Source organism: Micromonospora sp. L32 (genome assembly GCF_052068055.1).
Taxonomy (GTDB): domain Bacteria; phylum Actinomycetota; class Actinomycetes; order Mycobacteriales; family Micromonosporaceae; genus Micromonospora; species Micromonospora purpureochromogenes.
In genome coordinates this window covers 223,519-279,155 of record NZ_JBQHDD010000008.1, presented here as the reverse complement: position 1 = coordinate 279,155, position 55,637 = coordinate 223,519, and the positions used below count along the sequence as shown (strand labels likewise).

Here is a 55,637-nt window from a genome sequence, read left to right as displayed (position 1 = left end):
CCGCATCCCCTGGGCGATCCGGCTGAACCTGTCCGCCCAGACCGGCCGCGCGGTGGACAAGCTCGCGCCGGCGCTGCGCAAGGCGCTGGCGAGCTGGGAGACCCGGGTGCCGACCGCGCAGCTCAACCAGTGGCTGACCGCGCTGGTCCAGGCCACCCCGCACCCGGTGCGCGGTGGTCGGGCGCCGAAGATCCTCTTCGCCACCCAGGCGGGGGTCGCGCCGCCGCGCTTCGTGCTCTTCACCACCGCGCCGCTGGACGCCGGCTACCAGCGCTTCGTCGAGCGCAAGCTGCGCGAGGAGTTCGGCTTCGAGGGCAGCCCGATCGAGATCTCGGTCCGCCCGCGCAAGAAGCTCGGCCCCGGCGGCCGCGGCAAGGCGCACGGCTGACCCTGTTCTTCTTGGATGCCGGGGGGAGCGCCGCTCTCCCCGGCATCCTCTTTCCTAGGACGCTTTAGGGGGAGTGGCGTGGGACGCCGCGACGCGGGAGGGGCCTGTGCGCGTGGTGCGAAGATCCTGCGCTAAGCTGTACCGGCTGCCGCGGAGACCGCGCGGGGGCATCGGGACGTGGCGCAGCTTGGTAGCGCACTTGACTGGGGGTCAAGGGGTCGTCGGTTCGAATCCGGCCGTCCCGACGCAGGTAGAGGGGCATTTCTCGCGATCATGCGATGCCCCGCTGGGGACCATTTGGGGACCTCAGGCCGGTGAGATGCGAAGACAGCGCCTCACCGGCTGCCCGGATCGACTGCCGATCCGGATGCAGATACCGCTGAGTCGTCGTCAATGAGCCGTGGCCGGCGATCTTCCGCAGAACGTGCACCGGCACGCCGGCATCCGCCATCCAGGTCAGCCCGGTGTGCCGCAGGTCATGCCGCCTCAGGTACTCGAAGCCCAGCGAGCTGACCACCTCATCCCAGTGCGTAGCGTCGCGCAGCACCGCCGTGCTGATCCGGCCGCCGCGAGGACCGACGAAGAGCCGGCCGTCGTCCTCGGTGATCCGGTCGAGCTTCGCGGCTACCATCGGCCGCAGCTCCTCGATGATGGGCACCTGCCGTGCCCGCTTGCCCTTGGTGCCCTTGTCGACCAGGCCGCCGGGGCCGGTGGTGGTCTGCCGGCGCACCGTCCACAGCCACGTGTCGCGATCGATGTCGCCCTTGCGCACGCCCGACACCTCGCCGATCCGGGCCGCCGTGCCGGCCGCGAACATCACCACCTCACCCCAACCGAGGTAGCGGCCGTGCGAGCGCTCGACCAACGCCGCCGCCAGGGTGGCGAGCGCGGTCCAGTCGGGCAGCGCCAGGGAACGCGGGTTGTCCAACTCGTCCTCGGCTCGCTGATACTCTCGCTGCCACCCGGTCAGCCGCGCGGGGTTGCGGTCGATCAGACCGTCGCGCACCGCCTGCTCCAAGACCCGCACCAGCACGGCAAGGCTGTTCTTCACCGTCGACCGCCCGCAGCCCTCGGAGATCCAGCCGTGCGCGGCCCGGTCCACCGCGCCGTTCGTGATCATCCGTATGGGCAGGTGGCCGAGGGTCGGCACGACCCGCCTGCGCCACCCCGCCAGGTACGGGTCGAGCGTCTTGCCCTCCAGGCCGCGCAATGCCAGGCGCATCACGCTGTCGCCGTACTGCGCCAGCCGCATCGACGCCGCGTCGGGGTCGACGCCGCCCCTCGCCGCGCGCTGCATGGTGCCGAGCCACGCTTGCGCCTGCTCGGCATCAGTAAACGCCTGCGACTTGGAGCGGCGTCGGCCCGACGTAGGAGCGTTCCGCATCCGCCGCTAACCGCCTCGCATCCCCGCCGATTTGTGGCCGACGTTCATCCGCTGGCGGCTGTTGGCGTCGTGCTGGGGTCAGGCTGGGGTCAGGGACTGACGCTTAGGAGTCGCACAAGATCGGCCCCAGCGGCGACGGGTTCCCAGATCAGTACGATTCGCTGGGCCTGGTGTGGCCTCGGGTCGCACCAGTTGTGACCCGTGAGTGGCCCAACGCCTATGGCTGCTTTGCCGTTCTTCTCCCATCCCCCGACCGGTGCCGCTCTTCGCCTCGTAACGCTGCCAAGGGCAGGCGCAGCCTTGTGGCCGTGCCGCAAGGGAGCGTTGGTGTCCAATAAAGGACGGGCTGGCCGCCTGGTAGAGGTGCGGCGCTACCGTGAGGCCGCTGATGATTCCAAGGCGTCGGAGGTGGGTAGATGCGTCGGCCGTCTTGGATCACGCTGACGCTTTTGCCCGTCATTGCGTTGGTGTTGCTGCCGGCGATGACGAACGTTGCCACGGGTGCGTTGCCTTCGTCCTGGGATCCGTATCTGTGGCTGGCGTGGCCGTTGGCGGGGTTGCTGGCGGTGCCAGTCGTGCTTACGGAGGTGCGTCGCGGTCGGTCCGTGAAGGTTAGCGGTGATCGCCTGGGCGGTGTGGGGTCCTCTCTCGGCGGGGTGGTGTGGAACATTCCGGCGGCTGTGCGCACGTTTGTAGGCCGCTCGGTCGAGTTGCGGGAGCTCGCGCAGACGTTGAGTGGTCGCAATGGTGGTGCTGTGGCATTGGTGGGGCCGCCGGGGGTGGGCAAGACGCAACTTGCCGAGGCGTACGCAATCATGGAACGCGGGCAGTTTGAGTTGGGCTGGTGGTTGGTGGCTGACGATCGGCTGACGGTGGTGGCGTCGTTGGCACAATTGGCTGATCGCCTAGGGGTCGGTGATACGGATCAGGAGGTCGCGGCGCGGCGTGTGGTGCAGGAGTTGAGCGGCCAGTCGCGCTGGTTACTGGTTTTCGACAACGTCGGCGGTGAGAGCGATCTGGCAGGGTTGGTGCCTTCGGGGCGCGGCCAGGTAGTGATCACCTCTCGTGATCCCGGCCTAGCGAGAGTGGCGCGGGTGTCTGTGGTGCGACCATTCGAGGAGGAGGAATCGGCGCGGTTCTTGCAAGACCGCACGGGGGACCGTGATGACGACGCGGCGCGGTGGCTGGCACGGGAGATGGGCGGCCTGCCGTTGGCGTTGGAGCAGGCGGCGGCGTATTGCGTGCAGACCGGGGTGAGCCTGGCCGGCTATGTGCAGCGATATCGGGCGGGGAACCAGGCGTGGCTGTGGCGGCAGGAATCGCCGGTGGACCGGCCACCGGTGTCGCGAACTTTCGAGCTGGCATTCGCTGCGGCGGCGAAGCGGAGTAAGGCCGCGGTGCAACTGCTTACCCTGTCGGCGTTCTTCGCGCCGGCCACTGGCATTCCACGTGACGTATTCGTGTCCGGCGCTGCCGTCTTGCCGTCGGCACTCGCCGCCGCCGCGGCGGACCCAATCAAGCTGGACGCGACGATCGCGGTTCTGTTAAGGATGTCCTTGATAGAGGCCGATGGGGACGTGCTGAGGTTGCATCCGCTTGTCCAGGACGTGCTGCGTAGTCGGATCGCCGAAGCCCGACGGGCACGGTTGGCGGTGCGGATAGCGCCCAGCTGGTTGCCGTTACCTGGTCGGGATCGCACGGCTGGCTGGCCGCGTAGTCGATGGATTGCACTGGCGGCGACAGCCATCTCGGAGGCTCTTCCTGCGGACACTGCTGATCCGTCAGGTTGGGATCGGTGGGTGGCCCTCTTGCCGCATGCCGCGGCCGTGCTCGGACATGCTGGCCAGGACAATGCCGCTTCTACCTCCACCACTGACCTCGGTGTTCGGCTAGGCGTGTACCTACTCGAACGCGGCGAGTACGGTCCTAGTCGACGGTGGCTGGAACGGGCCGCGGCTGAGCGCCGTCGGGTGCTGGGCGAGGAGCATCCAATGACGCTCACCTCGATGAACAATCTCGCGATCGTGGTGAGCCGCATGGGTGAGCTGGCCGAAGCCCGCCGCCTGCACGAGCAGGTCTTGCAGCAGCGCCGTCGGGTTTTGGGTGAGGAGCATCCAACGACGGTCATCTCGATGGGCAATCTCGCGGCCGTGCTGAGCGACATGGGTGAGCTGGCCGAAGCCCGCCGCCTGCACGAGCAGGTCTTGCAGCAGCATCGTCGGGTGCTGGGCGGGGAACATCCAACGACGCTCACCTCGATGAACAACCTCGCGCTCGTGCTGCGCCGCATGGGTCAGCTGGCCGAAGCCCGCCGCCTGCACGAGCAGGCCTTGCAGCTGCGCCGCCTCGTGCTGGGCGAGGAACATCCAACGACGCTCACCTCGATGGGCAACCTCGCAACAGTGCTAAGCGACATGGGTGAGCTGGCCGAAGCCCGCCGCCTGCACGAGCAGGTCTTGCAGCAGCATCGTCGGGTGCTGGGCGAGGAACATCCAACGACGGTCATCTCGATGGGCAACCTTGCGGCCGTGCTGAGCGACATGGGTGAGCTGGCCGAAGCCCGCCGCCTGCACGAGCATGAGCTTGAGGTGTGCACTCGGGTGCTGGGCGAGGAGCACCCCTCGACGCTCACCTCCATTAGCAATCTCGCGCTCGTGCTGAGCGACATGGGTGAGCTGGCCGAAGCCCGCCGCCTGCACGAGCATGAGCTTGAGGTGTGCACTCGGGTGCTGGGCGAGGAGCACCCCTCGACGCTCACCTCGATGAACAACCTCGCGCTCGTGCTGCGCCGCATGGGTGAGCTGGCCGAAGCCCGCCGCCTGCACGAGCAGACCTTGCAGCAGCATCGTCGGGTGCTGGGTGAGGAGCATCCAGCGACGCTCATCTCGATGGGCAACCTCGCAACAGTGCTAAGCGACATGGGTGAGCTGGCCGAAGCCCGCCGCCTGCACGAGCAGGTCTTGCAGCTGCGCCGCCTCGTGCTGGGCGAGGAGCATCCAGCGACGCTCACCTCAATGGGCAACCTCGCGGCCGTGCTGCGCCGTATGGGTGAGCTGGCCGAAGCCCGCCGCCTGCACGAGCAGGTCTTGCAGCTGCGCCGCCTCGTGCTGGGCGAGGAACATCCAGCGACGCTCACCTCAATGGGCAACCTCGCAACAGTGCTAAGCGACATGGGTGAGCTGGCCGAAGCCCGCCGCCTGCACGAGCAGGTCTTGCAGCAGCATCGTCGGGTGCTGGGCGAGGAACATCCAACGACGCTCAGCGCAAACCAGCGACTCGCTGAGATTGCTGCCCAAATCGAGAAAGAGTCCGGCGGACCGGATCGGGGGCCCTGATGTAGGACGCCTGCATCTCCTCGTCGGGCAGTCGTAGACCGTCCAGCCTCCCCGGACGGGGACAAGGTGGAGCGCCTCACTAGCCGAACGACCTTGGCCCCGTCCGGGGAGGCTGGTAGCCCTTGTGGTGCCCGGCGAGGTGATGCGCCCGGCATCTCTGAGGAGGGTCGGGGTTCGGGGCGGAGCCCCGAGGTCTTCCGGGTCCTGGTCGTCCGTCAGCATGGCCGGCCGGTCCGGCCGATGCCGGCCGGAGGTCGCCAACAGGCCGGGGCCGAGCCGGCGCGGCCCGCTTTGCGGGCCGTCTTGATCCTTTAAGAGGCGAATTCGGCAGTTCGCTGAGGCCGCGCCTTCTAGGACTGACGGAGGTGCCTCCACTCCGCGGGCTTAGAGCCGAACCCACTCTCCCAGTCGTGCCGCTGGAGCACCGTCGATGAAGGCTGCGATCGCCGCCGTTGCCTTGGCGACACTCAGGACGAAGTCACCCGAGAATGTGCAGTCGTCGGCGAGCACCGGGACTTCGACGGTTTTCGTCGCGGGTAGCCGGCCATCCCCCCGAAGAAGGCGGCAGTCATCTGGGGACTCGAACAGATGCATGACTGCGTAGTCCCCTCTGAACGAGAACGTCAAGAGGAGATAGTCCGCCTCGACGCGACCTACCTCCGCATACCCCTCTCCGGCGCCCAGAAGGTGCTGAAGCCGGGACATGAAGCCGTCGGCGTCAGACCGGGTTTCCGTGGAGGCCGGATCGCCGCTTCCGGGACCGGTCACGATCCATGCCACATCCATGTGTGTCTCCATCACGCGAGCCGAGGCGTCGAGAGTTCAGGCCGCGCCGTGTGGAGCGGTAGCGCACCTGGAACGGCTGCCGAGGCTCGCGGACGCGTGCGGACGCTTTGGGCTGCTGGTGCGGTTCCTTCTCTACACCGGTTTGCGGTGGGGCGAGGTATCGGCCCTGCGGGTGTCACGGCTGGATCCGCTGCGACGGCGGGTCACCGTAGCGGTGGCGTTCGCGGAGGTCGGCGGAGAGCTGGTGGAGGGGACGCCCCAGAATTACCAGCGCCGATCGGTACCGATCCCACGCTTCCTCGTCAACGAGCTGGCCGCACACGTCAACTGGCAAGCGCCGCGACGAGCTGGTGTTCACCGCCCCGAACGGCGGGCCGCTGCGCAACACCAACTTCCGGTCACGCGTGTTCGGGCCGGCGGCGGCGTCGGTCGGGCTGGCCGGGCTGACTCCGCACGACCTGCGGCACACGGCGGCGAGTCTGGCCATGGCAGCGGGCGCCAACGTCAAGGCGGTGCAGCGGATGCTTGGGCACGCCTCGGCGTCAATGACGCTGGACGTGTATGCGGGGCTGTTCGGTGACGACCTGGACGCCGTCGCCAACCGCCTGGACGAAGCGGTAGCCGCACGGGACAAGGACTATCTAAAGGACTCGGCCCGCCAGCGGCGGCGTGATCGATCTCGGGAAACGGCGAAGCCCAGGCCGTTGACCTGGGCTTCTGTACCGAGCCGCCTGACGGAATCGAACCGTCGACCTACGCATTACGAGATCAAGATGCCACCCTGCGCCTACCTGGCCGCACACCGGCTGAGCTGGCTAAACCCTTCTCGGCAACTCTCAACCTCAGCGGTCACCGATTGCACTCTTGAGGACTAGATGAGGACTGACGCGAGCCGCGCGGGCAACCTCCTGATCCCTAGCCTCGGCAAGGCGGTCCGACTGCGTGCAGGATCGTCGGCAACTACTGGCGGCGAGGGTTTGCTCTTGGCACGCCTGTGATGGGTAAAGTTCCCTGATCCGCCCGCTGTGATCGGAGCTATGCATGGAGTGGCAGGACGACGTTCAGGAGGACGATCTCCGCGACGCGACCCGTAAGTACTTGCCGGAGACGGTCGTCTGGACCACCGACTGGACGACTGGTGCCCTGACGGAGCAAATGCAACGCGAGGTCTTCGACGTCGATCCACCGTTCCAACGTAGGTCCGTTTGGAACGACCAAAAAGCTTCTCTTTACATCGAATCACTCCTTTTAGGTTGCCCAGTGCCGCCAATTACGTTGGCCGAGTTGCCGAAGTCGAGCCCAGGGCAGCATCAGTACATCGTGATCGACGGGAAGCAACGACTGGGGACGCTTAAGCGCTTTGCTATCGAGGAGACGCTGCGCTTGACGGGCCTGCAAACCTTGCCGAACCTCAATGGCAAGGGGTTCCAGGAGATTACGGCCATTCAGGAGTTCTCTCGCTTCGAGAACCTTCCGATTCGCACCGTGGTCATGCGGAACTGGATCAAGGACGAGGTTCTCCAGTTTGTCTTCCATAGACTGAATAGCCAAGTAACCCCTCTATCCACCCACGAACTTCGGCGATCACTGATCGCTGGGCCCTTCACTGATTACTTAGATGTCCGATCCGCTAGATCCAGGGGCATCCAGAGAATTCTCAACATCAGCGAGCCGGACTATCGGCTCCGGGACGCCGAGCTTCTACTTCGGGCAATTGCCTTCTCATGTTTCTTCAACAGATATCGCGGCAATCTCAAGAGCTTCTTGGACGCTGCCACTCGGACGCTGAATAAGAATTGGGATCGTCGGGTTGAGCGAGAGCTCGATGACCTTGCAGAAAACATCGATGAGGCAATCGTCGCAACCTTCGAAATTTTTGGCCGCAGCGCGTTCCAGAGGATCGAAGACGGGCAAGCTACCGGTAGATTCAATCGAGCGGTTTTTGACATGATGATCCTCACCCTTCGTGATGCCGAGGTTCGCGAAGCTGCGCTTGAGTCCGCAGCAGTGGTAAGAGAGACGTTTATGACTCTCTCTAACCGCAGTGGCAAATTCCGCAGCTGGACGGAGGCGACGACGAAGAGCCGAGACGCAGTGCAAGGAAGAATTGATTTCTGGGCAGGCCGGCTTGGCCGGGCACTCGGCTACGAAAATTTGACTGAAGTAGCAGAGTCCTCCGCCTTGGAAGCTCTCTAGGGTGCACCCGTGAAGTCACGCGAGTTACATCGCCTGGCGGAACAGTGCGGCCGGCGCCAACAGTTCCTTACTAACCGCTTCATAAAGCCATTCATGGGCATCTCGACATGGACCCCCGAAGCCCTGGACGTCTCAGCGGCCTATATCGGGCTGCTACATGCGGAGGCAGAGCACGCACTCGAAGAGATGGTCAGGAAAGTCCTCCTCAACGCAAGAGAGCGGACAGTCCGGTACCAATGCAGTCCAATATTGGTCAACTGCGTGCTCTACTACAAAGGTGACTTCGAGTCCAAGATGCCAAATCTCGAACTCATTCCGAGTAAGAAGCTCTTCGCGTCGAGCCGTAAGGAACTCCTACGCGTTTGGGATAACGTAGGCGCCGGAACGTACTTTAAGAATCTCATCGATGGGAACCACGGGGCAGGAATCAAATATGTAGAGAAGCTACTACACCCAATCGGCGTGTCGGTTACGCCCAAGACTTTCAGGCGAGTCAGCGGATATGGTGTTAAAGAGTTAACGCAGTTGCCACCGATGACGAGCACCGACCTATACGAGTTTGTACACCTCCGCGGGGCGGCCGTTCACACAAGTACCGCAAGCTTCAAAGATGCCATAGGAAATGACACTCCCGAGCACATTGCCAACCGCGGTGAAAGCGTAAGTAGGTTCGTTCACTCTGTAGCACGAACACTCGCCAAGCATGCCTGGCGATAAAACAGGCTCGCTCACACGGGAATGCAATGGAGTGCCGCATTCCGTTTCGACCCGGTGCCTAACGTCAACCGGCAAGCCCTAGTCCAAGCCATCCCGGAGCCAGAGTGCCCCGCCGAAGGCGTTCTAAGCCGGTCCCAAGCCCTTCTGCCGCCTCTCGGTCAGGCTCGGTACCGCGCAATGAACGCATCAAATCCGGCCTGGTCATCGTTCTTCATGAGCTTTTCGGCTTGGTGGCATGGCGCATCCTCGGGGCAACTAACGAGGTGGTCAAGCGCATTCCACTCTTCGTAGTCCGCCGCCTCGTCGTCGCCCTCTCGGATAACTACCGTCGGGCATTGGAGCGCGGGCGGTCTGAATTACCCGGCCTCGGACCAGGGTCTGTCTGACCCTCTCCATCGCTTCCTTGCTTGGCTGGTACTCGTTGTTCAGCGAAGCGTCGCAGGTACCCCCGTGGCCGGCTGGGAGGATGCAGAGGTCGCCCTCCTGGTCGTCCTCGCTGGGAAACCTCGTCTGACAACCTGGCAGCCAGCGCAGCTCACGGCGACCGTCGTCGCTCCACACGAGCCACAGGTCGGGCAGATCGTCGTCCGGAGCCTCAGCGAGAGGCGGGCCCTGGACGGCGGCGGAGTGGTGAAAGTGAATCGTGGCCGCCGGGTACTCGCAGTACCAGGGCCCCTTGGTGGATTGGTGCGGGCCCACGACCCCATCAACCTCAGAGAACTCGCGCGCGGACAGATAGGTTTGCGCCGGGCACTTCCTTGTCATGCTGCGCAGGGTACGGGCTGCTACCGATAAAGTCTGTCGCCCCGACGCTCACCCGGACCAGCTGGTGCTAGCTACTTCCACCGCTTGGGGTCATGCTCCGTCAGCGTGGCCGGTCGGCCCGGCCGATGCCGGCCGGAGGTCGCCAGCAGGCCGGGGCCGGGCCGACGCGGCCCGCTTGCGGGCCGCCTTGATCTAGAAGAGCGCGATTCAGCACCACGCGGCCCCCCCGCCGCTTTGTCGATCCCTTCCGGCCCGCCCGCGCGGTTCTGCCTGCATTCTCTGCCCGCATTCTCGCCGGTGAGAACTTTCCATACGTCTTCAAGGCGGGCCGCAAGCGGCCCGCTGCGCGCCGCTCGGGGGTCACCGCGCCTTGCCGCTTCGCTCCCGGCGCGGTGACCCCGGCAGCGCGCCGGCACGCGCCGGCATGGCGAAGCCCTCGGACACCCCACACCGGAGTAGCCGAGGGCTGCGCGTAGTCAGTCTTCCCGAGCGGTTAGGTCCGTGCTTACTTACCTCGCCGGAAGTCGCTCTCGAACTGAATCGCGCCGTCAGTCTCGAACGCTAGCTCGGAAGTTCGCTCTTCGAATTTGACCATCGATGACTCCTGCTCAGCGAACATTCGTAGGGCTCTGAGTGCCCTTGTGACCGAAGCCAGTTTGAGAGCGTCTTCCCTCCATGCTTCAATCACTTTGTCCGTGACTTCAAATTCGCGTTCCCAGAAATCGCGGGGAGGTCCGTCCGCGTGCCACTCGCTATCCGAGCACTGCGCTGCCCGGATCGCGAAATCGCGTTCGCGGCCAGGGGGTCCGTGGTACTCTCCAATCTCCTTCAAGTCCCGGTCTATCGCATCTAGACGTGCCATTAAGTGTTTCGAAAGCGTCTCTGAAACCTTGGCGGGATCAGGAATGAAGTCTTTGAGGATGCGATCAGCCATTGCCGCCTGGAAACTCTTGCTGCTGTATCCAGGAAGGCCCAGGAATCCTTCGCCCAAGTCTTCGCCATCCAGCACTTCAAGTACGCCCGGCGGGGCCGCGTCGATCAACCACATGTTTGACTGTCGGTGTTTGAGTAGATGTGCTACCAGGTAAAAGTAGATGACGACTGCCGGCTGAAGCACGTCCCCGTGCACCTTGTCGCGATGGTATGCCGCATTGCGGTATCGATGAAGGATCTTTATGCAGATTGCCATCCCCGCATCCAACGGCCAGTCGTTGTGTTCAAAGACAAAATCGACTAGCTCGTTGAAATCGCGATCTATCTTGCGCCGTCGCGATGCCGATATGACTCTCGCCTGTAGTTCCTGAGTAAGCTCCTTGGCTCCGTCGGCCTGCGGGGAGACTGATTCCATTCTCCGCATCATTCCCCCATATAGCTCAGCGCGCCAAAGATAGGTTTTAGCGCTAAGCCTCAACAGAGTCTCCGCCGCGTTATCGAGCAGCAAGAGGGCAAGTCGATCCCGGGGTACGCCCCCGTGGCGGGTCAGTCGCCTCGCCTCTGAGAGTTGGACGCCTAGGCGATCAAGCTGGTGGTCCATCGCAGGATGGTGACATGCGGGTGAGACGAACGGCGAGTCAGTTGCACGGCCGGCCGGTACCGGGGCAGTGCCGCTCAAGGGCTTGCCTCCGGCGGGTAGGGCCTCCGGCCCTACGACCCGGAGCATGCCTCCGGCGGCAAGGGCTACCCGCCCTTGGACCCGGGCGGCTCTGGGATGCCCGGCCGATCGGGTGCTACCCGCCGCACACCACAGGCAGCCAGACCGGGCCTGCCCGGTCCAGGTCGTACGTCCGGTGGGGCGCTCCACCTGGACCGGGCAGGCCCGGCCCGGCAGGGCGAAGCCTGCGCGACGGGAAGCCGGCACCCGCAGGTGCTGCGGACCAACGGCTGGATGCGATGGAGCGCGAACGCACCCGACAGGGCGACCGGGGACCAGCGGGGGACCGCACGTCCAGCCTGGACGGACACGCCAAACGTGGTGCCCGACGGCGTGCCGTCGGGCGAACCGTTGCTGACGTGCGTAAACGCCTACCGCGACGTCCTGGGGGTCAAGGGGTCGTCGGTTCGAATCCGGCCGCCCCGACGCAGGTCAAAGGCCATCTGGAGTCTTCCAGGTGGCCTTTTCTGATCTTGTACAGCAGCGAAGTACAGCAACGGCTCATTGATCAAGGCTCTTGCCGAGCTTCCGCAGGGCTTCCCGGGTGGCCTTGGACGAGACCTGGCTGTAGATCTCCATCGTGATCGAGAAGTCCGCGTGCCGCAGGATCGCCATCGCGATCCGGGGATGCACGTCCAGGTCGACCAGCAGCGAACCGCAGGTGCGTCGGGCGTCGTGAACGGTGATCTTAGGGACGCCCGCGATGGCAATGCGGCTGTCGTAGGAGCTCCTCCGGCACTAGTCCTGTCGTGTCCTGTGAGGAATTTCTGTACGGGATCAAGGCGGCCGGCGCTGCCGGCCGCTCGCGCCGCCGAACCAGGGCCGGGCCGATGGCCCGCCGCCGCGCCTCTGGCCTTCGGCCGCCGGCGCGTCGGTGTTAGCCCGCCGGCGGCGCGACATACGACGAAGCCCCGAGCCGCCATGGTTACTGGCAGATCCGGAGCTTCGGTGTTGAAGGTGACGACCAGGGCGTGCCTCCGGCGGGGCGCTCAGGCACTCCGGGATGGTGGGGCGCCATCCCGACAGCCTTCGTCCGGGCGGAGCCGAGCGGGCAGGGCCTGCCCGGTCAAGGTCGTTCAGACAGTGGTGTGCTCCACTTGACCGGGCAGGCCCCACCCGCTCCACGGTGTGCGGACGAAGGCCGACGGGATGGCTGGGAGACGGAGAAAGGGCATCGGGTGGTAGCCGTATCAGGCCGAAGCGGCTGCGGGGATCTAGCCCGGCAGTAGGGTCGGCGAGAATCCGGCATCGAATGCGTCGCCCTCCGCCCGACCAACGATCTCTAGAACGTCTACCTCCGGGACTTTGTGTATCCAGAGGAGTGAGGCGAAAGTCAACATTCTCAGCAGCTCCGGATTCTTCAACTTGAGCTTCTCGATGGCGTCCTCATCTTGGCCGAGGCAGGTCCTAATGATCCGCTCCACGTCGCTGGGAATGATGTCGCCCTTCGGGAAAGTTCGAGAGGTACGCACAGCGGCTTTGCCGACAGCAACAAATCCTGGCTTCGATCCCAGGCATCGCCGTATCGTCCGAAGAAGCGCCGCGCTCGTGACCTCGTCAGCGTCGACCCACCTCGTCCGGCTCAATTCGACACGATAACGCTCGCGCTCCTCCACATTCCTCAGCGCCAGCATCGCCAGGTACGAGCCGATGAGCGTCCGCGGGGCCGTCATCTCGGCGTCCCCCTACCACGCCAGGCGCCCAGATCTCGTTGCACAACCCGTCTGCTGCCCGCGGAGGTCACGAAACCGACCATAGCAATGGCAGGGACGAATGAAGGCCGACCAGATGGCTATATAGCTTTTATGGGGCTCACGTGTCCGCCTCGCAGGCTGACGTGAATCAAGCCCGGACAGGGCTTGCGCGCTGCGACACTCGGTCGGTGGCTGGCAAGCGGTGGGTGGAGCGGCTGGGGCCGGCCGTCGCGGTGGCCCCTGGCACCCGCGTGGACCGGTTTGAGGTCTTCTTCGACCTGGTCTTCGTGTTCTCGTTCTTCATCATCACCCGGGCCACCGCGGTGGACATCACCGGCGACAGCCTGCTGCACGGCATGCTGGTCCTCGCCGTGCTGTGGTGGGTCTGGGTGGTGCACACGGTGGTCGCGACCCGGGTCCGGCTCGGCGTGGGCTTTGTCCCGGCGCTGATGGTCGTCGGGATGGCCGCGCTGTTCTGCTTCGCGTTGTCCCTGCCGCAGGCGTTTGGTACCCCGGTGCGGTGGGCTGTCGGGCCGGTGGTGGTCGCGGTGAGCTACGTGGTGCTCCGCGGCGTGCACCTGCTGCTGTACTGGCACGTCGCCGGGGAGAGACCCGGCGAGCGTCGCCTGTTGCTGAAGTACTCACCCGAACTGGTGATGAGCACCCTCCTGCTGCTGGGCGCCGCGCTGATCCCGCCGTTGATCGACGACCCGGGGCGGGCCGACCTGGTGCGCGACGGGCTCTGGATCGCCGTCGTCCTGTTGCAGTACGGCGCCGGCCTGGTCGCCAACGCGTGGGGCTGGGTGCTGACCTCCGCCGAGCACTGGACCGAACGGTACGACTTCATCCTCATCATCGCCCTGGGCGAGTCGATCATCTCCGTCGGTATCGGCGGCAACCTGCTCGGTGAGCCGGTCACCTGGCGGGGCGTCACCGCCGCGGTGCTCGGCATCTTCTTCACCGCCGCCCTGTGGTGGACGCACTTCGACGTCATCGCTCCGGCCGCCCGGATCGCGCAGCACGCGGCGCAGGGGCGCTCCCGGGTCGTCATGGCGCGGGATGTCTACGCGTACTGCCAGCTCGTCATGATCGGTGGGATCATCCTGTTCGCCCTCGGGGCGGAGGAGATGGTGCGGCAGATCACGGACCGCTCGATCAACCTCGCCGAGCCGACGCACGGCCCAGGGGTGCCGCTGCTGTTCGGCGGGGTGATCTGCTACCTCTGCGGCGGGATGCTGTTCCAACTGCGCGCCCTCGGCACGCTCTCCTGGACCCGCGTCGGCACCGTGCTCGTACTTGCGGTCGCCATCCCCCTCGCCACACACCTCCCCGCACTGGCGGCGCTCAGCCTGCTGACGGCCATCTGCATCGGGTTGGTGGCGACCGAGGTGGCAGTCATGGCGGACGCCCGCCGAGCCCTGCTCACGGCCGTCTTCGAGGAGAAAACCACCTACGAGAAGCACGAGGCCGACTGGCGGGCCCGCTGGCACGAAGGAGCCCCGGACGAGAAACCCCGTTGAGGGGCCATGTCCCGGCGCGTACGGGAGAACAGTCCGGGCCGACACGCCCGCTCAAAAAGTTAGGAGTTGTAAGCAAGATCGTCGGGTACGGCTCCACCAAGGACGCCGTTGGGCGTCTGACGCACTGCCGGCAGGCGGGCGAAGCAGTACAGCAGTGAAGTACAGCAACCGACGACACCAAGTGGAACCCTGGTGACCACCATCAGACCGTCGACCAGCGATGCGAGCCGAACCGGACCGCGTTGCCGATCTCTGGGGGTCAAGGGGTCGTCGGTTCGAATCCGGCCGTCCCGACAGCACGTAGAGGCCGCTAACCGGAGCGTATGCCCTGGTGAGCGGCCTCTGTTGGTTCTTGAACCAGACGTGGTGAGCGAACTAGACAACGCGGAGGTGGGGACCACTTGGGGACCGGCGAGCCTTCAGGTGAGCGCTCAGCGCCGTTCCCGCGTCCGTGATCGACCGGTGAGCGGGGTGCAGATATCGCGCTGCGAGAACTGCTTGCCGCGGCGCATGGGGCACTATGCGATAGCCGTGCCGGACGCACCACACCTACGTGATGAGCAGCGGTTTCACTCGCGCGCACAGGGCTGCGTCGGCTCGGAATTGCGGATGAGGCGTTCAGGCTGGGTCGAGCGAACTGAACTGGATGCCGGCGAGTCGCCACCCGTCGGGTAGTTCGATCCATACCTGACTCAGTCGGACTGTCAGTGTCATCGCTTCACCACGCCAGGTCGCCCGGCTGCGCTGGACGCAGCGCACGATCGCGGCGCGGTCGTAACGGCGTACGTCGAGTTCGGTTGTCGTCAGGGACAGGTACGCGAAGTCGGCGTGTCGGTCGATCCACTGCCGTTTGTCCAGCAGGTAGCCCCGTTCGCCGATGGACATGAAGTCATCCGCCAGCAGGGCGTTCAAGCGGTCGGTGTCGGCATGCAATTCGGCGTCGTCGAATGCCTGCTGGAGTTCGCGGATGTCTGTCACGTGAGGGTCCTGTCGCGGGTGGGTCGTCGACGGTCAGATTGCCGAGAAGCGCCGATGGCAGTGTGTTTCACATCGTGACGACGAGCTTGCCGGTCGTATGCCGGCGGACGAAGTCGACGCATGCTTGAGCGCCCTGGTCGAGGGCGTAGCGGCGGCCGATCGTGGCCGGTAGTTCTCCGCGGACCGCCAGTTCACCGACCTCCCGCATCCCGCCGAAGGTGCCGTCCATGTCCAGTACGAAATGCAGACCGACGTCGTCGCGGCCGATCCACTCCTGCTGCGGTACCGGGTAGGTGATTGTGAGGAGCCGTCCGCCTGGGCGGATGGCGTCAGCGACTCCGGCAAGGTGGTCACTCGGCAGGGTCAGGTTGAACGCGACGTCGACGTCGGAGGGGTACTCGGATTCCGCGTACCCGATGGTCTCATCGGCGCCGAAAGCTCGCAGAATGGCGGCGTCAGTGGCGGTCGCCGTGGCGATCACCCGCGCCCTCGCGGCGGTCAGCAGCGGGATCACGGCGGTTCCGACGCCGCCGGTAGCGCCGATGACCAGGACGGTTTCGCCGGGCTGCACTCCGGCGGTGGCCATAAGTGCCCGTGCGGTCAGGCCGACGGTGGGCAGCGCGGCCGCCTGCTCGATGTCGAGGCCGGCCGGGCGATGCGCCAGGAACGGGGTATCGGCCTCGAAGACCGCGTACTCGGCCAGCGACCCGGTGCTCAGCGACGGCCGGGGCGCACCGGCCATCGCCCGCAGCGCCCGCGGCACAGCCTGACCGAAGATCTCGTCGCCCACCTGATAGGCCGTCACGCCAGCGCCAACCTCGCTGACCGTGCCGGCGAAGTCGTTGCCGGGCACGTGCGGAAACCCCAGCGGTACGACGTCGCGGAAATCCCCGCTGGGCAGCCGGACGTCCGCCGGGTTGATCGAGGCGGCGGCGATCCGGACCTGGATCTGCCCCGGCCCAGGCTGGGGCACCGGCACGTCCCCCACGGTGTATTGCTCGGGCGGCCCGTAGCCGGTCACGACAACTGCCTTCATGCGCTTCCTCCATAAACGGACCGGACGGTCATGTTATCGATCGCGAAGCTAGCAATAAACGGACCGTGCGGTCAACTTGTTAGGGTGGCAACGTGACCTCGACCCGCCCGTTGCGTGCCGACGCCGCCCGCAACCGACGGCTGCTACTGGCGGCCGCCGCCGATGAGTTCGCGGAGCGTGGCCTGGACGCCTCGGTCGCCGACATCGCCCGCCGGGCCGGTCTCGGCAAGGGCACCCTGTTCCGGCACTTCGCCACGAAGGATGACCTGCTCGCCGCGATCGTCCTCGACCGGATCGACGCGCTCAACGCAGTCGGCGAACAGTTGCTCGACGCGGCGGATCCGGGCGCCGCGCTGCTGGAGTTCCTCACCGTCGCCGCGGACCAACAACGGCAACGTGACCTGTCGTTCCTGCAGGAGGCCGGCGAGCTGAACGCGGACGTGATCAGGGCCCGCGAGCAGATGTTCCGCAATGTGCACAAGCTTGTCGATCGGGCTCGTGAGCACGGCGCCGTGCGGGCCGACGTCACCGGCGCCGACGTCATCCTGCTGATGTGCGCGCCCAACTACGTCACCAGCTACGTGCCGGACGCCTCGCCCGACCTGTGGCAGCGATACCTTGCCATCATCTTCGACGGCCTACGCCCGGAAGGCGCCCACCCGCTGCCCCACCCGCCGCCAGCCGCTCTTTGACGCCGCCAAACAGGGTCTGACCGCGGATGCCTGCAGAAAGTCTCTGGAGACTGTTCTCGGCTGAACCCTCGGCCGCTCCCGATCCACAACGTCATGGACATGTCCATACACAACATCGCTGCACGACAAATCCAGCTGATCGGCTGGCTCAATGATGAACGGGGAACTGGTCGTCTGGGAGCGCGGGCGGACGAACTTCGCCCTGCTGCAGCGGCGGGTCACCGCCGGCCGGGGGCTGCTGCGCGAGGCTCGTGAGCACCCGGCCTACTACGTCGCCTTCGACCTTTCTCGTTGCCGCCGACGGAGAGTCGGTGCTCGACGCACCGCTGGTCGAGCGTCGTGGCCGGTTGATGCGGCTTCTCGCGGGCGCCCCGCCGCAGCTGGCGGGTCACCCCGCAAAGCGCCGACGCCACCGAAGTCAGTGAGTGGCTGACCTGGTGCTCGCGGATCCCTTGACCCCTGCGGGTCCGGAGCCCAACGCTTCGACCATCGTCAACGCGCTGGTCAGGCCCGCATTGCCTCAGTCTGCCCGTGACATGATTGCGCCCATGGGGAAGCAGCAGGACGACGGCCACCGCGGGTCAGGTACCACCGCCCACCGTGCGAGCGGCGGCAGCGCCGACGCGCGGCTTGCCCTCGCGCAGGACCCCGCAACGCCACAGATGACCCTCTTCGACTTGGCGTCCGACCCGTCGGCCGTGGTCCGTAAGGCGGTCGCGGCCCGGACCGACGCACCCGCGCAGGCACTGCGACCGCTGACCCGGGACCATGATCGTCAGGTCCGGGAGGCGGTGGCGAGAAACCCCTCGACCTCGGTCGGCAATCTCTTGCGTCTCGTCAAGGACCCCGACCGGTGGGTCCGCTGGGCGGTCGCCAGCAACCCGGCTTGCGACGAATCGGTTCGCCGGGTGATGTCGGAGGCGCCCGACAAGGAGCTTCGTGGTCTCCTCGCGGAGATGCGGGAGTTGGAGCCCGAACTGGCCGCCAGGCTGATCGACGACGTCTCACCCGAGGTACGGGAACGACTCGCCACCCACACCCACGACCCCGACGTGATCACCGCCCTGATGGCCGATCGCACCGTACGCGTACGCAAGGGGGTCGCCCGCAACCCGCGGACCACCGCCGAGCAGCGCAGGGCGCTTGCCCAGGACCCCGTGGTCGACGTCCGTGCCGCGCTGGTCCGCGCGGTCCAGCTGGACGAGGCGGATCTGGAACGCCTGGTTCACGACCGTTCGGTGCAGGTCCGACTGGCAATGGCAACATCCGAGGTCATCCCGCCGCACATCCGGCAGGCCCTCGGCCGCGATCCCGACGATATGGTGGCCGGCGCGGCGCGAGATTTCCGCCCGGCGTCTGGCAACTCCCCGGTGATAAAGGCTCCACGCGTCGGTCACCGGCGCTCCGGGAGCGGCCCAGGTCGACCGGGCGGCGCCGCGCGCTAAGGCAGGCGGCAGGTCTGCCCCGGCCCATACAGGGCGGGCACCCGCGCCGGATCATCATTCTCGAGGATCAGCACGAGGATGCCCTGCCGCAAGACGGACGCAGGCGCACGCCCTCTCTTTTCTGGTCTCAGGGATACGGAAGGGCGCTCGCTCGGTGGGGATCGGCGCCGGCCGTGGTGGAGCGGTTGTCGCCGTGGTCGCCGTGCCAGTCGAGGACGAGCATGCAGGCGTCGTCGGGCAGGGCGGGTCCGGCGACGTCGAGGACGGCGTCGCCGAGTACGCGGACGACCTCCCTGGGGTGCAGGTCGGTGAGGCCCGGCAGCCGTGCGGGCAGGTCGAGGCGGGCGGCGCCGCGTTCCAGCATGCCGTCGGTGAGCAGGATGAGCCGATCGTCGGGGCGAAGCGGGACGTCGGTTGTGCGGTAGGTCCCCTGGCGCAGTACGCCGAACGGCGGATCGACCGGTAGCGCGAGGGGCTGGACGGTCCCGTCGCGCACCAGCAGTGGGGTGGGGTGGCCGGCGTTGACCATGGCCAGCACGCCGGTGCGCAGATCGAGTCGGCCGAGAAGTCCGGTGGCGAAGGTGAACCCCCCGGGCGGATTCTCGATCAGCGCCGAGTTTGCGGCCCGGGCCTGGTCGAGCAGGGTGTGACCGTGGCGGCGGGTGTGGCGCAGGCTGCCGACGCAGAGCGTTGCGGTCAGTGCGCTGTGCACGCCGTGGCCCACGGCGTCGGTGATGCTCAAGTGCAGCAGGTTGCGCGCGAGGCTGTAGTCGAAGGTGTCTCCGCCGATGCTGGCCGCCGGCTCCAGCCACGCCGAGAGGGTGAACGAGCCGGCCTCGCAGGTGAATGAGGAGGGCAGGAGCCGGCGCTGGATCTCTGCGGCAAGGGTGAACGGAGTGGTCCGCTGGCCCCATTCGAAAAGGTCGGTGTGCCGCCGGGCGGCGATCACCACGAACGCCAGCGCGTGCGCGGCCCGGGAGATCTCGGCCAGGGCCTCGTCGTCCGGCTTGACCGGCAAGGAGATCTCCAACAGTCCGATCGCCTCGCCCCGTTGCGTGACGGGCGCCATCACGACGTGATCATCTCCGCTCGGACGGACCTGCACGCGTTGGGAGCGCAGCGCCTGTTCCTGTGGCCCGCCGTCGAAAGGCAGCACGGTGGCGACGTCCTCGTCCTGCTGGCGTCTGCCGGGCCGGTTCCCGAAGGGAACGTCGTGGGCCAGCCGAACGAGAGCCCGGCCGCTCATGTCCGCGACGAGGAACGACACCCACAGCGCCCCGAGGTCGACGCCGATGCCTCGGGTCACCGCCTCCACCGCGTCGACCGGGGCGGCGTCCTCGACGGCGCGCAGCACGTTGCCCAGGTCCACGCCGCTCCACCGTTTCTTGTTCACGCGCCAGAGCATAGGCCGAGAGAGCCGACAAGCCGTCCACACAGGTTTCGTCGGCTCCGGGCCGGCGTCCGGGCTCAGCCCTCCCTGCTGCGCTGCCGTTCCTGCTCCCCGGCCAAGCGCTCGGAGCGACGGCGTGGACCTGTACCTGGATCGCGACTCGTTCCGGGAGGCGTTTGCCGCAGACGTCGATCCCGGGACGGCCACCGTGATGGCAGCGGCGCAGCGGCCGTGGAGCGGCGCCGCGGCGGCCACGCCGTCGGGCCCGCCGGCGTGGAAGTCCATCCCGTCGTGGTACCTGCTCGGCACCGAGGACCGGGCCATCCCGCCTGCGGGGCAACGTTTCATGGCCGAGCGCGCGAAGGCGAGGATCGAGGAGGTGGCGGCCTCCCACGCCTCCATGGTTTCGCAGCCCGAGGTCGTGACGCGGTTGATCCTGAGCGCGGTGGAGGCGACCAGTCGCTAGCCGCCCACCCGGCGCTGGTGATCATGCGGATGCCTGGGTGGCCGCCGGTTCGATCCGCTCGACCCACTGTGCCCGCCAGGCCGGCGGCTCCCAGGGCTCTCCGAAGTAGATCCGCTCCCGGACGACCTTGCCGTCGCGGAACTCCATGATCCCGACGGCCATCATCGGCCGGTCGTCGTACCGGATGGTGTACTCGTTGACCCACAGATCCCCGCAGCCGACGGTCCGGTGCAGCTGGAACTCCTGCCGGGCGGGGTAGCTGGACCTGAGGGCGGTGATGTTGGCCTTGCCGCGGACGCGCTCGCCGCCCTGCGGCCACTCCAGCACCGCGTCGTCGGCGTAGATCTCGGAAGCGCGGGCGATGTCGTCGCCCGGCCCGCCGCCGGGGGCGCTGACGTTGGAGGCTTCGAAGTGGGCTTTGATCATCGCCCGCGCGACGGTCTCGTCCATGGCTCAACCTTCCGTCCGAACGGAGGTCTGCGTGTTGGCCTGCGCATCTGGAAGCTACCACCGGCCGGGAGCCACCCGGTGCCGTACCTGGCGGATTGAGGCTTCGTCGTGCAGCACGGCAGTCATCGACGAGCGGCAGCGCGGCGTGCGAGGGAAGGTCAGCGGCACCGCCGTACGCTACCGACGCGCGGCCCCACCCGGCTGATCCGCACGGCGCCGGGTGGGGTCGTGGCTGTCAGGGCCAGGTCCGGGCCTGGGCGTCGAAAACCTCGGGCGGACTCTCCACCGGCAGGACGCAGACCAGGTGCCCGCCCGGCACCCGCAGGATGCGACAGTCCAGCCACCGGGTCACCTCGGTGGCGCCGAGGGCGACCAGCCGTGCCGTCTCGGCCTCGACGTCGTCGGTCTCGAAATCGAGGTGGAAGCGGGGCGCGTCGTCGACGGCCTGCACGGCGGTGACCAGCCCGGGCAGGGCGCCGTGCAGGCCGACGAACTGGGGATACTTCGGGTCCGCCTCGGTGGGAACGCCGAGGGCGGCCGACCAGAAGGCCGCCGCCCGGGCGGCCTCCGCGTGCGGGGCGTCGATCAGGACGGCGTAGACGCGGCTCCGATGCATGCCGGGCAAGATAGTGCCTGTCCACGATCCGCGCCGCCCCGGTGGAGCCGGCGCGAAGGGAGTGGGCCACTCCCGTGGCGGCCCTGCTTAGGCCGCGGCGGCGGCCGGGACCCAGAGTCCGTCGACGGCGCGCTCGGCCGCCGCGAGGCTCTCCTGGGCCAGCGGCACCAGGCCGGCCATGGCCGGGTTCACGCCGGCGAGGGTCAGCTCCGCCGTGATGAAGCGCGGTTGGAGGCCGGTCATCGCCAGGCCGTGCGGCAGCCAGGGCTCCGCGTGGTCCCAGCCCTCGCGTGGCGTGCCGGGGGCGTACCCGCCGCCGCGCGTGGCCAGCACGATGAACTCACGGTCGCCCAGGAGGCCGGCCTGGCTCTCCGGGTCGTAGGCCAGGCCGGGCGCGATCAGGTGGTCGACCCACGCCTTGACGCTGCTGGGGGCGGCGAAGTTGTACAGCGGCAGCCCCAGCAGGACCGTGTCGGCCCGCCTCACCTCCTCGACCAGCTGCTCGGTCAGCGCCCAGGACTCCCGCTGGGCCGGGCTGTGCTGCTGCGGCGGTGTCATCCGCGCCAGGCCGCCGGCCTGGTCCAGATGCGGCAGCGGATCGGCGCCCAGGTCCCGGTAGTGGACCGTGCCGTCGGGGTGCGCGGCGCGCCAGGCCCTGGCCGCGCGCTCGGTCAGCCGGCGGCTCACCGACCGGTCCCCCTGGATGCTGGAGTCGATGTGCAACAGGTGTGCCATTGATTTGCCCTTCATAATCCATTGGTGTCGTGCCAATCATTTGTAGCACGTGGGTCGTGGGCGGCGACGGTAGGCTTGGTCACATGCCTGCCGTACCGGTCGACCAGCCCGAGCACCGCTCGGCCCCCCTGCTCGACCACCTCGCGCGGCGGATGCGGCTGCGTGCCGAGACGGTGCTGGCGCCGCTGGGGCTGCGGCCCCGGCACCTGGTCGCGCTCACGGTGCTGCGGGCGCAGGGCGGCAGCAGCCAGCAGGCCCTCGCCGGCACACTGGAGATGGACGGCACGAACATCGTCGGGCTGCTCAATGAGCTGGAGGCGGAGCGTCTGATCGAACGGCGCCGTTCTCCCGAGGACCGTCGCCGGCACGTCGTCGAGCTCACCCCCGCCGGCGAGAAGCGCCTCGGGGAGGCTGAGTGCGCCCTCGCGGCGGTGGAGGACGAGGTGCTCGGCGCGCTGGACGCGCGGCAGCGCGAGACCCTCTACGAGCTGCTGGAGCGGGCGGTCGGTGGCGGTCCGGCGTCCTGCGCCGGGGCGGCGGAGGGTCCGTCGTGCTCGGCCGCGGGCGAGCCGGCCTGCTGACCGGTCAGGAGATCGCTGTACCGATTGACTTTCGATAGGTTACGAGCGATAGTCGATGCGTGTTCACTGAGCATCGAGCGGTGGCCCCGCTCAGAGTCTTCCTCGTGCTGCTGTTCGGGATCCTGGTCATGTTCCAGACCTTCTCCCTGCCCGGACAGTTCGCGCACATGGCCCAGGAGTCCCCGGACCAGGCCCACCTCCGGTGGCCGCTGACTGCCGTCTCGGTGTTCTGGCTGCTGTGCATCCAGGTGGTGATCGTGTCCACCTGGAAGTTGCTCACCCTGGTCAAGAACGACCGCATCTTCAGCGACGCCGCCCTGGCGTGGGTGGACGCGATCGTCTGGGCGATCGTCGCCGCCTGGGTGGTGCTGCTGGGCGTGTTCCTCTACGTCGGCTTCAACGCCTCGGACCCCGGACTGCCGCTCCTGCTCTTCCTGATGTTGGTGGGCGTCGCCGTGCTGGGGCTCCTGATGGTGGTGATGCGGGCACTGCTGCGGCAGGCCACGACACTGCGCACCGACATGGAGGCGGTGATCTGATGCCCATCGTCGTCCGCATCGACGTCGAGCTCGCCAAACGCAAGATGAGCGTCGGCGAGTTCGCCGAACGCGTCGGGCTCACGCCGGCGAACGTGGCGGTGCTGAAGAACGGCCGCGCCAAAGCCGTCCGCTTCAGCACCCTGGAAGCCATGTGCCGGGTGCTCGACTGCCAGCCCGGTGACCTGCTCGAGTGGGTCGAGGACTGACCCGCCGCACCGCCTCCCAACCACCGAACACCTCGGCCACGTCGACCCGCTCACCGGCCGGATCCGCGACGGATCCGGCTCGGAAAGGAAACCCCATGAAGTACGTCCTCGCCCTCGTCGCCCTCCTCGCCGTCGCGGTCGGCGTCGCCGGCATCGTGTACGGGGAGGCCGATGACTCCCCGGGCCTCCAACTCCTGGGCGTCCTGCTCGTCCTCGGCGCCGTGGTGTTCGGCGTGCGGGCCGTCCGACGCGGCAGGTAGCAGAACCACGGTGGCGTCGTCCCCGCCCGGCGGCGTCAGGTCCGGCCCTCGGCCCGGAGCCGGTCGGCCAGCTCACGGACCGCGGCGGCGAACCGCTCGTCGGATTCGCACGGCCAGTGCCCCTGCACCGGGGGCGGGACGCTGTCGCTCGGGGGCGCCACCACGTCCTCGGGGTCCCGCAGTCGCCGGTCGACCCGGTCGCTCGGGCCGGCCCGGGTCGGTGGGTCACCGGGCCGGTGTGCGGCGAACATCCAGCCGCCGATGGGATCGGTCTCCCGCCACAGGTTCAGCCAGCGCCAGCCGACCCGCTCGCCCACCTCGTGCAGCACGTCCCGGCCCAGGTACGCGGGGAAGAGCCGGGCGTACAGGCGGTCGAGCGGGGACCCGTAGGTCAGCAGCGCGACCCGCCGGCGTACCTGCGGCGGCAGTTGCAGCACCGTGGCCGCCAGCAGCACCGAGCCGTGGCTGTGGCCGGTGAGCAGCACGCCGGTGTGCCGCTCCGCCAGGTAGCAGATCCGCTTCGCCAGCTCGGGTACGGCCCGTTCGGCGTAGCACGGCGGCGCGAAGGGGTGGGCCGCCCGGGGCCAGAACGTGCCCAGGTCCCACACCACGCCGACGTACCGGCGGAACTCCGCCGTCCGGTAGGCGAACAGTCCGCCCATCACCAGGGCGAGCACCAGCCCGAGGATGAGATAGCTGCCCACGGTCAGCCCGAAGTTCACGAATCCGGACGGCACCCCGAGCAGCCGTTCCGCCAACGGGCTCGGCTGCAGGCCGAACAATGCGAGCAGGCTCGTGGCCAGGCCGAGCGTGGCCAGGCAGGCGCACGCGACGGCCAGCGGGCCGAGCCACTCGGTGAACCGCGCCCGCGCGATCGTCTTCTCCACGCGTCGCATCCGGTCGGCGGCCTCCGGCGGGGCTGCCGGGAAGTCCCGGGCGACGATGGCCCCCGCCGCCCGTCGGCGACCCCGGCGGGAGAGCAGGGTCAGCCCGGCGGCGACCAGCACCGCCACGATCATGCTCAGGAAGAAGGTGAACAGCGCCCACTTGTAGGCCAGCGGCGGGGCCGCCAGATCCTCCGGACGTCCGGTGATCGCCCGCCGGTTGAGGAAGTACGCCGTCCGGTAGACCAGCTCGGCGGAGAACGCGCCGGCCAGGCCGACCGCGAAGGCCGCGATCACGGGTGCGCCGAGGCCGTGCAGCAGCGCGCGGCCGCCGTCCCGGCGGCCGCGCCAGGGGGCCAGCACGGCGAGGGCCGCCAGCAGGGCCATCTGCGCGAGGAAGGCCCAACCGACGATCCGGCCGTACCCCGGCAGCCCGGCCGCGAGCGGCCACGGGGTCCGGTCCAGTGCGACCACCCCGAGGGTCGCCACGGTCAGACCGCAGGCCACCGTGCGCAGCGCCACGGTCAACCGGTCGGTGGTGTGCGCCGTCGCCGGCTGTTCCAGCAGCTCGGGCGCGCAGAGCAGCGCCGCGCCGGCCGCCAGCACCAGCACGGCGAGGACGGCCAGGGCGACCGTCACGACCGAGGGGTGGCCGGCGCCGCGCGCGGCGAGCAGGGTCAGGTCGAGCACCGCGAACGCGACGGCGATGTGGATCGCCCGCAGCCGGCCCACCATCGGCATGGCGTCCCACTGGCCGACGGCGCTGAGCCGGTCGCCCTCGGGGTCGCCGGTCGGCACCCGGAAGCCCTCGTAGGAGCGGCCGGGCCGGGCGCCCAGCAGCCAGACCAGCCCGACCGCGGCGATCGGCACCACGGCCAGCACCGCCAGCCGCAGCCCGACCGGGTGCCCGCCGAGCCAGGACAGCCAGGCGCGGCCCATCAGGCAGCGGGACGAGCCCATGCACTTCCAGGCGATCAGGTCCAGGGCGACGCCGGCGGCGGACAGGGCGTACAGCACGGTGAGGTTGAGCGCGACGAGCCGGCACAGCACCTTGACGCCCGAGCCGGGCCCCCGCCGGGCCGGCCGCATCCAGATCGCCACGTTGCTCAGCATGAACGGGAGCAGGAAGACCAGGGACAGTGTCCGGGCGGCGGTGCCGGAGGGCAGGTCGCTCCACCGGTACGCCTCCAGCACCACGCCGCCCGGTCCGGTGCTGTCCGGGTAGCCCGGCCTCGGCCGGAAGAAGCCACCGCTGCGGTCGCCGGCCACCTGGTGGGCGTGCGGCCGGTCGAGCACCTGATCGGCACGGGCGCCCGAGACCCCGTGCACCCGCAGTTCGACGACATCGTCCGGCGCGTGCTGCTCTCCGGACGGCGGTGCGGTGTCGGTCATCGGCCTGCGACCCCCGGCGGCGCGGCCAGCAGTGCGGGACGGCTGCCGGACGGACGAGCCGCACCGGCGCCGGCTGGCGCGCAGGAGTACCCGCGCAGCGGGACGTCAACCAGGGCTTCGTCCCGTGCCCACCGGTGCCGCGGGGGTCCGGTGAACCGGGCATTGCCGCCGCTCACCGGCACTACCGTGGATGGTTGGTACGCCGGGGTCGCCCACGCCGGGGCCGGCGGGAGCGGGCGCGTCGCCGTCGGCGTGACGCGAGCGGCGAGCACCCCTGCTGTGCGCCGGGCTCGGCGCTGTCGGCGCTCCCGCAGCTCGTCCCGATGTCCTGCCGTTCCCGGCGCTGGCGCCGGCCTACGAGAAGAGCAACGCCGTGAACGAACTGTTGGAGCAGGCCATCGCCGCGCACGGCGGGATGGACCGGTGGAACGAGCTGAGCTCGGTCAGCGCGCGGGTGCTCGGCGGCGGCGCGCTGTGGGGCCTCAAGGGCCAGGAGGGCGTGCTGGACGACGTGGTGACGCAGGCCGAGCTGCACCGCCAGGTCGCCCGCACCACCCCGTTCGGCCGGCCCGACCTGAGCAGCGTCGTCACCCCGGACCACGTCGTGATCGAGACCGCGGCGGGGGAGGTGGCCGAGGAACGGTCCCGCCCGAGGGACTCCTTCGTGGGCCACGAGATCGCCACCGGCTGGGACCGCCTGCACCTGGCGTACTTCAACGGGTACGCGATGTGGAACTACCTGACGGAGCCGTTCCTGCTGGCGGGCCCCGGATTCCAGCTGGAGGAGCTGGCGCCCCACCACGAGGACGGCGAGGTATGGCGAGCCCTGCGGGTGGTGTTCCCGGACGAGGTGGCGACGCACAGCAGGGAGCAGACCTACTACGTCGACGCGGAGGGGCACATCCGGCGGCACGACTACGTGCCGGACGTCTTCGGCCCGGGTGCGCCCGTCGCCGCCAACTACAGCTTCGACCCCCGGCGGTACGACGGAATCCTCGTCCCGACCCGCCGCCTGGTCTACCTGCTCGACGCCGAGGGCCGCCCCGACAAGAACACGGTGATCGTCTCGATCGAGTTGCAGGACGTCCGGTTCCAGTGACCGCGCCGCCGTCGACGTAACGTCACGACCAGCGCAGCGCCGGGCCCGCTGCTGGTAGTGTGGGCGGCCGGTGATCGGATCAGGGAGACCAGACATGGCGGGTGACGACGACATCTCCGGGTGAGACCGGACGTGTTCGGCCACCGGCAGGCGCGCGGCAAGCGCCCCGCCGCCGGCAGGCCGTGCCCTCGTCAACCATCCCTGTTGCCCGCCCGGGCGGCTCCGGCACGCCCGCGTCACCGTTGAGGTCCCTCGCATGTCCGACGCGTACATCGTCTGCTCCAACCTCTCCTTCTCCTGGCCCGACGACACCCCCGTCTTCGAGGACCTGTCGTTCACCGTCGGCGGTGGTCGTACGGGTCTGGTCGCCCCCAACGGCGCCGGCAAGAGCACCCTGCTCAAGCTGATCGCCGGACAGTGCCGGCCCACCGGCGGGTCGGTGACCGTCGAGGGAGTGCTCGGCTACCTCCCGCAGAGCCTGCCGCTGGCCGGCGACCTGACCGTCTCCGAGGTGCTGGGGGTCGCCCCCGTGCTGCGGGCGCTGCACGCCATCGAGGCCGGCGACGCCAGCGAGGAGCACTTCACCACGATCGGCAACGACTGGGACGTCGAGGAGCGCACCCAGGCCCAGCTGGACCGGTTGGGGCTCGCCGGCGTCGCGCTCAGCCGCCGCCTGGACACCCTCAGCGGCGGGCAGGTGGTCTCGCTCGGCCTCGCCGCGCAGCTGCTGAAGCGGCCCGACGTCCTGCTGCTCGACGAACCCACCAACAACCTCGACCTCGACGCCCGGCGCATGCTCTACCACCTGCTCGACGACTGGCCCGGCTGCCTGCTGCTGGTCAGCCACGACCGCGCGCTGCTCGACCGGATGGACCGCATCCTCGAACTCGACCGGGGTGAGGTCCGCTCCTACGGCGGCAACTTCACCGCCTACCAGGAGGCCGTCCGGGCCGAGCAGGAGGTCGCCGAGCGCAACGTCCGCAACGCCGAGCAGGAGGTCAAGCGGGAGAAGCGGGAGATGCAGCAGGCCCGCGAGCGGGCCGAGCGGCGGGCCAGCAACGCCAGCCGCAACCTCAAGAGCGCCGGCCTGCCGAGGATCTTCGCCGGGACGATGAAGCGCGGCGCCCAGGAGTCGGCCGGCCGGGCCGGCGAGACCCACGCGGCCCGGGTCAGCCAGGCGCGGGCCCGGCTCGACGAGGCCGGCCGCGCCCTGCGCGACGAGCAGCGGATCGTGCTAGACCTGCCCGGCACCAACGTTCCCGCCGGGCGCACCGTCTTCCACGGCGAGCGGATGCAGGTCCGCTACGGCGACCGGGCGCTCTTCGCCGCCGACGGTGCCGACCTGGTGATCCGGGGCCCCGAGCGGATCGCGCTGACCGGGCCCAACGGCGCCGGCAAGTCCACCCTGCTGCGCCTGGTCCACGGTGACCTGGAGTCCGACGGCGGCCGGGTGCGGCGGGCCGACGGGCGGATCGCGTACCTGTCGCAGCGGCTGGACCTGCTGGACCTCGATCGCACGGTGGCAGAGAACCTGGCCGCGTTCGCGCCCGGGACGCCGGAGGCGGAGCGGATGAACCTGCTCGCCCGCTTCCTGTTCCGGGGCTCCCGCATCCACCTGCCGGTCGGGGTGCTCTCCGGCGGGGAGCGGCTGCGCGCCACCCTGGTCTGCGTGCTGTGCGCCGAGCCGGCACCCCAGCTGCTGCTGCTGGACGAGCCGACCAACAACCTTGACCTGGTCAGCGTCGCCCAGTTGGAGAGCGCGCTCGGCGCGTACCAGGGTGCCTTCGTGGTGGTCAGCCACGACCAGCGGTTCCTCGCCGAGATCGGGGTGAACCGCTGGCTGCGGCTCGCCGGGGGACAGCTGCGGGAGACCGGCGCGCCCGAGCCCGACTGACGCCGCCGGGTTCACCAGGGGGCGGGCCGGCCGTCGCGGAAAAAGCCGCCGGCCGGGCCGTCGTCCGGCGGTATCGCCGGTCCGCCGCCCGCACTTTCCCGGCGGTGTGGAACCCGCAAATGGGGGAAGCCCGAGCCGTTACGTGGCGCGGGGGTGCGACGACGGCGGGAGGGACATGGGCGCCGGGACGTTCGTGGTGGCCGGTGGCACCAGTGGGCTGGGCCTGTCGGTGGCCCGCCTGCTGGCCGCCGACCGTCAGGTGACCGTCCTCGGCGACGTGCGGGACGAGGTCCACGCGCTGCCCGAGCAGGTCGCCACGCAGGCCGTACGGCTGCTGTTGGACCCCGGCGGCCGCTACGTTCCCGGTGAGCGCGTGCTGCGCGCGGACGGGCGGTGGTAACGACGGGAGGCGACCCCGCCGAGCGTCCGGTCTCGGCGTGGGCGCCGTTGCGGACGGCCGTCTACCGCAATCTGTGGCTGGCCCTGCTCGCCGCTAACGTCGGCACCTGGATGCAGAGCGTCGGCGCCCAGTGGCTGCTCATCGACGAGCCGAACGCCGCGACGCTGGTCGCCCTGGTGCAGACCGCCAGCCTGCTGCCGGTGCTGCTGCTGGCCCTGCCGGCCGGCGCGCTGGCCGACGCCTTCGACCGCCGGCACCTGCTGATCTGGGTGCAACTCTTCCTGGTCGTCGTGGCCGTGGCGCTCACCCTGCTCACCGCGACCGGCCGGATGCCGCCGGCGCTGCTGCTCACCCTCACCTTCGCGTTCGGGGTGGGACAGGCGCTCACCCTGCCGGCCTGGACGGCGGTGATCCCGGAGCTGGTGCCGCGGGAGCAGCTCCGGGCGGCCTCCGCGCTCGGCTCCATCAGCGTGAACGTGGCCCGGGCCGTCGGACCGGCCGTGGCCGGAGTGCTGATCGCGCGGACCGGTGTCGCGCCGGTCTTCGCCGTCAACGCGGTGGCGTTTCTGATCTTCGCGCTGGCCCTGACCCGATGGCGGCCCGGCAACACGCGCGCCGTCGAGGTGCCCGAGCGGTTCACGGCCGCGCTGCGCGCCGGCGGCCGGTACGTGCGGCACTCGCCGATCGTCCGCCGGCTGCTGCGGCGCGCGCTGGTCTTCCTGGTGCCGGGCAGCGCCCTCTGGGCGCTGCTGCCGCTGGTCGCCACCCGGCGGCTGGGCCTGGACTCCAGCGGGTACGGCCTGCTCCTGGCCGTCCTGGGGGTGGGCGCTGTCCTGGGCGGGCTGCTGCTGCCGTGGATCCGTACCCGGATGTCGGCCAACCAGTTCCTGCTGGTGGCCGGCGTGCTGTACGCCGGGACCCTGCTGGTGGTCGGCTCGGTGCGGGTCGTCCCGGTGGTGCTCCTCGCCCTGCTGCCGGCCGGGCTGGCCTGGGTGACGGTACTGGTCAACGTCAACGCCGAGATGCAACTGTTCCTGCCCGGCTGGGTGCGCGCCCGGGGTCTGGCCGTGTACCAGGTTGTCTTCGCCGGCGGCCAGGCGGTGGGCGCGTTCGTCTGGGGCCTGGTGTCGGACATGGCGGGCCTGTCGACCGCCTTCGTCGCGGCGGGCGCGCTGATGCTGCTCGGCTCGGTGACCAGTCAGATCTGGCCGCTGCCGGAGCTGCGGGGCGTCGACGGGGACCCGGCCACCTACTGGCCCCGGCTGGAGTTGGCCCACGAGCCGGATCCCCGGGTGGGTCCGGTGCTGGTGCTGGTGACCTACACCGTCCGGCCCGAACGTGGACGGCAGTTCCTGGACGCGATGGAGCTGGTCCGGGGGTCGCGGCAGCGTACCGGGGCGATGCGGTGGGGATTGTTCCGGGAGGGCGAGGCCTCGGACCGATTCGTCGAGGTCTACCTGGTGCCGTCCTGGGACGAGCATCTGCGCCAGCACGGCGGCCGATTGACGGGTGCCGACCAGGCGGCGGAGGAGCGGGCCCGGGAACTCGCCGACGGCCCACCCGAGGTGCGTCACCTGCTGCCGGCCGCCGCCGGACGGACCGGCGCCGACGACCGGGAAGCGGCCTGAACGACCCAGCCTCATACAGGTGGGCGCAGGCGGGGCCGTACACGACAGCGGGCCGGCGGCCGGGACCCGGCCACCGACCCGCCCGTCGGGCGCCGGATCAGCCCGTACCCTGCCGGTGCACGCGCCCCTCGTGCGCGACCTTGGACCGGTCGTGGTCGCGTTCGCTGCCGGACGGACCGGTCGCGGTCCGTTCGTGGCGGCGCTTGGGCGAGCGTTCGACCTCCGAGCCCTGTCGGCCGGGAGCGCCGCTGCCCGGGTGCCGCCGCCCTCGTGCCGATTCGCCGCCGGGGTCGTGTTTGTTCTCCTTGTGGCTACCCATGGGCTGCGCGTACCCGCTGAGGTCGGAGCTAGTCGCCCGCGGCGTCAGGGCTGGCACCCGCCGCGGGTGCGAAAGAACGCCTCGGTGCTCGTCCCAGTCGCGCAATGGCCGGCCCCGACGCCGATCAGGTACGCGGCCCCGGCCGGAAACTGGCGGTCGATTCGCCGATCGTCGGACTAGGCTGCGCCGGCGGATCTTGACCTGACGGGGGCGACATGTCCGGTGGCCGGATGCACGACGACGAGGTGCCGACGGACGCGGGGCGGGTCCGTCGCCTGCTCGCCGCGCAGTTCCCGCGCTGGGCGGACCGGCCCGTCGAGGCGGTGCCCTCGGCCGGCACCAACAACGCGATCTACCGGCTCGGTGACGACCTGGTCGTGCGCCTGCCCCGCATCGCGGACGCGGTGGAGCAGGTCGAGTTCGAGTACGACTGGTTGCCGCGCCTCGCCCCGCACGTGCCGGTGCGGGTGCCGGAGCCGGTGGCCCTGGGCAAGCCGGGCGACGGGTATCCCTGGCCGTGGGCGGTCAACCGCTGGATCGACGGCGCGACCGCGACCGAGGCCGACGGCGGCCTGGCCGGCCTGGCCGCGGAACTGGGCGGGTTCGTCTCGGCCCTGCGCCGGGTCGACGCCACCGGCGCCCGGCCGGGTTACCGGAGCGGGCCGCTGCGGACCCGGGATGCCTACGTCCGGCAGTGGACGGCGGCGGCCCGTGGCCTCGTCGACACCGACGCGGTGCTCGCCGCCTGGGAGCAGGCGCTCGCCGTGCCGGAGTGGCACGGCCCGCCGGTCTGGACGCACGGGGACCTGCTTTCCGGCAACCTGCTGGTCGAGGGCGGGCGCCTGAGCGGTGTCATCGACTTCGGCGCGGCCGGCGCCGGCGACCCGGCGTGCGACGCGCTGCCGGCCTGGGTGCTGTTCAGCGCCGAGACCCGGGAGGTGTTCCGCACGGCGGCCGGCTTCGACGACGGGACGTGGGCCCGGGGACGTGGCTGGGCGCTGCCGTTCGTCAGTGCGCTGACCTACTACCGGGAGACGAACCCGGTGATGGCCGCCCTGGGCCGGCGGGCGGTCGAGGCGGTGCTGGCCGACCTGGCGTGACAGGACCCGCGCCAGTGCGCCGAATGGTCGGCCGGCGCCCGGGAAAAGTGGTTGAAGCGCGCCCACCCGGCCGGCCTACCCTCGGCGGCGTGACCAACCGCCGCGGCCGCGAACCCGTCGACTCCTACCTGGTCTGCGCCACTCCCCGCACCGGCAGTTCGCTGCTGCTCGGGCTGCTCGCCTCCACCGGGGTCGCCGGCCGCCCGCAGGCGTACTTCCGGGTGCCGGACGAGCCGCTGTGGGTCGAGCGCTGGGGGATCACCCGCCGCCCCGACGGGAACGTCGACTACCGGGCGTACCTGGCGGCGGCGCTGGCGGCCGGGCGTACCGACAACGGCGTCTTCGGGGCGAAGCTGATGTGGGGGACGCTGGACGAGCTGGTCGACCGGCTGGCCACGGTGTACCCGGACCTCGCCGGCGCGGACCTGGCGCTGCTGGAACGCGCCTTCGGGCGTACCCGTTTCGTGTACCTGCGGCGCGACGACGTCGTCGCGCAGGCGGTGTCCTGGCTGCGCGCCGAACAGACCGGCACCTGGTACCTGGGCGGCGACGGCGAGATCAGCGGCCGCGACGGTGGCGGTGCGCCGACCTTCGACGCGGACGCCATCGGCCGGCTGGTCGAGGTGATCGGCCGGCACGACGCGGCGTGGCGGGCGTGGTTCGCCGCGTCCGGCGTCCGGCCGTACGTCGTGTCCTACGAGGACCTCGACGCGGACCTGGTCGGCGTCACCCACGCCGTCCTCGACTTCCTCGGGCTCGCGCTGCCCGCCGGGGCCGCCGTCGTACCCCGGCACCGGCGGCAGGCCGACCAGCTCAACCGGGAGTGGATCCGCCGCTACCGGGCGGTCTCGACGGGCGCCGGCACCCGCGTCGTCCGGCCGAGGTAGGTGACCGGGCCGGGCTCGGGCACCGGGATCGCGTGGAAGCCCAGCCGGTCGTAGAAGCCGCGCGCCCGCACGTTGGCGGTGACCATGCCGACGTGCAGCCCGGGCGCTCCGGCGCGGGCGGCGGCGCGCAGGAACGTCTCGACGAGCCGCCGGCCGTGACCCCGGCCCTGGTGCTCGGGCAGCAGGTCGATGTGCAGGTGGGCGGGGTAGCCGGCGAGTTCCGGCAGCAGCATCCGCTCCGGCCGGTGGTGCAGCGCGATCATCTCGTCGTCCAAGGTGGCCGGCGGGCGGGTCGGCACCGGGTACCGGTCGGCCAACCGGGGTATCCACTCCCGCCGGTAGGCCCGCACGAAGGCGGGCGTGTCCGCCGTGCCGATCACGTAGCCGACGACGACGTCGGAGTGCGTGAGCACGAACGCCAACTCCGGCTCCAGGTGCAGGTACGGCCCGGCGAAGAGGTCGGGCATCAGGTGGTCGCTGGCGTACCGGCCGCGGGCGTCGCCGCCGGCGTCGGCCGTGCGGACGCAGATGTCGTAGACCGCGTCGTGGTCGCGGTCCCGGTATTGGCGGATGGCGGTGGCGGTGCTGTCCATGCCGGGACGGTACGGGGTGGAACCGCGGGCCGGCCCGCCGGGCGGCGGGCCGGCCGGGGCGTCACCAGGCGTAGGTGACCGAGACGGTGGTGGCGGGGCAGTTGTTCGCCCAGCTGGTCAGGGCGCTCTTCTCGGCGCTGTCCACGGTGAGCCGCCAGCGGATCTTGGTGGCGACCCACTCCTTGACGTAGCGGCAGCGGGCCGAGGCGTACGGGGGCAGCCAGGTGGCCGGGTCCTGGTCGCCCTTGGCCTGGTTGACGTTGTCGGTGACGGCGGCCAGCGGGCGGCTGTCGCCCAGGTCGTTGGCGTACGCCTGGCGCCGGCTGGTGGTCCAGCTGCGCGCGCCGGAGTCCCAGGCCTCGGCGAGCGGCACCATGTGGTCGATGTCGAGGTCGCCGGTGAGGGTCCAGTACGCGTTGTCGTAGTAGGAGTACCAGCGCCCGCCGGACAGCGTGCAGCTCCCGCCGACCGTCGGCGCGGAGACGGCCTCGGCGATCAGCACCTCGTTGCGGGCGTGGCAGCCGTCGCCGTCGGCGTCGACCCAGTGGGGGAAGAGGTCGCGGTTGTAGCCGGTGCGGACTTCGGTGGCGACCGGAAGGCCGGCGACCGCGGTGGTCAGCGAGGCGGAGTAGCTGGCGGCCCAGGCGGGGTGGGCGAGGCCGAGGGTGGCGGCCAGGGCGGCGGCGAGGATGGTGGCCGTCGCGCGCAGGGTACGGGTCATGGTGCTCCGTCCAATGAGGGTGGGCGGGATCGCCTGCCGTACATATGGACAGAGAAGGCGGCCGATATCCAGATCAACTTTGTGAACGCTGGGCGACGCAGCGTCGCCGAACCGATGACAAGCTCGGCATGGCTGCCGGCCGTGCGCGGAAAGGCGCCCGTGGGGGACGCCACCCGATGCCGCTGCGAGCTGCCGGAGACCGGGCGGGCGCAACCACCCGGGCCGGCCGGCCGGCTCACTCCGCCGGCAGGAAGGCCAGCGCCAGGGTCAGCTCCAGCACCGTCGCCGGGTCGTTGAGGCGCTCGCCGTACAGCTCGCGCAGCTGACCCATCCGGTAGCGCACGGTCTGCGGGTGCACGAAGAGATCGCCCGCGACGTCGTCGCGCCGGCCCTGGTGCAGCAGCCAGGAGCGCAGCGTCTCGGCCAGCCGCCGGGCGGTCGCCGGGGGCAGCGCCGACAGCGGTTGCAGCACCTGCGCGCGCAGGTCCGCCAGGGCCTCCGGGTCGGTGCTGAGCACCAGCCGGGCCAGGTGCTGCTCGGTGTCCAGCGGCGCGCCGTCCGCCGGCCGGTCCAACCCGAGCGCCAGCGCCCGCAGCACCCGCTGGTACGACTCGGCGACCCGGGTCCACGGCCGGGCCGGCCCCACCACCGCCCGGTGCCCCTGCACCGCGCCGGTGAGCCGCCGCCGGCGCCCGCCGTGCACGTCGGGTACGAGCAGCACGGCGGACTCCTCGGCCAGCTCCACCCCGGGCAGGTCCTCGCCGCTCTCCAGAGTGTGCGGGCTGAGCATCGCGAGCACCCCGCGCAGGTTGCTGCGGGGCAGCACCGCGACGGTGAGAGTCTGCGGGGGCGGCCACTCCGCCCGCTCGGCGCTGCGGCGCAGCACCTCCTCCGGCTCGCCGGCGAGCAGCTGCTGGACCAGCCGTTCCAGGTAGCGCCGGTGCACCCGGCCGGCGCTGGCCAGCTCGTCGGTGTGCCCGGCCACGCTGGCGGCGGAGAGCTCGTCGATGTACGCGAACATCAGCTCGGCGAACTCGGCCACCCGCTCGGCGGAGAGCCCGTCCCGTACGGTGGTGGCGGAGACCTCCCGCCAGGCCACTCGGGCCCCCACCCGGTACGCGGCCAGCAGCGCGTCCATGCTCCGCCCCGACCGGGCCTCGCCGCTGCCCAGCGCGTACGCCGCCTCCAGCGCCCGGCTCAGCGGGGTGCTCGGGTCGGCGGCGCCGGCCCGCTCGATGAGCTGGAGGAACGTGCCCAGCGCGATGCGGACCGCGTTCTCGATCTTCTCGCGCATCTGCCCGGTGAGGGTGCCCGAGTAGCCGGGGACCTCGGCGGTGATCGCGGTGACCGTCCGCTCGGCCACCGCGGGGAGCTGGCCGCGCAGCCGGTCGGCCACCCGCTCGTCCAGCTCCAGGTGCGCCGCCCGGCGGCTGGTGGCCCCGGAAGGATCGGTCATGTTGTTCTCCCCGAACAAGAACCCGTGGTCAATTCACCTTAGCTGGCCAAGATGTTATGCGAACGGGCGACGACCCTGGACATATGACCACCACCGTCCCGCGTCCCCCGACGAGACTCTCCGTCCGGGACCGGCTCCTCCGGCTCGCCGAGACGGTCACCACCCCGCTGCTCCCCGAGGACTATCTCGACCTGGTCGCGCCGCTGCGCGCCGGGGCCGCGCTGCGCGGTCGCGTGGTCGCAATCGACGCCGAGACCCGTGACGCCGCCACCCTGACCATCCAGCCCGGCCGCGCCTGGCGCGGCCACACCGCCGGGCAGTACGTGCGCCTCGGCGTGGACGTCGACGGGGTACGGCAGTGGCGGGCGTACTCGGTCACCTCGGCTCCCGGACGTCCCGACGGCCGCATCTGCGTCACCGTGAAGGCGATCCCCGACGGGAAGGTCAGCAACCACCTGGTCCGGCGCATCCGCCCGGGCGCCATCGTCCAGCTCGACCAGGCGCAGGGGGACTTCGTCCTGCCCGACCCCGCGCCGGCCCGGATCCTCTTCCTCACCGCCGGCAGCGGCGTCACCCCGGTCATGGGCATGCTGCGCGCCGGCGCGCTCGGCCGGTCGGACGTCGTCGTCGTGCACTCCGCGCCCACCCCGGCCGACGTGGTCTTCGGCGCCGAGCTGCGGGCGCTCGCCGCGCAGGGCGCGATCCGGCTGGTCGAGCGGCACACCGACACCGACGGGCTGCTCGGCGTCGAGGAACTGGCCGGGCTGGTCCCCGACTGCATGGAGCGCGAGACCTGGGCCTGCGGCCCGGTCGGGATGCTCGACGCGGTGGAGGAGCACTGGCGGGCGGCCGGCGCGGCGCAGCGGCTGCACACCGAGCGGTTCCGGCCGACCGTGATCTCACCGGGGGAGGGCGGCACCGTCACCTTCACCCGGGCCGGTCTCAGCGTGCGGGCCGACGGCGCGACCCCCATCCTGGATGCCGGGGAGGCCGCCGGTGCGCTGATGCCGTCGGGCTGCCGGATGGGCATCTGCTACGGCTGCGTCCTCCCGCTGCGCCAGGGGGCGGTCCGCGACCTGCGTACCGGGGACATCACCACGGCCGTCCCCGGCGACGGCGTACTCATCCAGACCTGCGTGTCGGCGGCGGCCGGTACCTGCGACATCGATCTGTAGACAGGAGGCCGGACGTGACCGCGATCCAGAAGAAGCCGGACAACCCGATCGCCCACCTCAGTGCCGAGGACATCGAGATCCTGGGCAAGGAGCTCGACGCCATCCGGGACCGGGTGATCGCCGAGCGCGGCGAGTCCGACGCCCGGTACATCCGCAAGGTCATCAAGACCCAGCGGACGCTGGAGATCAGCAGCCGCGCGGTGCTGCTCTTCTCGCTCTTCCCGCCGGCGTGGGTGGTCGGCACCGCCGGCCTGGCGGTGGCCAAGATCCTGGAGAACATGGAGATCGGCCACAACATCCTGCACGGCCAGTACGACTTCATGCGCGATCCGAAGATCCACTCCACCACCTGGGAGTGGGACCACGTCTCCCCGGCCGACCAGTGGAAGCACTCGCACAACCAGCTGCACCACACGTACACCAACGTGCTCGGCAAGGACAACGACCTCGGGTACGGCATCATGCGCGTCGACGAGGACCAGAAGTGGCACCCGATGCACCTCGGCCAGCCGCTGTGGAACTTCGTCAACGCCTGCTTCTTCGAGTACGGCATCGCCGCGTACGACCTGGAGCTCGGCCGCAACCTGCAGAAGGACCGGCGCAAGGCCCCGGAGTTCCGGGCCCGGGCCCGTGCCGTCGGCCGCAAGATCCGCCGTCAGGTGCTCAAGGACTACATCGTGCACCCGCTGCTGTCCGGCCCGTCCTTCCTCAGCACCCTGGCCGCCACCTTCACCGCGAACCTGATCCGCAACCTGTGGAGCCACTCGGTGATCATGTGCGGGCACTTCCCGAACGGCGTGGAGACCTTCGAGAAGACCAGCATCGAGGGCGAGACGCGCGGCGAGTGGTACCTGCGGCAGATGCTCGGTTCGGCCAACATCAGCGGCAGCCGGCTGATGCACATCATGACCGGCAACCTGTCGTTCCAGATCGAGCACCACCTCTTCCCCGACCTGCCGAGCAAGCGCTACCAGGAGATCGCCCCGCAGGTCCGGGCGCTCTTCGACCGGTACGGGCTGAAGTACACCACCGGCCCGCTACCCAAGCAGGTCGCCTCGGCCTGGTGGAAGGTCATCCGGCTGTCGCTGCCCAACCGGACCCCGGCCGCGCCGAAGCCGGCCGACGACCTGTCGACGCGTACCCTCGCCCCTTCGGGGGCCTGAGCACCCGCGACGGCGCCGCCGAACCACCCGGAATCGCGGTGGCCGGCGGCGCCGTCGTCGCGGTACGGTCGGGCCATGCAGATCAGGCGCACCACCGCCGCGGCCGCGCGAGCTTCCCGCTCGCCGGTTGCCGCCGCCTGATCACCTGACCCCACGCCGGCGACCGGAAACGGTCCGCCGGCGTTCGCGCGTCTGCACCCCCGCGTCCGCGCGGCGGGCCGTACCGGTCGCACCCTCACCGGAAGGCCCGCGCCATGACACCCGAGCAGATCGTCCGCACCTTCGTCGACCACTTCCACCGGCGGGGCCACCGGTCCGCGCCGGAGAGCCCGCTGATCCCACCGCCGGGCGATCCGGTTCTCTTCACCACCTCCGGGATGCACCCGCTGACGCCCTACCTCGCGGGCCGTCCCCACCCGTCCGGCCGGCGCCTGGTCAACGTGCAGCGCTGCCTGCGCACCACCGACCTGGACGAGGTGGGCGACCCGACCCACCTGACCGTCTTCGACATGCTCGGCACCTGGTCGCTCGGCGACTACGGCATCGGGCCGAGCCTGCGCTGGGGCTACGAGCTGCTCACCGACGGCTTCGGCGTCGACCCGGGCCGGCTGCACGCCACCGTCTTCGGCGGCGACGACCAGGTCGGCCCCGACGAGACCGCGCTGGCGACGTGGACCGAGCTCGGCGTGCCGGTGGAGCTGACCCGCGCGGAGAACTGGTGGTCCAACGGCCCCACCGGGCCGTGCGGGCCGGACTCGGAGATCTTCGTCTGGACCGGCGACGGCCCGCCCACCGGCACCCCGGGCGGCGACGACCGGTGGATGGAGGTCTGGAACCACGTACGGATGCGCTACCACCGGCACGACGACGGCCGGCTGGAGCCGCTGCCACAGCCCAACATCGACACCGGGATGGGCCTGGAGCGGCTGGAGATGGTGCTGCGCGGCGGCCGGTCGGTCTTCGAGTGCGCCGGCCTGACCCCCTGGGTCGAGGCGGTCCGCGACCGGTGGCCGCTGGACGAGACGGCGCACCGGATCGTCTGCGACCACCTGCGCTCCGCGGTCGTGGTGCTCGGCGACGGCGTCCGGCCCGCCAACACCGGCCGGGGCTACGTGCTGCGCCGGCTGGTCCGGCGGGCGCTGACCACGCTGTGGCGCGACGATGAGTCCCGGACCCTCGCCGAGCTGCCCGATCAGCCGTACGCGGACACGCTGCGCCGGTTCCGCCAGCGCGGCGACGTCGGGCCGCTGCGCCAGGTGCTGGTCGACGAGGAACGGCGCTTCCGTGCCCTGCTGCGGCGGGGGCGGCCGGTGGTCGAGCGGTGCCGGTCCCGGGGGCCGCTGACCGACACCGACTACGCGTGGCTGCACGACACCCACGGACTGCCCCGCGAGCTGGTCGACGGGCCGCTCGGCGAGGCGGGCTGACCCGGGCGCGGACCCGACGGGATGGATTGCGGGCGCCGCCAGCTGGGTATCCGCTGTGGACCGCCGCCGGACGGCCGGCGGCGGTCCGCCCTCGGGGGAGGTGTCCGGTGACCGTCCGCGCCTCGGCGAGCGTGCTCGCCCTCCTGCTCACCCTGACCGGCTGCGGCGTGGCACGGGACCTCGCGACCGGCGACGCCGCGACCCCGTCCGGGCCGTCCGCGCCCGACGAGCTGCGCCAGGCGGCGCAGGCGTTGGACCGGGGCCCCTACAGCTTCCAGTTCCGCACGCCCACCACCATCGGCGCCGGCGCGGTCGACGGGCGCGACGGCTGGCTGCGGATCAGGGTGGTCGGCGGCGAGGTCGCCAAGGCCCGGGTGACCTTCGAGGTGCTGCACCGGGACGGCCAGCACCTGGTCCGCAGCAACCCGCTGACCGAGGACCGGTGGGCCCGGCTGGACATGACGAAGGTGAATCCGGCACGGCGGGCCGCGCTGGTGCGGTTCGGCGACCCGGCCCACGCCGAGGACCTGCTCGCCGGGGTCGGCACCGCCGAGCGCAACGGCGAGCGTGGCTATCGGGGCACGTTGGACCTGACCCGGGCGACCGAACCGGGCGCCAGCCGCCTCATCGACGACGAGCACCTCCGGTCGCTCACTCCCGAGCAGACCGGGACGGTGCCGTTCGAGGCGACGGTGGACTCCCAACGGCGGCTGCTGGGCCTGCGTTTCACCCTGCCGGCCGCCGGGGGCCGACCGGAGCAGCCGTCCGAGATCAGCTACTCGGGGCACGGCTTCAAGCCGGACCTCAGCGCGCCGTTCGACGGAAAGATCGGCCCGGCGCCGGCGGAGGTCTACGAGTTCGTCAACAGCTGACCTCGTCCACCTCGATCATCTCGGTGGCGGGACCGGTGGCCTAGCCGAGCAGCAGGTACGTCGGCACCCCGACCAGCACGCCGGCCACGCCGCCGGCGAGCACCTGAGCGGCGGTGTGGTCACCCAGCCGCACCCGGGACCAGCCGATCAGGGCCACCAGGCCGAACGCCACCAGCAGCGCCGGCCCGAAGACGACCACCAGCACCCCGACCGCCCCGGCGGCGACGGCCGCGTGCGCGCTGAGCTTCCAGACCTGGTTGACCGCGGTGACCACGAGCAGCACCGCGAACATCACCACCACCATCGCCACCATCGCCCGGGGCGCCCCGAGCAGCACCAGCGCCGCGATGCCCGCCAGCACCGACAGCAGGCCGCCGACCAGCGGCGCGCGCCGCTGCTCGCGTACCCCGATGTGGTGGTCGGTGAGCCGGCCGCGCCGCACCCCGAGCCAGATGATCCCGTACGGCACCACCGCGCTGAACAGCATCGCCAGCAGCGCCCAGCCGAGGCCGGTCAGCCAGGCCGGCGCGGTGGCGTGCAGCGCCACGACCACCGGCATCGCCGCCGCCCACACGGCCGGGGCGAACACCTCGGTGACGATCCGCGCGACGTTGGGGCCGGCGGGCGCGACGACCCTGGTCTCACTGGACACGCTGTTTCCTCTCGCTGTCGTCGGTGCCGGTCGCCGGGCCCAGCCCGGCCCGTAACCGGGCGACCTTCGGGGAACGGTAGGCCCTCGCCACCCGGACGAGCCAGGCGACCTGCTCCGCGGCCTCCCCGCCGTCGGCACCCCCGGCGGGCAGGTCGGGCAGCTCCTCGTGGTCGGCGGCCGGCGGCGCCCCGGCGGCCCGCGCCTCCAGCGCGGCGGCCAGCACGGTCGCCTCGGTGGCGGCGGCGAGCCGCGCACCGCTCCAGCCGGCCCGGCGGCCGGCCGCCTCGGCGGCGCGCAGCAGCGCGGCCGACATCCAGGGCCGCAGGGTGGCGTACCCGTCGAGGATCTCCACGGTGGCGCGGACCCGGCGCAGGTACGGGTCGCGCAGCACCGCCAGCAGCCCGGCAGGTCCGCGCGGCTCGGGCAGCAGCGCGATCTCCGGCAGCACCCGGTGCACCGCCGCCTGGAGCGGACGCAGCCGGTGATGGTCGACGACGGCCCCCAGCCGCGCGCCGAGCCGATCGAGACCGACCAGCGGCCCCCAGGACGGCAGCGTCGAGCCGATCAGGATGAGCAGGATGGAGACGGTGAAGCTGAACACCACCACCGCGTCGGAGACGAGCGCGGAGCCGGGCCAGAGCGCGCCGGCGGCCACCGCGGTCAGCTTGCCCAGCACGTAGACCAGGCCCCAGGCCGCGCCCGCCACGATCAGTCGCAGGCCGAGGCGGAGCAGCGGCCGGCCGGCCTGCCGCGCGTACCGGTGGGCCAGGGCCACCACCTGGGTCATCGACCAACCCAGGTAGGCCAGGTAGACGTAGAGGAAGGGGGCGTCGAACGGGTCGCCGTAGTACCGGCCGCTGGCCACCCGCGGGTCGTCCAGGGCCGTCCGCGCCGGGGTCAGCGCGAAGAGCACCCCGATCGCGGCGATGCTGACCAGCAGCGCGACGGTACGGCGGCGGACCCGACGGCGGGTGCGCTCGTCGTCCCCGGTCATGTGCAGCAGGAAGGCCTGCGCGGCGGTGGCCGAGACCAGGGTGAGGCAGTTGGACAGCAGCCGGGCCAGGTCGAGCACGCCGAGCGCCCGGTCCAGGGCCGGCATGAACGGCTGGATGGTCAGCGACACCGTGATGCCGACCAGGGCCAGGCAGAGCGCCCGCAGCGGCCGGTAGCCCGGGTTGCGGGCCAGGTCGCGCAGCTTGTAGAGGCTCATCACCCAGCAGATCAGCGTCACGCCGATCATCAGGTCACGGACGAGGCTGATCACGGGTGGCGGCGTCCTTCGAGGGCGGCGGCGAGCCGGTCGGCGAGGGCGATGTCGGCCGGGGCGGTGACCGGCATCTCCGACCAGCTCTCCGCGCGCTGCACGGCGAGGCTGCCGAAGATCTCCGCCCGCCGCTCCTGCGGCACGTCGTACGAACTGCGGGCCAGCGGCGCCGGCGCGGCGGCGGCCCGGTCCAGCTCGGACGCCGGGGAGGCGTCGTCGAAGAGGGCATGGCCGTACTCGTGCCCGATGATCAGGCGCTGGCGCACCGGGCTGGCGTTGGCGGCGTAGAAGATGTAGTCGGCGTGCTCGCCGGCCACCCAGAGCCCGTGCGGCGCCAGCGCGGGCAGCTCGCGCGGAATGAGGTGCACCGGCCGGCCGCGGCGCCGTTCCACCCGCTCGTGCAGCTCGCCGAAGGTGAAGCCGCCGGTCAGTCCGAGCGCGTCCAGGGCCTGCTCGGACTGGCGGCGCAACTGCCGGAGCTGGTCCTCGCCCGCCGCGCGTCGTCGCCGGATCATCGGGCCCGCGCCGGGTGCTGGGCGGACCCGTCCCGCAGTGCCGGCAGCCGGCTCCAGCCACCGCCGGTGGCCCGCTCCGTCCTCACCTCGCCTCCGCCGGGCGCTCGCCGGAGCGGCGGGCGCGGGCCGCAGCCTCCAGGCGTTCCACCTGCTCGATCATGGCCACCACGGCGGCGTGGCCCTCGGGGGAGAGCCGGGCGTCGGCCAGCCGCATGGCCACCTGCTTGATGTGCGGGTTGGCCAGGGCGTGCGCGAGGTCGCGCCCACCGTCCACGTCGTCCGGACCGGGGGCGAAGAAGCGCGACGGCTGGCCGAAGAAGGCGGCGATGGCGTCCACCACCGACTGCCGCGGATCCGGCGCGCGCCCCTGCCGCAGGTTGCTCAGGTGGGTGTGCGAAATCCGGCAGCCGCGCCGGGTCAGCTCCTGGGCCACGTGCCGAACGCTGTACGGCCGGCCCTGCGGGTCGGTCACCGTCCGGAAGAGCCAGTCCAGGCGGGCGGCGAAGGAGTCGTCGTGCGGCTCGGTGACCTGGGGCAAGGGGACTCCTCCGCACACGCGCGATGACACCGGCCGGGACGGTGGCACCGACTGTTGACGCCGCTACCGCGAGTATGTATAGCATTACCACCCCTGGCACGGGGAGTGGACACTTTGGTGTGATCGTGGCACCGCCCAATGCCAGGGGCGTCCTGGCAGGTTCGACGGGAGCGCGCAGCCATGCGCCATCGGGGGTCCGTCGGAATCGCCACGGGACGCGGGCGGCCGGGCTCGGGCCCGGGCCGCCGCAGGGGTGCGGTACGCGGTGCCGCACCCCTGCCCACGACGTCCGCCTGGTGGCAGCCGAGGTGACCGGGTGTCAGACTTGCCGGCGGGGGACCCCAGCGGCGAGGGACGTGGACGCATGACGGGACACGGGTACGCACTCCGGCCGGACACCGAGACCGTGACGCTGCTCGGCGCCCGGGTGACCCTCGTCGACCCGGCCGCCCTGCTCGCGGCGGCCGCCGCCGGTCCCGTCGCGCTGCTGGCCGACGCCACCTTTCCCGACCCGGTGCGCCGGGTGCGGTTCACCGTGCGCGTCGAGGCGGGGGAGCACCGGTTCGACGCCTCGGTACGGGCCGGCGTGCCGGCCACGGCGGTGGGTCTGCTCGCGCTCGGCCTGGCCGGCCCGGCGGGGATGCTGCTGGCCCAGAAGCTGGCCGCCGGCGATCCCCGCGCCGACCGGGTGGCCGCCGCCGCCGGCCGGGTGGCCGCCGGGGCGTCCCGCCGGCTCGGGTTCCGCCCGCCCGCGCCCGCCGCGCCGCCACCCGACGCCGCCGGGGCGGCCGTGCTCGACCGCGCCCGCGAGCTGGGGCTGCGCCCCGAGATCAGCCACCACACCGAGCCCGGCGGGCGGCTGGTCACCGTGCGCGGCGCGACGCCCAGCGCCGACGTCACCCCGGCGCACCTGACGGCGATGGTCGCCCTGGTCCTCCAGGCCGTCCGCGAACTGGCCGGCGACACCCCCGAACCGGCGGTGCTGCGCGGCCGGGCGTACACCCTCGGGGTCCGGGGGGAGCCGGCCGGGACGCCGCCGGGCAGCGCGGCGGTGACCCTCGACCAGGTCGGCGGCCTCGACGAGGTGGTGGCCCGGTTCCGGGAGATCGCCGTGTCGTTCCGGCACCCTCAGGTGATGGCCCGCTGGGGCGCGCGCCGCCCGCAGGGCATCCTGCTGTACGGCCCGCCCGGCACCGGCAAGACCATGCTGGCCCGCGCGCTGGCCAACGAAATCGGCGCGGACTTCCGGGAGATCCGCACCCCGGAGATCCTCGACAAGTACCTCGGCGGCTCCGAGCGCAACATCAAGCAGATCTTCCGCGAGGCGCGCGGCTACCGGCAGCCCACGGTGATGCTCTTCGACGAGTTCGACAGCATCATCAGCTACGCCGGCGCGGGCGGGGACGCCGCCAGCCAGGCCGTCAACGCGGTCGCCGGCATCTTCAAGCAGGAGATGAACACCCTCATCGAGGAGAACCCGGACGTCATCGTGGTGGCCACCACGAACTTCCCGCACCGGGTCGACGCCTCGCTGACCCGCTCCGGGCGCTTCGACGTCAAGCTGGCCATCCCGGCGCCCGACGAGAGCGGCCGCGCCGAGATCATCGCCAAGATGGTCCGCGAGCTGATCGACCGGCACGAGCGCCCCGGCTTCCGGATGTTCGCCGACGACGTCGACCCGCGCGGGCTGGCCGCGCTCACCGCGGGACTCACCGGCGCGGACCTCCGCGAGGTGCTGCGCCGGGTGCAACTCGCCAAAGCGATGCGCGAGGCCACGGAAGGTGCGCCGGCCGGCCCGATCAGCCAGGATGACCTGCGTGACGCCATCGCCGGGCTGCGGCTCGGTTGAGGCGTACGACGGAAGGAGATCCGTGTCGTCCACCCTGCTGTCCCGTCGTGACCTGCGCTTCCTGCTCTACGAGTGGCTGGACGCGCCCAGGCTGACCGAGCGCCCCCGCTACGCGGAGCACTCCCGGGAGACCTTCGACGACGTGCTCGACCTGGCCGAACGGGTGGCCGCCGAGCACTTCGCCCCGCACAACCGGGCCGCGGACACCAGCGAACCCGTCGTCGACGGTGGGCGGGTGCGCATGATCCCCCAGGTCAAGGCCGCGCTGGAGGTCTTCGCCGGCACCGGACTGCTCGGCGCGAGCATGGACGAGAGCGTCGGCGGGCTGCAGCTGCCGCACGTCGTCTCCGCCGCCGCGTTCGGCTTCCTCCAGGCCGCGAACGTGAGCACCGCGGCGTACCCGTTCCTGACCCTGGGCAACGCCAACCTGCTGCTCGCCCACGGCAGCGCCGCCCAGGTCGACACCTTCGTCCGGCCGATGGTCGAGGGCCGCTTCTTCGGCACCATGTGCCTGTCGGAGCCGCAGGCCGGCAGCTCGCTGGCCGACATCACCACCCGGGCCGAACCACAGGACGACGGCAGCCACCGGCTCTTCGGCACCAAGATGTGGATCTCCGGGGGAGACCACGAACTCGCCGAGAACATCGTCCACCTGGTGCTCGCCCGGATCCCCGGCGGCCCGGCCGGGGTGAAGGGCATCTCGCTGTTCATCGTGCCGAAGGTGCTGGTCGGCCCCGACGGCACGCTCGGCGCCCGCAACGACGTGGTGCTGGTCGGCCTCAACCACAAGATGGGGTACCGGGGGACCACCAACACCCTGCTCAACTTCGGCGAGGGCGTGCACCGGCCGGACGGTCGCCCCGGGGCGGTCGGCTACCTGGTGGGGGAGCCCCACCAGGGCCTGGCCCAGATGTTCCACATGATGAACGAGGCGCGCATCGGCGTCGGGGCCGGCGCGACCGCGCTCGGCTACACCGGCTACCTGAAGTCCCTGGCGTACGCCCGCCAGCGCCCGCAGGGCCGGCCGCTCGCCGACAAGGATCCGACGGTGCCGCAGGTGCCGATCGTCGCGCACCCCGACGTGCGCCGGATGCTGCTGGCCCAGAAGAGCTACGTGGAGGGCGCCCTCGCGCTGGTGCTCTACTGCGGGCGGCTGCTGGACGAGGAGAAGACCGCCCCCGACCCGGCCGACCGGGCCCGGGCGCACCTGCTGCTGGACATGCTCACCCCGATCGCCAAGAGCTGGCCGTCGCAGTGGTGCCTGACCGCCAACGACCTGGCCATCCAGGTGCACGGCGGCTACGGCTACACCCGCGACTACGACGTCGAGCAGCACTGGCGGGACAACCGGCTCAACCCGATCCACGAGGGTACGCACGGCATCCAGGCGCTGGACCTGCTCGGGCGCAAGGCGACCATGGACGGCGGAGCGGGGCTGTCCCTGCTGCTGGAGACGATCTCCGCGACGGTGAGCCGGGCCTGGAAGGCCGACGGGGAGGCCGCCGAGCTGGCCGCCCAGCTCGGCGCCGCGGTCGACCGGATCGCCGGCACCACCCGCCGGCTGTGGGCCACCGGTGACCCCGCGCTCGCCCTGGCCAACGCCAGCCTCTACCTGGAGGCCGTCGGACACGTGGTGGTCGCCTGGATGTGGCTGGAGCAGCTGCTCGCCGTCGACACCGCGACCGGCGCGGCGGCCGGCGGTACGGCGGCCGGCGGCGGCGACGCGGACGCCGCCTTCTACGCCGGCAAGCGGCAGGCGGCGCGGTACTTCTTCCGCTTCGAGCTGCCCCGCACCACCGCCCGGTTCGACCTGCTGGACGGCCTCGACCGGACCACTCTGGACATGCGCGACGAGTGGTTCTGAGCGGCAGCTGTCCGTGGCCCCGATGGACCCTCCCGAGGCGACCCCGTCGGGGCCGGTGGACCGCGACGCCCGGCTGGAGACGTTACGACGGTGGTGGCGACTGCCGGGGCCGGTGCGGGCCGAGGTCCGCCGGCTGAGCCGGGAGCGCCGGCACCATCCCGACGACGAGGTCGCCTGGACCGCCTGGCGCTGGGCGCAGGCGGTGCTGCCCCCGGGCGCGCCGGAACCGGGCCGGGCCAGCAACATCCTCAGCGCCGCCGGCTTCTGGACGCGGCTCGTGGTCGAACTGCTCACCGGCACGGACCCGACCGACCCGCCGGCGCCACACTGGCTGGACCGGCGACGGGCCCGCCGCATCCTGCGCCTGGGGCCGCCCGTCCGCTGACGGCGCGTCCCTGGCCCGGCTCAGTCCTGCGCGAGCAGCCGCTCGCGAACCTCGCGGCGCAGGATCTTGCCGATCTGCGAACGGGGCAGCTCCTCGACCACCACCACCCGGCGCGGCACCTTGTACGCCGTCAGGTGCTGCCGGCAGGACGTGCGCAGGCTCTCCGGATCGGCCGTCCAGTCCTCGTGCAGCACCACCGCTGCGACGACCTCCTCGCCGCCGTGCTCGCCGGGCAGCCCCACCGCGGCGGCGTCGGCCACCCCGGGCACCCGGCGCAGCGCGTCCTCCACTTCGGACGGGTAGACGTTGAAGCCGCCGGTGATGATCAGTTCCTTGATCCGGTCGACCACGGTGACGAAGCCGTCCGGGTCCATCACCACCACGTCCCCGGTCCGCAGCCAGCCGCCCGGCAGCAGCACCGCCGCGGTCTCCTCCGGGCGGTTCCAGTATCCGGCGAACACCTGCGGGCCCCGGATCAGCAGCTCGCCGGCCTCGCCGGGGCCTCGGTCGACCGACGGGTCCTCGGGGTCGACGATGCGGACCTCGGTGGACGGGAACGGCACCCCGACGGTGCCCGGCCGGCGGGCGGGTGAGACCGGGTTGCCCAGCGCCACCGGGGAGGTCTCGGTCATGCCGTACCCCTCGACCAGCAGCCCGCCGGTGACCGACTCCCAGAGCTGGACCGTGGACGGCGGCAGGGCCATCGCGCCGGAGATGGCGTACCGGACGGAGGTGAGGTCGACGCCCCGCTCGCGGGCGGCGGTGGCCAGCTTCTCGTAGATCGGCGGGACGGCGGGCAGGAACGTCGGCGGGCGGCGGCGGACCGCGTCGAGCACCTGGTCGACGTCGAAGCGGGGCAGCAGCACCAGGGTGGCGCCGATGCTCACCGAGAAGGTCAGGCAGAGCGTCAGCCCGTACGCGTGGAACAGCGGCAGGACGGCGTACACCGTCTCCTCGCCGTCGCGCAGCCCCGGCACCCAGGCACGGCCCTGCGCCGCGTTGACGTGCAGGTTGCGGTGGGTCAGCACGGCGCCCTTAGGGATGCCGGTGGTGCCGCCGGTGTACTGCAGCAGCGCGGTGTCGTCCGGGCCGGGCGCGGGGTGCTCGGCGGCCAGCGGCGGCGCGGCGGCCAGCAGCGCGTCCCAGCTCAGCGTGCCCGGCGCCGCAGCGGTCATCGCCGCGCGGGCGGCCCGCGCCTTTGCCAGCGGCAGTCGCAGTGCCCAGCGCTTCGCCCTGGGCAGCGCGCGGGTGAGGTCCACCGCGACCACCGTCTCCACCGCGCCCGCGCCCCGCACCTGCGGCGCCGACTTGTCCCAGACCACGGCGACCCGGGCGCCGTGGTCGGCGAGCTGGTGGGCCAGCTCCTGCGGCGTGTAGAGCGGGTTGTGCTCGACCACCACCGCGCCGAGGCGCAGCGCGGCGTAGAAGGCGATGACGTGCTGCGGACAGTTCGGCAGCACCAGGGCCACCCGGTCGCCCGCGCCGACGCCGAGCCGGCGCAGCGCCTCCGCCGCCCGGGCCACCTGCGCGTCGAGTTCGGCGTAGGTGGTGGTGGACCCGAAGAAGTCCAGCGCGACCCGGGAACCGAACCGGCCGGCCGCCGCGCGCAGCAGGTCGACCAGGGACTCCTCCGACGGGGCGATGGTCGCCGGCACGTCCGGGGCGTAGCTGCGCAGCCAGGGCCGCTCGGTGGTCAGGTCCATCGGGTCTCCCCTCGCTGGGCACGACGGTCCGCCCGGTCGATCACGACGGGGCGCATCCGTGTTCAGCCTAACCTACCTACCAGTAACCTACGCCCCCGTAGGTATGGTTCCTCGGCGCTCGGCTCGGTTGCGGGTCCCGGTCGGGCCGCCGCCGACGGCGCGGGCGGGACACCCGCGCCGCCGACGGTCCGACCGGCGCCCGCCGGTCGGTCAGCAGCCGGTCCAGCGCACCGGCGTCACCCGGCCGTCGTTGCGGAAGCCGACCACCGTGCCGGTGTCCGAGATGGCCCGCGCGCCGACGCCGACCCCTGCTCCGCCCCCGGGCAGCAGGCGGGAGCCGCCGCCGCGGGCGATCCGGTCGCCGCCGACCACCGTCCCGCGCTTGTTGACGTCGGTCACCAACGGCAGCTCGTCGGCGAGTCGCGACCAGGAGCCGTCGCGCAGGTCCCAGCGCACCTTCACCTGGTTGCCGTCACCGAGGTTGGCCCGACCGATCGCCCAGTGGCCCTGCGCCGCGTAGACGATGGTGGTGCGGGCCCCCGGCACGGTGAGGGTCCGGACGCGTCCGTCCGGGTATCGCACCCAGCCGGTCCACGCCGCGAAGTCGCCGGCGGTGCCGACGATGGTGCCGTCCTCGGTGATGCCCTGCGGCACGGCGTTGGCCGGAAGGTCGAGCACCTCGAACGTGCCGGGCCGGGCGGCCGGCCAGCGCAGCGGGAAGGGGTCGAAGGTGTCCGGGTCCACCCCCACACCGACGATGTCTCCCGTCCCGTTGATTGCCGTCGGCTCCGCGCCGCCGGGCGGCGACGGGAGGAGTTCGAGAGCGCCGTCGCGCAGGATCCACGGCCGGGTCCTGCCATCGGCCCAGCCGTTGCCGACCACCGTGCCGGCGGTGTTGACGTCCGCCACGGCGTCGGCGAGCGGCGACTCGATCGTGGTGAGCCGCCCGCGCTTCCAGAGCAGCAGCAGGAGCTGGTTGCTGTCCTCACCCCTCCGCAGGGCGGTGCCGGCGATGAACCGGCCGGTCCGGTCGATGGCCTGCGCGTCGGCGCGGTAGACGTCGGCGGGGTACGGCAGGGTGGACAGCTTGCAGGCGCTGGCGCTGGCGCTGGCCGTCCGCGGCGCGGCGGTCGCCGGTGCGGTGGCGACGCCGAGCGCGGCGGACAGCAGCCCGGCGGTGGCCGCCAGCATCCTGCGTCGAGCGAGGTGGGCCATCGGTATCTCCCCGTGGTCGGTCCGGGTGCTCCGGACGGTGTGACGGGAGAACCCTCGACGACCAGGTCGGGTTGCAATCTGTCCGATACCTGACAACCCGTTCGCGTTCCCGCCCGCGCCCGCGGCCGGCCCGGGCGTTCGCCTATCGGCGACCGGGGGAGTGCTGTCGCATCAGTTGCCGGCCCCGCACGAAGGCCAGCACGATCACCACCACCAGTGCGATCGCCCCGATGACGACCAGCCAGCGGACCGCCTCGAGGAGCAGCCCCAGCAGGACGAGCGCGCCGCCGACGATGCCGACGATCCAGAGCACGGTCCGCATGTTCGCCTCCCTGATCGACTGTCCGCGCGCCTTCCCCCTGGGCGGCCGGACATGCCGGACGGGTGCGGAAACGTCGGTCAGCGTCGGGCGACGTAGACGGTGTTGGCGCTCTCGCCGCCGGTCAACGGATTGGCGAAGCGGACGACGTGGGCCTGCGAGGTCGGGAACACCTCGGCCAGCACCCGGCCGAACTCCTCGTCCGGCGGGTCGTCCGACCAGAGGGCGAACACCCCGTCCGGGTGCAGCAGGTCGGCCAGCCGGCGCAGCCCGTCCGCCCGGTAGAAGGGGGCGTGGCTGGGGTGCAGGACGTGCCGCGGCGAGTGGTCCACGTCCAGCAGCACGGCGTGGAACCGGCGGTCCGGATCCGCCGGGTCGAGGCCGGTGCCGCCGGCGACGGCGGCGAAGAAGTCGGCCCGCACGAACCGGGTACGCGGGTCGGCCGCCAGCCCGGCGGCGAAGGGGAACAGCTGCCGGCGGTGCCAGTCGATGACGTCCTCGATCGCCTCGACCACCACCAGCGAGCGCACCCGGGGGTCCTCCAACGCGGTCCGCGCGGTGTACCCGAGGCCGAGGCCGCCGACCACCACGTCCAGGGCGTCCCCGGTCAGCGGGGCCAGGCCCAACCGGGCCAGCTCGATCTCCGCCACCGGGAAGAGGCTGGACATCAGGAACTCGTCGTCGAGCTTCACCTCGTACACGTCGACGTCGAGCGCCGGGTCACGGCGCCGACGCAGGCTGATCTCGCCGATCGGGGTCTCCCGCCAGGCCAGTTCCTCGAATCGCGCGCCCACCCGGCCTCCTCGCCGCCACCGTCCGTGCGGGATGCTACCGGTCGGGTCCGGCCCATCCCGCGACCCTGACCGGCCGGCGCGCTCTGCGGTGACCCCCACCCCGGCGGTCACGCCGCCCGGGTCGCCACCACCACCGTGTCGAGCGCGTCCACGGTGTCGCCGTCGACGGTCACCGGGCGGCGGGCCGTCTCCGCGCGCCGTACCCGCAGCCCGTCGAGACCGGCGGTCACCTCCTCCGGGGTGAGCAGGATCGTCGGCTCGCGCGGGCCGCCCACCCCGCCCTCCAGGTTGGCCCGGTCGTGCCCGACCACCACCACCGTGCCGCCGGGCCGCAGCGCGTCCCGCGCCCCGGCCAGCACCGTCGCCAGCGCGGCCGGGGGCAGATGCAGGTAGGCGACCAGCACCAGGTCGTACCGGCCGGGCTCGGGCGCGTCGGCGGTGACGTCCGCGACCCGCCAGTCCACCGGTACGCCCCGGCGCGCGGCCAGCTCCCGGCCGCGCGTCACCGCCACCGGTGAGAAGTCGACCGCGGTCACCCGCCAGCCCCGCCCGGCCAGCCAGACCGCGTTGCGCCCCTCCCCGGCGGCGAGGTCGAGCGCCCCACCCGGGGGCAGGTCGGCGGTCGCCTCCACCACGAAACGGTTCGGCTCGGCGGTCCACACCAGCTCCGTCGAGGCGGCGTACCGCGCGTCCCATTCACTGCTGTCCACCGTCCGGTTATACGCGACGCGGCAAGCGGGGGTGCGACATGCGGGCTGGCCGGCACGGCGCCCCTGGAGCCGTGACGACGCAGGGTCGCCGGGACATCGACGCAGCGCATATCCTGTCCGCCGACGACTCGCCGGAAGGGACGCCATGCCGTCGCGGCAGGACCAGCTCCACTCGTACCAGTTCACCGTGCAGCGGGCGGTCGCCGCGCTGGTGATGCGGGAGACCGACCCGGCGCGGTCGCCGTTCCGGCGGCTCGCCGGCGCCGGTCTGGCGAGCGTGCTGGTGGCCGCGATCGGGCTCGGCGGCTTCGCCCTCTACGGCCTCTTCGCCGGCGGTGGCAGCAAGTGGCGCGACCCGGGCGCGGTGATCGTCGAGAAGGAGTCCGGCGCCCGGTTCGTCTACCGGGACGGCAAGCTGCACCCGGTGCTCAACTACGCCTCCGCGCTGCTGATCATCGGCGCCGAGCGGTCCAGCACGGTGCTGGTCTCCCGCCGGTCCATCGAGGGGGTGCCCCGGGGCCTGCCGCTGGGCATCGCCGACGCGCCGGACTCGCTGCCCGCCCCCGGGCGGCTCTCGACCGCCGCGTGGACGGTCTGCTCGGTCGTGCCGGCCGAGACCGAGCGTCCGACGCCCCGCTCGGCGCTGCTCATCGGTCGGGAGGCCACCGGCGGGCGGCCGACCGGCGAGGAGGGGGTGCTGGTCCGGCATCCGGACGGCACGCTGCATCTCGTCTGGCGGGAGCGACGCTTCCTGCTGCGCGACACCAGCCGGGTGCTGGCGGCCCTGGCCGCCACCCGGGAGCGGGCGGTGCCGGTGGCGCCCGCCCTGCTCAACACGCTGCCCGCGGGCGCCGACCTGGCCCCGCCGGCCCTGCCCGAGCTGGGCCGGCCCGCCGCCCGGGTCGCCGGCGCCGCGGTCGGTGACGTCTACCTGGTCCGCAATTCCGGCGGCGGCCGGCAGTACGCGGTCGCCGAATCCGACGGCCTCGCCGGTATCACCGAGTTGCAGGCGGCCCTGCTGATGGCCCGCACCGGTCAGGGCGACCCGAAGCCGATCACCCTCGGCCGGTTCGCCGCCCTGCCCAAGCTGCCGGATCTGGTGCCCAGCGGCCCCACGGCCCCACCCGCGTCGCCGCCCCGGCTGGCCGGCGTGGACGGTGGCGCGCTCTGCGCGCGGGTCGGCGACGACGGCGAGGTCCGCGACGTCCGCGTCGGCGCCACCCTGCCCGACCTGACCGCCGTGGCCCGCACCGGCGCCGCCACCGGGCGGGGTGGGGTGCTCGCCGACCACGTGGTGGTCGAGCCCGGCCGGGGCGCGGTGGTGGAGTCCGTCGCCGCGCCCGGAGCGACCGGCGGCGCGGTCTCCGTCGTCACCGACCTGGGCCGGCGGTACGTGCTGGCCGGCACCGAGGTGCTGGGCATGCTCGGCTACCGCGACGTGCGGCCGGTCCGGCTGCCGGCCGGCCTGGTCAGCCTGGTGCCCGCCGGCAGCCCGCTCGACCCCGCCGCCGCGCGGGCGGTGGCCGCCCCCGCCTGAACCGGGCCTGGCGATGGTCGGGCCCGGGGCGCCCGCCGCGAGTGGGTCAGGGGGCGGGACGGCGGGCGGTCAGGGCGCAGGACGGCGGGCGGCGCAGGACGGCGGGCGGTCAGGGCGCGGGGCGGCGGAGCACGCTGACCGCGAAGTCGGCGTCGTCGCGCCACGGACGCAGGTCCCAGGTGGCGAAGCGGTGCTCGGGGCGCAGCCCGGCGGCGACCGCGTCGCCGTCGAAGTCCGCCAGCCGGTAGCCCCGGTCGGTGCCGAAGCCGACCAGCACCACGCCGTCGGGGCGCAGGTGCGCGGCGATCCGGGCCAGCACGTCCCGTTCGGTGCCCGGAGCGACGAACGCCATCACGTTGCCCGCCACCACGGCCGCGTCGAAGGGCTCCGGCTCGCCGGCCGCGGCCAGGTCCAGTGCGGCGAGGTCGCCGACCAGCCAGCGCGGGCCGGGATGGTCGGCCCGGGCGGCCTCGACCAGCGCCGGGTCGGCGTCCACCCCGACCACCCGGTGACCGCGGGCGGCCAGCGCGGCGCCGACCCGGCCGGTGCCGCAGCCGGCGTCCAGGATCCGCGAGCCGGGCGCGACCATGGCGTCCACCAGGCGCGCCTCGCCGGCGAGGTCGGCGCCCTCGGCGGCGAGCTTGCGGAACCGGTCGATGTACCACTGAGAGTGCCCGGGACCGGTCTCGGTCGCCCAGCGGGTCGGGTTGGTCATGCCGCCACGGTAACCGGCGCCCGGCGGGGCGGCCCGGCGGTCAGGGCAGCCGGGCGACGGTGACGAACTCGTTGTAGGTGAAGAGCTTGCCGAGCGCCCGGGGGAAGGGGAACGAGTACTGCCGCACCACGGTCATGCCGAGGTCGCGGGCGGCCTCGGCCGCCTCGGCGAACCCGACGAACCGGACGTGGCTGGCGTCGCTGGCGTACCCGCGCTCCTGCGGGGTGATGAAGACGGCGGTGCCGCCGGAGCGGACGAACGGCAGGTACGAGGAGACCACCTCCAGCGCCTGGCCGGCGGGGAGGTGCTCCAGCAGGTGGGCGGCGAGCAGCGAGTCGAAGGCGTCCGGGCGGGCGTGCTCGGAGCGGAAGAACTCCTCGACCGTGTACGCCTCGTGCCCGGCGGCCCGGGCGTGCGCGATCGACGTGGCGTTGTGGTCGACCCCGACGGCGCCGTCGCCGAGGTTCGCGAGGTTGCGGCCGAGCCCGCAGCCCACGTCGAGGGTACGGCCCAGGCCGAGCCGCCGCAGGTTCCACCGGTACGGCGCCTGCACGTCGAGCAGCTGCTTCCAGCGCGCGCCACCCAGGCGTTGCAGCCGACGGGTGTAGTCCTCACCCTGGGTGCCCGTTGGAGCTTCCTGCCGTGCTCGACCCATCGCCGGCCCCTTTGCCTGTCGCGGATACGGATGCGGCGCTCGCGCACCTACCGGCGGCACGCGCAGGGCGTTCCACCGGCCT

Annotated in this window: 52 protein-coding genes, 1 tRNA gene and 1 pseudogene (1 of these 54 running past the window's edge); 28 read left to right on the top strand and 26 right to left on the bottom strand. The window is 71.5% G+C overall.

The annotated features are described in order from the left end of the window. A protein-coding gene (gene der / locus ACTMTB_RS23190; RefSeq protein WP_441148342.1) for a ribosome biogenesis GTPase Der crosses the window boundary here: on the top strand, window positions 1-388 show its 3' portion. Its footprint begins 1,019 nt before the window's first position; only the last 388 of its 1,407 coding nucleotides appear in the window; its start codon lies off the left edge, out of view; it ends in the stop codon at window positions 386-388. A gap of 171 nt (window positions 389-559) precedes the next feature. Then, window positions 560-633, top strand: a tRNA-Pro gene (locus ACTMTB_RS23185). Window positions 634-659: 26 nt separating this feature from the next. Here the strand turns inward: ACTMTB_RS23185 and ACTMTB_RS23180 are convergent. Then, window positions 660-1,685 (bottom strand): tyrosine-type recombinase/integrase, encoded by a 1,026-nt coding sequence (locus tag ACTMTB_RS23180; protein ID WP_441148341.1) that lies wholly within the window; start codon window positions 1,683-1,685, stop codon window positions 660-662. 503 nt (window positions 1,686-2,188) lie between these two features. Between ACTMTB_RS23180 and ACTMTB_RS23175 the strand changes: the two genes are divergently transcribed. Beyond that, a complete protein-coding gene (locus ACTMTB_RS23175) occupies window positions 2,189-5,107 on the top strand; it encodes a tetratricopeptide repeat protein (RefSeq protein WP_441148340.1) in 2,919 nt (972 codons plus the stop codon). A gap of 384 nt (window positions 5,108-5,491) precedes the next feature. On the opposite strand, the gene ACTMTB_RS23170 is transcribed toward ACTMTB_RS23175, so the two are convergent. Further along, window positions 5,492-5,893 (bottom strand): hypothetical protein, encoded by a 402-nt coding sequence (locus ACTMTB_RS23170; RefSeq protein WP_441148339.1) that lies wholly within the window; start codon window positions 5,891-5,893, stop codon window positions 5,492-5,494. Window positions 5,894-6,156: 263 nt separating this feature from the next. Between ACTMTB_RS23170 and ACTMTB_RS23165 the strand changes: the two genes are divergently transcribed. The 3 genes from ACTMTB_RS23165 (at window position 6,157) to ACTMTB_RS23155 (ending at window position 8,806) form a co-directional block, all read left to right on the top strand. Continuing rightward, complete coding sequence (locus ACTMTB_RS23165) at window positions 6,157-6,768, top strand: tyrosine-type recombinase/integrase (RefSeq protein WP_441148370.1); 612 nt, start codon at window positions 6,157-6,159, stop codon at window positions 6,766-6,768. Window positions 6,769-6,934: 166 nt separating this feature from the next. Then, window positions 6,935-8,089 carry a DUF262 domain-containing protein gene (locus tag ACTMTB_RS23160; protein ID WP_441148338.1) on the top strand — a complete coding sequence of 385 codons (1,155 nt, stop codon included), beginning with the start codon at window positions 6,935-6,937 and terminating at the stop codon, window positions 8,087-8,089. A gap of 9 nt (window positions 8,090-8,098) precedes the next feature. Further along, a complete protein-coding gene (locus tag ACTMTB_RS23155) occupies window positions 8,099-8,806 on the top strand; it encodes a hypothetical protein (RefSeq protein ID WP_441148337.1) in 708 nt (235 codons plus the stop codon). A gap of 1,270 nt (window positions 8,807-10,076) precedes the next feature. On the opposite strand, the gene ACTMTB_RS23150 is transcribed toward ACTMTB_RS23155, so the two are convergent. The 3 genes and pseudogenes from ACTMTB_RS23150 to ACTMTB_RS23140 all read right to left on the bottom strand — a co-directional run bounded on the left by ACTMTB_RS23150 (window position 10,077) and on the right by ACTMTB_RS23140 (window position 12,895). After that, window positions 10,077-10,919 (bottom strand): hypothetical protein, encoded by an 843-nt coding sequence (locus ACTMTB_RS23150; RefSeq protein ID WP_441148336.1) that lies wholly within the window; start codon window positions 10,917-10,919, stop codon window positions 10,077-10,079. 804 nt (window positions 10,920-11,723) lie between these two features. Then, window positions 11,724-11,945, bottom strand: a pseudogene (locus ACTMTB_RS23145) (site-specific integrase); the annotation flags it as partial. Between the two features lie 491 nt (window positions 11,946-12,436). Then, complete coding sequence (locus tag ACTMTB_RS23140; RefSeq protein WP_441148335.1) at window positions 12,437-12,895, bottom strand: hypothetical protein; 459 nt, start codon at window positions 12,893-12,895, stop codon at window positions 12,437-12,439. 209 nt (window positions 12,896-13,104) lie between these two features. Between ACTMTB_RS23140 and ACTMTB_RS23135 the strand changes: the two genes are divergently transcribed. Continuing rightward, entirely contained in the window at window positions 13,105-14,436 is a 1,332-nt protein-coding gene (locus ACTMTB_RS23135) for a low temperature requirement protein A (RefSeq protein ID WP_441148334.1), read from the top strand. Between the two features lie 618 nt (window positions 14,437-15,054). Here the strand turns inward: ACTMTB_RS23135 and ACTMTB_RS23130 are convergent. Both ACTMTB_RS23130 and ACTMTB_RS23125 read right to left on the bottom strand, forming a co-directional pair. Next, complete coding sequence (locus ACTMTB_RS23130; protein WP_441148333.1) at window positions 15,055-15,414, bottom strand: DUF4440 domain-containing protein; 360 nt, start codon at window positions 15,412-15,414, stop codon at window positions 15,055-15,057. Window positions 15,415-15,481: 67 nt separating this feature from the next. Further along, window positions 15,482-16,435 carry an NADP-dependent oxidoreductase gene (locus tag ACTMTB_RS23125; protein WP_441148332.1) on the bottom strand — a complete coding sequence of 318 codons (954 nt, stop codon included), beginning with the start codon at window positions 16,433-16,435 and terminating at the stop codon, window positions 15,482-15,484. A gap of 107 nt (window positions 16,436-16,542) precedes the next feature. Between ACTMTB_RS23125 and ACTMTB_RS23120 the strand changes: the two genes are divergently transcribed. Further along, window positions 16,543-17,142 (top strand): TetR/AcrR family transcriptional regulator, encoded by a 600-nt coding sequence (locus ACTMTB_RS23120; protein WP_441148331.1) that lies wholly within the window; start codon window positions 16,543-16,545, stop codon window positions 17,140-17,142. 548 nt (window positions 17,143-17,690) lie between these two features. After that, entirely contained in the window at window positions 17,691-18,587 is an 897-nt protein-coding gene (locus ACTMTB_RS23115) for a hypothetical protein (protein WP_441148330.1), read from the top strand. 127 nt (window positions 18,588-18,714) lie between these two features. Here the strand turns inward: ACTMTB_RS23115 and ACTMTB_RS23110 are convergent, their stop codons facing one another. Then, window positions 18,715-19,980, bottom strand: coding sequence for a PP2C family protein-serine/threonine phosphatase (locus tag ACTMTB_RS23110; protein ID WP_441148329.1), 1,266 nt, complete (start codon window positions 19,978-19,980; stop codon window positions 18,715-18,717). Between ACTMTB_RS23110 and ACTMTB_RS23105 the strand changes: the two genes are divergently transcribed. Next, window positions 19,880-20,443, top strand: a complete 564-nt coding sequence (locus ACTMTB_RS23105) for an alpha/beta fold hydrolase (protein ID WP_441148328.1) — start codon at window positions 19,880-19,882, stop codon at window positions 20,441-20,443. The two genes, ACTMTB_RS23110 and ACTMTB_RS23105, sit on opposite strands and share 101 nt — an antisense overlap. Window positions 20,444-20,464: 21 nt before the next feature. Here ACTMTB_RS23105 and ACTMTB_RS23100 read toward each other — a convergent pair whose 3' ends face one another. The 3 genes from ACTMTB_RS23100 to ACTMTB_RS23090 form a co-directional block, all read right to left on the bottom strand. After that, window positions 20,465-20,893: a nuclear transport factor 2 family protein gene (locus ACTMTB_RS23100; protein WP_441148327.1), complete on the bottom strand. Its 429-nt coding sequence runs from the start codon at window positions 20,891-20,893 to the stop codon at window positions 20,465-20,467. A 235-nt stretch (window positions 20,894-21,128) separates the two neighbouring features. Further along, entirely contained in the window at window positions 21,129-21,509 is a 381-nt protein-coding gene (locus tag ACTMTB_RS23095) for a VOC family protein (RefSeq protein ID WP_441148326.1), read from the bottom strand. 87 nt (window positions 21,510-21,596) lie between these two features. Beyond that, window positions 21,597-22,244 carry an FMN-dependent NADH-azoreductase gene (locus ACTMTB_RS23090; protein ID WP_441148325.1) on the bottom strand — a complete coding sequence of 216 codons (648 nt, stop codon included), beginning with the start codon at window positions 22,242-22,244 and terminating at the stop codon, window positions 21,597-21,599. A gap of 83 nt (window positions 22,245-22,327) precedes the next feature. Between ACTMTB_RS23090 and ACTMTB_RS23085 the strand changes: the two genes are divergently transcribed. The 4 genes from ACTMTB_RS23085 (at window position 22,328) to ACTMTB_RS23070 (ending at window position 23,830) form a co-directional block, all read left to right on the top strand. Beyond that, window positions 22,328-22,825: a MarR family winged helix-turn-helix transcriptional regulator gene (locus ACTMTB_RS23085; protein WP_154937862.1), complete on the top strand. Its 498-nt coding sequence runs from the start codon at window positions 22,328-22,330 to the stop codon at window positions 22,823-22,825. A gap of 80 nt (window positions 22,826-22,905) precedes the next feature. Further along, window positions 22,906-23,364: a DUF2975 domain-containing protein gene (locus tag ACTMTB_RS23080; protein WP_441148324.1), complete on the top strand. Its 459-nt coding sequence runs from the start codon at window positions 22,906-22,908 to the stop codon at window positions 23,362-23,364. After that, entirely contained in the window at window positions 23,364-23,570 is a 207-nt protein-coding gene (locus ACTMTB_RS23075) for a helix-turn-helix domain-containing protein (RefSeq protein WP_088962527.1), read from the top strand. Before ACTMTB_RS23080 ends, ACTMTB_RS23075 begins: the two co-directional genes overlap by 1 nt. Before the next feature lie 95 nt (window positions 23,571-23,665). Then, a complete protein-coding gene (locus ACTMTB_RS23070; RefSeq protein ID WP_441148323.1) occupies window positions 23,666-23,830 on the top strand; it encodes a hypothetical protein in 165 nt (54 codons plus the stop codon). Window positions 23,831-23,865: 35 nt separating this feature from the next. Here ACTMTB_RS23070 and ACTMTB_RS23065 read toward each other — a convergent pair whose 3' ends face one another. Continuing rightward, the gene (locus ACTMTB_RS23065; protein ID WP_441148322.1) at window positions 23,866-26,106 is read right to left on the bottom strand and encodes a hypothetical protein; all 2,241 of its coding nucleotides are present in this window, start codon (window positions 26,104-26,106) and stop codon (window positions 23,866-23,868) included. 373 nt (window positions 26,107-26,479) lie between these two features. Between ACTMTB_RS23065 and ACTMTB_RS23060 the strand changes: the two genes are divergently transcribed. The 6 genes from ACTMTB_RS23060 to ACTMTB_RS23035 all read left to right on the top strand — a co-directional run bounded on the left by ACTMTB_RS23060 (window position 26,480) and on the right by ACTMTB_RS23035 (window position 33,433). Next, complete coding sequence (locus ACTMTB_RS23060) at window positions 26,480-27,205, top strand: hypothetical protein (RefSeq protein ID WP_441148321.1); 726 nt, start codon at window positions 26,480-26,482, stop codon at window positions 27,203-27,205. Between the two features lie 256 nt (window positions 27,206-27,461). Further along, window positions 27,462-29,099, top strand: coding sequence for a ribosomal protection-like ABC-F family protein (gene abc-f / locus ACTMTB_RS23055; RefSeq protein WP_441148320.1), 1,638 nt, complete (start codon window positions 27,462-27,464; stop codon window positions 29,097-29,099). Window positions 29,100-29,274: 175 nt separating this feature from the next. Next, entirely contained in the window at window positions 29,275-29,499 is a 225-nt protein-coding gene (locus ACTMTB_RS23050; RefSeq protein ID WP_350795409.1) for a hypothetical protein, read from the top strand. After that, window positions 29,493-31,127 (top strand): MFS transporter, encoded by a 1,635-nt coding sequence (locus ACTMTB_RS23045; protein WP_441148319.1) that lies wholly within the window; start codon window positions 29,493-29,495, stop codon window positions 31,125-31,127. The genes ACTMTB_RS23050 and ACTMTB_RS23045 overlap by 7 nt, the downstream gene beginning before the upstream one ends. Window positions 31,128-31,676: 549 nt before the next feature. Then, on the top strand, window positions 31,677-32,546 hold the full coding sequence (locus ACTMTB_RS23040; protein WP_441148318.1) for an aminoglycoside phosphotransferase family protein: 870 nt from the start codon (window positions 31,677-31,679) through the stop codon (window positions 32,544-32,546). A gap of 89 nt (window positions 32,547-32,635) precedes the next feature. Beyond that, a complete protein-coding gene (locus ACTMTB_RS23035) occupies window positions 32,636-33,433 on the top strand; it encodes a Stf0 family sulfotransferase (protein WP_441148317.1) in 798 nt (265 codons plus the stop codon). Here the strand turns inward: ACTMTB_RS23035 and ACTMTB_RS23030 are convergent. The 3 genes from ACTMTB_RS23030 to ACTMTB_RS23020 form a co-directional block, all read right to left on the bottom strand. After that, window positions 33,382-34,026 (bottom strand): GNAT family N-acetyltransferase, encoded by a 645-nt coding sequence (locus ACTMTB_RS23030; protein ID WP_441148316.1) that lies wholly within the window; start codon window positions 34,024-34,026, stop codon window positions 33,382-33,384. The genes ACTMTB_RS23035 and ACTMTB_RS23030 overlap by 52 nt on opposite strands. Before the next feature lie 61 nt (window positions 34,027-34,087). Beyond that, entirely contained in the window at window positions 34,088-34,747 is a 660-nt protein-coding gene (locus ACTMTB_RS23025) for an HNH endonuclease family protein (RefSeq protein WP_441148315.1), read from the bottom strand. A gap of 235 nt (window positions 34,748-34,982) precedes the next feature. Further along, the gene (locus ACTMTB_RS23020) at window positions 34,983-36,203 is read right to left on the bottom strand and encodes a PucR family transcriptional regulator (protein ID WP_441148314.1); all 1,221 of its coding nucleotides are present in this window, start codon (window positions 36,201-36,203) and stop codon (window positions 34,983-34,985) included. A gap of 83 nt (window positions 36,204-36,286) precedes the next feature. On the opposite strand from ACTMTB_RS23020, the gene ACTMTB_RS23015 reads away from it, so the two are divergent. The 4 genes from ACTMTB_RS23015 (at window position 36,287) to ACTMTB_RS23000 (ending at window position 40,840) form a co-directional block, all read left to right on the top strand. Beyond that, entirely contained in the window at window positions 36,287-37,378 is a 1,092-nt protein-coding gene (locus ACTMTB_RS23015; RefSeq protein ID WP_441148313.1) for a ferredoxin reductase, read from the top strand. A gap of 14 nt (window positions 37,379-37,392) precedes the next feature. Continuing rightward, window positions 37,393-38,541, top strand: coding sequence for a fatty acid desaturase family protein (locus tag ACTMTB_RS23010; protein WP_441148312.1), 1,149 nt, complete (start codon window positions 37,393-37,395; stop codon window positions 38,539-38,541). Window positions 38,542-38,795: 254 nt separating this feature from the next. Continuing rightward, window positions 38,796-39,968 (top strand): alanine--tRNA ligase-related protein, encoded by a 1,173-nt coding sequence (locus tag ACTMTB_RS23005; protein WP_441148311.1) that lies wholly within the window; start codon window positions 38,796-38,798, stop codon window positions 39,966-39,968. Window positions 39,969-40,075: 107 nt separating this feature from the next. After that, window positions 40,076-40,840 (top strand): hypothetical protein, encoded by a 765-nt coding sequence (locus tag ACTMTB_RS23000; RefSeq protein ID WP_441148310.1) that lies wholly within the window; start codon window positions 40,076-40,078, stop codon window positions 40,838-40,840. A 40-nt stretch (window positions 40,841-40,880) separates the two neighbouring features. Here ACTMTB_RS23000 and ACTMTB_RS22995 read toward each other — a convergent pair whose 3' ends face one another. The 4 genes from ACTMTB_RS22995 to ACTMTB_RS22980 all read right to left on the bottom strand — a co-directional run bounded on the left by ACTMTB_RS22995 (window position 40,881) and on the right by ACTMTB_RS22980 (window position 43,809). Then, window positions 40,881-41,399 carry a hypothetical protein gene (locus ACTMTB_RS22995; protein ID WP_441148369.1) on the bottom strand — a complete coding sequence of 173 codons (519 nt, stop codon included), beginning with the start codon at window positions 41,397-41,399 and terminating at the stop codon, window positions 40,881-40,883. 82 nt (window positions 41,400-41,481) lie between these two features. Beyond that, window positions 41,482-42,756, bottom strand: coding sequence for an MAB_1171c family putative transporter (locus tag ACTMTB_RS22990; protein ID WP_441148309.1), 1,275 nt, complete (start codon window positions 42,754-42,756; stop codon window positions 41,482-41,484). After that, on the bottom strand, window positions 42,753-43,271 hold the full coding sequence (locus ACTMTB_RS22985) for an ImmA/IrrE family metallo-endopeptidase (protein ID WP_441148308.1): 519 nt from the start codon (window positions 43,269-43,271) through the stop codon (window positions 42,753-42,755). Before ACTMTB_RS22985 ends, ACTMTB_RS22990 begins: the two co-directional genes overlap by 4 nt. Before the next feature lie 82 nt (window positions 43,272-43,353). Continuing rightward, entirely contained in the window at window positions 43,354-43,809 is a 456-nt protein-coding gene (locus tag ACTMTB_RS22980) for a hypothetical protein (protein WP_280837720.1), read from the bottom strand. A 364-nt stretch (window positions 43,810-44,173) separates the two neighbouring features. Between ACTMTB_RS22980 and ACTMTB_RS22975 the strand changes: the two genes are divergently transcribed. Genes ACTMTB_RS22975 through ACTMTB_RS22965 form a run of 3 tightly spaced genes read left to right on the top strand, consistent with a single transcriptional unit; the run spans window position 44,174 to window position 47,907 of the window. Next, window positions 44,174-45,658 carry an ATP-binding protein gene (locus ACTMTB_RS22975; protein WP_441148307.1) on the top strand — a complete coding sequence of 495 codons (1,485 nt, stop codon included), beginning with the start codon at window positions 44,174-44,176 and terminating at the stop codon, window positions 45,656-45,658. Next, window positions 45,618-47,522 carry an acyl-CoA dehydrogenase gene (locus ACTMTB_RS22970; protein WP_441148306.1) on the top strand — a complete coding sequence of 635 codons (1,905 nt, stop codon included), beginning with the start codon at window positions 45,618-45,620 and terminating at the stop codon, window positions 47,520-47,522. Before ACTMTB_RS22975 ends, ACTMTB_RS22970 begins: the two co-directional genes overlap by 41 nt. A 22-nt stretch (window positions 47,523-47,544) precedes the next feature. Continuing rightward, window positions 47,545-47,907 (top strand): hypothetical protein, encoded by a 363-nt coding sequence (locus ACTMTB_RS22965; protein WP_441148305.1) that lies wholly within the window; start codon window positions 47,545-47,547, stop codon window positions 47,905-47,907. A gap of 20 nt (window positions 47,908-47,927) precedes the next feature. On the opposite strand, the gene ACTMTB_RS22960 is transcribed toward ACTMTB_RS22965, so the two are convergent. The 5 genes from ACTMTB_RS22960 to ACTMTB_RS22940 all read right to left on the bottom strand — a co-directional run bounded on the left by ACTMTB_RS22960 (window position 47,928) and on the right by ACTMTB_RS22940 (window position 52,648). Next, window positions 47,928-49,610: a long-chain-fatty-acid--CoA ligase gene (locus ACTMTB_RS22960; protein WP_441148304.1), complete on the bottom strand. Its 1,683-nt coding sequence runs from the start codon at window positions 49,608-49,610 to the stop codon at window positions 47,928-47,930. A 210-nt stretch (window positions 49,611-49,820) separates the two neighbouring features. Further along, a complete protein-coding gene (locus ACTMTB_RS22955) occupies window positions 49,821-50,825 on the bottom strand; it encodes a hypothetical protein (RefSeq protein ID WP_441148303.1) in 1,005 nt (334 codons plus the stop codon). Window positions 50,826-50,967: 142 nt separating this feature from the next. Beyond that, window positions 50,968-51,147, bottom strand: a complete 180-nt coding sequence (locus ACTMTB_RS22950; RefSeq protein WP_280837714.1) for a hypothetical protein — start codon at window positions 51,145-51,147, stop codon at window positions 50,968-50,970. Between the two features lie 77 nt (window positions 51,148-51,224). Continuing rightward, window positions 51,225-51,938, bottom strand: coding sequence for a spermidine synthase (locus ACTMTB_RS22945; RefSeq protein WP_441148302.1), 714 nt, complete (start codon window positions 51,936-51,938; stop codon window positions 51,225-51,227). A gap of 107 nt (window positions 51,939-52,045) precedes the next feature. Beyond that, complete coding sequence (locus tag ACTMTB_RS22940; RefSeq protein ID WP_441148301.1) at window positions 52,046-52,648, bottom strand: class I SAM-dependent methyltransferase; 603 nt, start codon at window positions 52,646-52,648, stop codon at window positions 52,046-52,048. A 145-nt stretch (window positions 52,649-52,793) separates the two neighbouring features. Here ACTMTB_RS22940 and eccB point away from each other — a divergent pair, with 145 nt between their 5' ends. Continuing rightward, window positions 52,794-54,185 (top strand): type VII secretion protein EccB, encoded by a 1,392-nt coding sequence (gene eccB / locus ACTMTB_RS22935; protein WP_441148300.1) that lies wholly within the window; start codon window positions 52,794-52,796, stop codon window positions 54,183-54,185. A 109-nt stretch (window positions 54,186-54,294) separates the two neighbouring features. Here eccB and ACTMTB_RS22930 read toward each other — a convergent pair whose 3' ends face one another. Both ACTMTB_RS22930 and ACTMTB_RS22925 read right to left on the bottom strand, forming a co-directional pair. Beyond that, window positions 54,295-54,900 (bottom strand): class I SAM-dependent methyltransferase, encoded by a 606-nt coding sequence (locus tag ACTMTB_RS22930; RefSeq protein ID WP_377606854.1) that lies wholly within the window; start codon window positions 54,898-54,900, stop codon window positions 54,295-54,297. A 40-nt stretch (window positions 54,901-54,940) separates the two neighbouring features. Further along, window positions 54,941-55,555, bottom strand: coding sequence for a methyltransferase domain-containing protein (locus ACTMTB_RS22925; protein WP_441148299.1), 615 nt, complete (start codon window positions 55,553-55,555; stop codon window positions 54,941-54,943). Window positions 55,556-55,637: the final 82 nt, after the last annotated feature.

Coding starts and splice junctions, on each gene's coding strand:
- ACTMTB_RS23160 (WP_441148338.1), top strand. CDS start 6,935: ATGGAGTGGCAGGACGACGTTCAGGAGGACGATCTCCGCGACGCGACC.
- ACTMTB_RS23085 (WP_154937862.1), top strand. CDS start 22,328: ATGCCTGCCGTACCGGTCGACCAGCCCGAGCACCGCTCGGCCCCCCTG.
- ACTMTB_RS22960 (WP_441148304.1), bottom strand. CDS start 49,610: ATGGACCTGACCACCGAGCGGCCCTGGCTGCGCAGCTACGCCCCGGAC.
- ACTMTB_RS23050 (WP_350795409.1), top strand. CDS start 29,275: ATGGGCGCCGGGACGTTCGTGGTGGCCGGTGGCACCAGTGGGCTGGGC.
- ACTMTB_RS23150 (WP_441148336.1), bottom strand. CDS start 10,919: ATGGAATCAGTCTCCCCGCAGGCCGACGGAGCCAAGGAGCTTACTCAG.
- ACTMTB_RS22965 (WP_441148305.1), top strand. CDS start 47,545: ATGGACCCTCCCGAGGCGACCCCGTCGGGGCCGGTGGACCGCGACGCC.
- ACTMTB_RS23075 (WP_088962527.1), top strand. CDS start 23,364: ATGCCCATCGTCGTCCGCATCGACGTCGAGCTCGCCAAACGCAAGATG.
- ACTMTB_RS23005 (WP_441148311.1), top strand. CDS start 38,796: ATGACACCCGAGCAGATCGTCCGCACCTTCGTCGACCACTTCCACCGG.
- ACTMTB_RS22930 (WP_377606854.1), bottom strand. CDS start 54,900: ATGACCAACCCGACCCGCTGGGCGACCGAGACCGGTCCCGGGCACTCT.
- ACTMTB_RS23175 (WP_441148340.1), top strand. CDS start 2,189: ATGCGTCGGCCGTCTTGGATCACGCTGACGCTTTTGCCCGTCATTGCG.
- ACTMTB_RS22950 (WP_280837714.1), bottom strand. CDS start 51,147: ATGCGGACCGTGCTCTGGATCGTCGGCATCGTCGGCGGCGCGCTCGTC.
- ACTMTB_RS22985 (WP_441148308.1), bottom strand. CDS start 43,271: ATGATCCGGCGACGACGCGCGGCGGGCGAGGACCAGCTCCGGCAGTTG.
- ACTMTB_RS23040 (WP_441148318.1), top strand. CDS start 31,677: ATGCACGACGACGAGGTGCCGACGGACGCGGGGCGGGTCCGTCGCCTG.
- ACTMTB_RS23140 (WP_441148335.1), bottom strand. CDS start 12,895: ATGACGGCCCCGCGGACGCTCATCGGCTCGTACCTGGCGATGCTGGCG.
- ACTMTB_RS23025 (WP_441148315.1), bottom strand. CDS start 34,747: ATGACCCGTACCCTGCGCGCGACGGCCACCATCCTCGCCGCCGCCCTG.
- ACTMTB_RS23115 (WP_441148330.1), top strand. CDS start 17,691: ATGGGGAAGCAGCAGGACGACGGCCACCGCGGGTCAGGTACCACCGCC.
- ACTMTB_RS23105 (WP_441148328.1), top strand. CDS start 19,880: ATGCCTCGGGTCACCGCCTCCACCGCGTCGACCGGGGCGGCGTCCTCG.
- ACTMTB_RS22995 (WP_441148369.1), bottom strand. CDS start 41,399: ATGCCGGTGGTCGTGGCGCTGCACGCCACCGCGCCGGCCTGGCTGACC.
- ACTMTB_RS23030 (WP_441148316.1), bottom strand. CDS start 34,026: ATGGACAGCACCGCCACCGCCATCCGCCAATACCGGGACCGCGACCAC.
- ACTMTB_RS22975 (WP_441148307.1), top strand. CDS start 44,174: ATGACGGGACACGGGTACGCACTCCGGCCGGACACCGAGACCGTGACG.
- ACTMTB_RS23065 (WP_441148322.1), bottom strand. CDS start 26,106: ATGACCGACACCGCACCGCCGTCCGGAGAGCAGCACGCGCCGGACGAT.
- ACTMTB_RS23090 (WP_441148325.1), bottom strand. CDS start 22,244: ATGGCACACCTGTTGCACATCGACTCCAGCATCCAGGGGGACCGGTCG.
- eccB (WP_441148300.1), top strand. CDS start 52,794: ATGCCGTCGCGGCAGGACCAGCTCCACTCGTACCAGTTCACCGTGCAG.
- ACTMTB_RS23170 (WP_441148339.1), bottom strand. CDS start 5,893: ATGGATGTGGCATGGATCGTGACCGGTCCCGGAAGCGGCGATCCGGCC.
- abc-f (WP_441148320.1), top strand. CDS start 27,462: ATGTCCGACGCGTACATCGTCTGCTCCAACCTCTCCTTCTCCTGGCCC.
- ACTMTB_RS23070 (WP_441148323.1), top strand. CDS start 23,666: ATGAAGTACGTCCTCGCCCTCGTCGCCCTCCTCGCCGTCGCGGTCGGC.
- ACTMTB_RS23180 (WP_441148341.1), bottom strand. CDS start 1,685: ATGCAGCGCGCGGCGAGGGGCGGCGTCGACCCCGACGCGGCGTCGATG.
- ACTMTB_RS23020 (WP_441148314.1), bottom strand. CDS start 36,203: ATGACCGATCCTTCCGGGGCCACCAGCCGCCGGGCGGCGCACCTGGAG.
- ACTMTB_RS23015 (WP_441148313.1), top strand. CDS start 36,287: ATGACCACCACCGTCCCGCGTCCCCCGACGAGACTCTCCGTCCGGGAC.
- ACTMTB_RS22955 (WP_441148303.1), bottom strand. CDS start 50,825: ATGGCCCACCTCGCTCGACGCAGGATGCTGGCGGCCACCGCCGGGCTG.
- ACTMTB_RS23100 (WP_441148327.1), bottom strand. CDS start 20,893: ATGGACGAGACCGTCGCGCGGGCGATGATCAAAGCCCACTTCGAAGCC.
- ACTMTB_RS23095 (WP_441148326.1), bottom strand. CDS start 21,509: ATGCATCGGAGCCGCGTCTACGCCGTCCTGATCGACGCCCCGCACGCG.
- ACTMTB_RS22925 (WP_441148299.1), bottom strand. CDS start 55,555: ATGGGTCGAGCACGGCAGGAAGCTCCAACGGGCACCCAGGGTGAGGAC.
- ACTMTB_RS22970 (WP_441148306.1), top strand. CDS start 45,618: ATGACCTGCGTGACGCCATCGCCGGGCTGCGGCTCGGTTGAGGCGTAC.